Here is a 55423-nt window from a genome sequence, read left to right on the forward strand (position 1 = left end):
CGGACCGGGGACTCGGGGCGTGGTCAGCTCTGCTCACCGCCCGCCCTGCGGAAGAAGACCGCGGCCAGAACGGCGAAGAGACCGAAGATGACGGTGGAGAGCACACCGGCCGCGTTGAGGCCCGCGGTGAAGGCGCCGTGCGCCTGCCGCAACAGTTCGCCGGCCTGGTCGGCGGGCAGGCTCGCCGCGACGGAGGAGGCCCCCGCGACGGTCTCGCGGGCGGTTTCCGCCGCCGCCGCGGGCACCCCTTCGGGGACGGCCCCGGTCATCTGGTGCTGGTAGACGGCCGCCCCGATCGTGCCGAGCAGGGCCAGACCGAGCGCGCCACCGAGGAAGTTCGCGGTCTCCGACATGGCCGCCGCTGAGCCCGCGCGCTCGGGCGGGACCGAACCGACGACCAGCCCGGTGCCGATCGTGAAGAGCGGCCCGGTGCCCACCGCCAGGATCGCGATGCCGATCACGACCGGCACCGGCCCCCACGTCGAGTTCACCACGATCAGTACGGCGGCGCCGAGCGTGGAGACCGCCAGGCCACCGGCGATGGCGACGCTGGGCTTGAGGGACTTGGTGAAGGCCGGGGTGACCATCGTGCCGACCGCGACCGCAAGGCCCATCGGCGCGAACCACAGGGCCGAGACCAGCGGGGAGTAGCCGAGCACGCTCTGCAGGAACTGGGTGACCAGCAGGCCGACACCGGCCATCACGATCCCGGCTAGCGAGAGCGCGAGCACGACCAGGGCGAACGAGCGCCGGGTGAACAGGCGCAGGTCGAGCAGGGGGTTCTCCAGGCGGAGCTGGCGGCGGACGAAGACGATCGCGAACACCAGGCCGACCAGGATCGCCACGACGGACACGGTGGCCGTGCCGTTCCCGGTGGCGAGGGTCTTGATCCCGTACACGATCGGCAGGATCGCCAGCATGGACAGCAGGACGCTGGTGAGGTCGAGCCGTCCGGCCTGCGGCGGGCGGAACTCCGGCAGCACCAGCGGCCCGGCGATGAGCACGACCACCATGATCGGCAGGGCCATCAGGAACACCGACCCCCACCAGAAGTGGTCGAGCAGGATGCCGCCGACCACCGGGCCGAGCGCGGCGCCGGTGAAGTTGCAGGTGGCCCACACGGCGATGGCCTTGCCACGCTCCTGGCCGTCGCGGAACATGTTGGTGATCAGGGCCAGGGTGGACGGCATCACCGTCGCGCCCGCGATGCCCAGCACCGTCCTGGCCGCGATCAGCACCGTCGGGTTGGGCGCGTAGGCGCTGGCCAGCGAGGCGATCGCGAAGAACACCGCCCCGGTCAGCAGCAACTTGCGCCGCCCGATCCGGTCGCCGAGCGTGCCCATCGTGATCACCAGTCCGGCGACCATGAACCCGTAGGCGTCGGTGATCCACAGCTGTTCGACGCTGTCGGCGCCCAGCTCGGCGGTCAGCCTCGGCAACGCCAGGAACAGCACGTTCATGTCCAGCGCGACCAGCAGCGTGGGCAGCGCCAGCACCGCCAGCCCCATCCAGGTGCGCCTTGTCGCCTTTGGCTCGGTCTCCTCCGTATTACTGACGGACATATTGGGCTCCTCTTCGTGGATGCGTCCCGTTGGTGAGGAGGTGACAGATAGGGTTACCTCTCACTGAGAGGTCGGAACGGGTTCTCAGATCTTGCGCCGGGGAGTCAAGAATTCGACGCCGTCTCCGACCTCACCGTGGAAAGCCGGTACGGGCCGAGAGGAGAACCCCGTGAAGTTCCTGCTGATCATGCACATGAACCCCGAGATCTGGGACTCGCTGACCGAGGAGGAACGCAAGGAGATCATGAACGGCCACCAGCCGTTCATCAAAGCGGTCGAGGAGTCCGGCGAGCTGGTCGGTCACCAGGTGCTCGAAGGTCCCTCGACCAGCGCCGTCGTCCGGGTGAACGGCGGTGTCCCGGTGGTCTCCGACGGCCCCTACCTGGAGACCAAGGAGTATCTCGCGGGCTTCTACATGATCGACTGCGAGAGCAGGGAGCGCGCGTTCGAACTGGCCGCGATGATCCCGGACGCCTCCGTACCCGGCATCGGCATCGAGGTCCGGCCCATCATGTTCTCTGCGGGAAGCCCGGTGTGACACTGGAGGCCGGACAGCCCTGAGGTGAGCGGAGGGGCATGACAGCCGCGAACGGATTCGAGGACTTGCTGCGCTCGCTCGCGCCGCAGGTTCTCGGCACGCTCGCCCGCAGGTACGACGACTTCGGGCTCTGCGAGGACGCCGTCCAGGAGGCGCTGCTGGCCGCGGCGCAGCAGTGGCCGGTCGAAGGGGTCCCCGACAACCCGCGCGGGTGGATGACGACCGTCGCCTCCCGCCGCCTGGTCGACCTGCTCCGCGCCGAGCAGGCCAGGCGCCGCCGCGAGGCCACCGTCGCGGCGCAGCTCCCCGAGGTCGTACCGGGGCCCGACGAGCACTCGTGGGGTGACCGGGACGACACCCTGACCCTGCTGTTCCTGTGCTGCCACCCCGCGCTGACCCCGGGCTCCCAGGTGGCGCTGACCCTGCGCGCGGTCGGCGGGCTCACCGCCGCGGAGATCGCCCGTGCCTTTCTCGTCCCCGAGGCGACCATGGCGCCCCGCATCAGCCGGGCCAAGCAGCGCATCAGGGCCGCGGGCGCGCGTTTCGAGGAGCCGCCGGAGCACGAGCGGGCCGAACGGCTGCGCGTGGTCCTCCAGGTGCTCTATCTGATCTTCAACGAGGGTTACACCGCCACCTGCGGCCCCGACCTGCACCGGACCGACCTGACCCGCGAGGCCGTACGGCTGACGCGCGCGGTGCTGCGGCGGCTTCCCGAAGACGGGGAGGTGGCCGGGCTGCTGGCGCTCATGCTGCTGACCGAGGCGCGGCGACCCGCGAGGACCGGTGCCGACGGCGCGTTGATTCCCCTGGCCGAGCAGGACAGGTCTCGCTGGGACGCCGCCGCGATCGCGGAGGGCACGGCGCTGGTCACCGGGGCCATGTCGCGCTCCGGTCTGGGCCCGTACCAGCTCCAGGCCGCCATCGCGGCCGTGCACGCCGAGGCGGCCGACCCCGAGGACACCGACTGGACGCAGATCGCGATCCTCTACAAGATCCTCGAACGGCTCACGCCCAACCCGATGGTCACGCTCAACCGGGCCGTCGCCGTCGCCATGACCGAGGGACCGAGGGCCGGTCTGCTGCTCCTTGAGGAGTTGGAGGGCGACGACCGGATGGCCAGGCACCATCGTTTCCGCGCGGTGCGCGCCCACCTGCTGGAGATGGCCGACGACCCGCGCGCGGCCCACGAGGAGTACCTCCTGGCCGCCCGGCACACGGCCAGCATCCCCGAGCAGCGCTACCTGCGCTCGAAGGCCGAACGCCTCGGGGGGCTGACCCCGGGACCCTAGGCCAGGGAGCCGAGGAACCCGCGGACGGCCGCGGTGAAGCCCTCGGGGTCGCCGGCGTAGACGAAGTGGTCGGTGGCCAGTTCGGCGAGGCGGGTGTTCGGACGGCGGTCGATCATGGCCTGGACCTGGTCGGCGGGGATGACGCTGCCCTTCGTGCCCCGGATAACGAGGGCGGGGCAGGTGGTGGCGAGCCAGGCGGCCCAGTGGTCACCCCGGTTGAGCTCCTCGGAGGCGAGCATGTCCTGGGGGTGGAAGGGCAGGCGCCAGGTGCCGTCGGGGTTCTCCCGCAGGGTCTTGGTGAAGTAGGGGGCGGCCTCGCCGAGCGCCTCGACCAGCCCCTCACGGGTGGGCGCCTGGTAAGGCAGGCTTTCCAGGAACGCCAGCGGGTTGGGCTCCCCGTCGATGCCGAGGACGACCGGCGCGTCCGCGTTGACGAGGGCGGTGACCCGCTCGGGGTGACGGGCGGCGAGGTGGTAGGCGTTGATGCCGCCCAGTGAGTGGCCCATCACCACCACCCGGTCGAGGCCGAGGTGGTCGAGCAGGGCGAGGATGTCGGCCAGGTAGCCCTCGCGGGAGTAGTCGACGGCCCGGCCGGACTCGCCGTGTCCCCGCTGGTCGGGTGCGATGACCCGCCACTCGGGAGCCAGCCCGGCGGCGACGGCGGCGAAGCTCGTTCCCTCCGACAGGTGCCCGTGCAGGGCGAGCAGCGGACGCCCCGGCCCGCCGAAGTCGACGTAGGACAGGCGGCGGCCCGCGATGTCCAGCCCCGCCCGCACCGGGGCCACCGTCGGCGCGATGACATGGTTCATGGTTCTCTCCTCAACTCGGCTTCCGTACGGCTTCGCGAGCGGGTGCCGGTACGGCCCGCTCTCTCGCCTGTCATGAAGATACCGGCGATTTGGGCATTTGCGCAATGCGTATGCCTAAGGCATTTGCGCAAGAGAGCGTGGCGCCGTGAACAGGGCGAGTAGCATCCCGCTATGGGAAATCGCGAGGACCTGCTCGCCGGGGCGAGGCGCTGCCTGGAGGAGAAGGGGTGGGCGCGAACGACCGTGCGCGACATCGCGGCGGCGGCCGGGGTGAGCATGGCGGCCATCGGCTACCACTTCGGCTCGCGGGAGGCGCTGCTGAACGCGGCGCTCATCCAGGCGATCGACGAGTGGGGCCTGGAGACCGGGCAGACGGCCTCCGCCGTCTACGACGACCTCACCGCGACCCCCGAGGAGCGGTACGAGGCCCTGTGGACACGGCTGTCGAAGTCGTTCGGCACCCACAGGAAGCTGTGGGCGGCCAGCGTCGAGGCGCTGGTGCAGGCCGAGCACTCACCGGAGTTGCGGAGGTATCTCGCCGACGGCCAGCGGGAGGGCCGCCGGGGGCTGGCCTCGATCTTGCTGGGAGTGGAGGAGGACGCGCTCCAGGAGGGCACGACGCGCACCCTCGGCTCGGTGCAGCTGGCCCTGCTGTCCGGCGTGATGATGCAGTGGCTGGCCGACCCGGAGCAGGCGCCGACCGGAGCCGAGATCCTGGAGGGGCTGCGGACCCTCGTGGGGCTCTTCGAGGCCACCGAGGCCGGGGCCCGGCAGGGGGCGGCTCCGAAGGGCCCGGAGGGCGGCGTGCCGTGCGGTGAAGGTGTGTCCTCAGACTGAGCCGGGCGGCCCACCGGGCAGGTGGACCGCCGCCGAAAGCGCCCGGGCACGGGACCCGCGGGGGGTCAGCCCATGCTCTTGGCGCCGTCGAGGGACTCGCGGATGATGTCGGCGTGACCCGCGTGCTGGGAGGTCTCGGCGATGAGGTGGAGCAGGACCCGGCGCACCGACCTGCGCGCGTTCGGCGGGAACCACGGGGCCTGCGGCAGGGGATACGAGACGTCCAGGTCGAGTGTCGCGACCAGCTCGTCGGTCGTGCGGGCGACCTCCTCGTAGGCGGCGAGCAGGCTTTCGAGCGTCTCGCCGTCGAGCATGCGGAACTGGCCGGTCCAGTCGGTCTCGTTCATCGTCATCGCCTCGGGGTCACCGGTCGCGAAGCGCATCCAGCGGGCCTCGACGTTCGCCACGTGCTTGATGAGCCCGCCCAGGCACAGCTCGCTCACGGTGGTGCGCGTCGCGGCCTGCTCGTCGGTGAGGCCGTCGACCGTGCCTCGCAGGAAGGCCCGGTGCGCGCTCAGCGTCTCCAGCAGGTCGGCGCGCTCACCGGTGAGGGTGTCGTTGTGGGTCGTCACGGCGTGGGCCCTTCGGGTCGTCCAGCGGGGCCCGGCGGGAACCCTGCTCCGACAGATTAGGGGCCGCCACCGACAGTTTCGCGAGGCCGGGACACCCCCACACGCAACCTTGGCAAGCCCCTCAAATGCGGCAGACCACCTGACCACTACGCTCAGAGGCATGTTCGACCGGCTCATCTGCCAATGTCCGCTCTGCGCCGCGCACGACGAGGAACTCGACGAGTTCGACCGCGGCACCGTACGGAGGGTCGAGCGTGACGGGTGGGCCGTGGTCATGGTCCCCGAGGACGAGGACGGCCCCGGGTGGGCGTTCACCGTCGGGCTGTGGCACACCTTCAGGTCGCCGGAGGCGGCCATGTTCGGGCTGGACGTCGAGGTGATGCGCCGCTGCCTGAACACCCTCGCCGACCGGGTCGCGGCCGGTCACCTGATGGCGGACGGCCAGGAGCGGGACGACGTCATCAGGAACTACCCGGTCGTCACGCGTACGGTCGACCACAGCTGGTACCGCTCGCTGTTCGGTGTGGCGCTGCGTTTCTACCGCAGGCCCCCGCTGTCCTTCATGGAGGTCGTCTGGCCGGACAGGGTGGGCCTGTTCCCCTGGGACGCCCAGGCGACGCCCCGGCTGCGTGACCTGCAGCCCTCGCTGTGGCTGCCCAGGGACGACCATCCCCCGGGGCCGTGGACGAAGCTCACGACCGGTTGAGGGACGCGCCCCGCGTGGTCAGGGCGAGTTCACCCGCCGGCTCCGAGCCCGGCACGGTCGTGCGCACCGGCAGGCCGGAGCCGGTCCTCGACGGCCGGCTCGGCCGGACGTTCGAGGCCGTCGGCGCGCTCTCGGCCGAGGACGGCGCCGGCCTGATCGCCTGTGCGACGAGCCGTCCCCGGCACGTCGACCTGCGGCGGATCGTCGTGCTGCCGGCCCGGCGGCCGTAAAGCTCCGGCTCCGCCCCGGCACGGCACGAGAAACACGGAAAACGCGCTATATTTCATGAATTTGCGAACACCAGAGCGACATGCAACTTTTGTGCGATTGTTGGTCCGGTGTTCACCTACGGGGAGGGGTCCGTGTCAAGGCCGACGGTCCGGGAGCGGTTACGGTACTGGTTCGACAACACCATGTCGCGGGGCACGGTGGCGTTGATCGGCTGGCTGGCCCTCATCTCGCTGGGGCTGATCGTGCTGGTCAGCCTGCTCAGCCTGTGGCTGACTCCCAAGGACGCCGCGCGCAACAGCGGTCTGCCCGGCATGCTGTGGGTCTCGCTGATGCGCACGCTGAGTCCCGGCAAGGTCGCCAGCGACACCGGAAGCATCCTGTTCGTCGCCCTGATGTTCATCGCCTCCATGGGTGGCCTGTTCATCGTCAGCGCCCTGGTCGGCGTGCTCTCCAACGGGCTCAAGACCAAGTTCGAGCAGCTGCGTGAGGGCAGGTCCCGGATCATCGAGAACGGCCACATCGTGGTCCTCGGCTGGTCCGAGCAGGTCTTCACGATCGTCACCGAGCTGATCCAGGCGCACGCGAGCGGCAGGGGGTCGGTCATCACGGTCCTCGCCGACCGGGACAAGTCCCGGATGGAGGACGAGATCCGCCGTCACGTGGGGGACCTCGGCAGGACCAAGCTGGTCTGCAGGACCGGGCGGCCGACCGAGCCCACCGACCTCGACCTGATGAACCTCGACGCCGCCCGCTCGGTGGTCGTCCTGTCCCCTCAGGGCGACGACCCGGACGCGCACGTCATCAAGACGCTGCTCGCGCTGGCCAAGCGGGCGGGCGACCACCCTCCCGTGGTCGCCGCGATCGCCCGCACCGCGAACATGGCCGCCGCCCGGCTCGCGGGCGGCCCCGACGTCCACCTGGTTGACTCCGACGACACCGCCTCCCGGCTCATCGTGCAGTCGTCGAGGCAGTCGGGCATGTCGGTCGTCTGCATGGACCTGCTCAACTTCGACGCCGGAGAGATCTACCTGCGTTCCGACCCCGACCTCACCGGCCTGACGTACGGCCAGGCGCTCCCGGCCTACCGGACGGCCACGGTCATCGGGCTGCGGGGCCCCGGCGGCGTCATGCTGAACCCGCCGGCGGACACGGTGATCACGGCGCGGGACGAGGTCATCGTGATCGCCCAGGACGACTCGCTGATCCACCTCGCCGAGGGCGGCGCCGAGGCCGACGAGGAGGCGATCGTCGAGGCCCCGCACGTCAGGCCCGGCCCCGAGCGGACGCTCGTGCTCAACTGGAACGGCAGGGGCCGCCAGGTCGTCCACTACCTCGACGGCTACGTGGCACCCGGTTCCGCGCTGGACATCGCATCCGACCATCCGGACGCCGCGGTCCCCTTCGAGGGGCTGGCCAACCTGACGGTCAACGCCAAGGAGTGCGAGACCACCGACCGCTACGCGCTCGAATCGCTGGGCCTGGGCGTCTACCAGCACGTGATCGTGCTCTCCGACGACCGCTACCCCGCCGAGCACGCCGACACCCGCACCCTGATGACGCTGTTGCAGCTGAGGGACATGCAGACCGCGCTCGGCGAGCGGTACTCGATCGTCAGCGAGATGCACGACGAGAACAACCGGAGCCTGGCCGAGGTCACCGAGGCCGACGACATCGTGATCAGCGACACGGTCATCGGCCTGCTGCTCGCCCAGCTCGCCGAGAACCGGCACCTGGCGGAGGTGTTCGGCTACCTTTTCGACTCCAGGGGGTCGGAGATCTACCCGCGCCCGGCGACCCGGTACGTCCGTAGGGACACGCCGGTCGGCTTCGCCACGGTGATCGAGTCGGCCAGACGCCGGGGTGAGACGGCGATCGGCTACCGGCTGGCGGAGCGGGCGAACGAGGCGCCGCACTTCGGCGTCGTCCTCAACCCCGACAAGTCCCGCCCGGTCACCCTCGGGGAGGGTGACTCGGTGATCGTCCTGGCCGAACGCTGAGGCGTCCCCGCCTGGCCGTGGCGTGGTTGAGCGTCCTGGCCGGGAGCCGAGGTCGTCCTCGGCTCCCCGTGGGCGCCCGGCGCCCGGCCAGGACCGCCGCCGTCATGGCCGGCGGCATGACGAGCGGGGAGAGGTGCGGAGGGGTCGCGGCGACCCCGCCGGTGATCCGATTCAGGCGAATCCAGTGGTCGTTCAGCGGCTTTCCCGAACTTACGGTCATAAAAGCTGATATGCGGAACGGGCACCGGGCCGCCGGGGAGATCGACGGTCAGGCAGTGATCATGAAGGCCAGGCCCAGCAGGACGACGACGGGGATCAGCCACACCACGGCTTCGACGGCGAACTCCTTGTACACGGTCAATTTCTCCCTTTAAGTCCCACTAAATCCATAAATCTGGCCATGCGAAGCATATGCGGTCCCACGGGTGGCCCCGCACCCGGCCCACGACGGCCACCTCCCGCAGCGGTCAGCTCCCCTTGGCCGAGGCGTCCTCAAGGGGCTCGTCGGGCGCCGACACACGCAGCCAGCGCGTGCCGTACGGCTCAAGCGTGAAGCTCACCCTCCCGTCGGGGGGCAGGTCGAGCGTGCCGTCGACCAGCAGGTCGGTCAGCACCTGCCCCTCGTCCAGGCCGTCCAGGACGAACTCGGCCCTCGCCTCGCGGTCGGCGAAGTTGTGAACGGCGACCACGGTGCCGCCCTCGGCGTCGGCCCGGTGGACCAGCACCGCCTCGTCCGCCGTCTCCAGGACCCGGTAGGCGCCCCAGGCCAGCTCCGGAGACTCCCGGTAACGCTCGATCAGCAGGGTGATCCAGCGCAGCAGCGAGTCGGGGTCGCGGCGCTGGGTCTCGACGTTGACCTCACGCGGGCCGTACGGCCCGGCCGGGGTGGAGACGGGGGTCCGCTCGGCGACGGGTGAGAACCCTCCCGAGGCCGTCCACTGCATGGGGACCCTGACCGCCATCCGGCCCTCCCCCTCCGGGTTCTCACCGAGGCCGATCTCCTCACCGTAGAAGAGCACCGGCGTGCCGGGCAGGGAGAACAGCACGCTGTAGGCCAGCGCGAGCCGCCGCCGGTCGCCGTCGAGCATCGGTGGCAGGCGCCGCCGTACCCCCCGGCCGAAGACCTGCATGTCCTTCTCGGGGGCGAAGGCGTCGAAGACCTCCTGGCGCTCGGCGTCGGTGAGCTTGTCCAGGGTCAGTTCGTCGTGGTTGCGGATGAAGGTGGCCCACTGGCAGTCCTTCGGCGGGGCGGGCCGTTCGCGCAGGGCCTCGGCCAGGGCGGCGGGACGACCCCGGGCCATCGACAGGTGCAGCCGCTGCATCCCGATGAAGTCGAAGCACATGGTGACCTCGTTGCCGTTGCCGTCACCGAAGTAGGCCATCAGGTCCGGGTAGGGCAGGTTGACCTCGCCCAGCAGGATCGCGCCGCCGTCGCGGCGGTTCATGAAGGCGCGCAGGTCCGCCAGGAAGGAGTGCGGGTCGCCGCCGGCCCCCTCGATCAGGAACGGCACCGCGTCGACCCGGAAGCCGGAGAGGCCCAGCTCCATCCAGAAGCCGAGGATGCGGGCGATCTCGTCGCGGACCTCGGGGTTGCCCACGTTCAGGTCGGGCTGGAAGCGGTAGAAGCTGTGCAGGTAGTACTGGCCACTCCCCTCGTCGAGTTCCCAGATGCTGTCCTCCTTGTCGGGGAAGACGATCGCCTTCGGGTCGAAAGGTCCTGGCTCGTCCCGCCAGACGTACCAGTCGCGCTTCGGCGAGTCCCGGCCCGACCTGGACTCCCGGAACCACGGGTGCTCGTCGGAGGTGTGGTTGACCACCAGGTCGGCGATCACCCGGATGCCCCGGTCCCTGGCGGTCCGCATGAACTCCACGAAGTCGCCGAGGGTGCCCAGGCGGGGGTCGACCGAGTAGAAGTCGGTGATGTCGTAGCCGTCGTCGCGGCCGGGGGTGGGGAAGAAGGGCATCAGCCAGATGCACGTCACCCCGAGACGGTCGAGATGGTCGATCTGCTGGGTGAGTCCCCTGAAGTCTCCGACGCCGTCGCCGTTGCCGTCCTTGTACGTCTCGACGTCGAGGCAGTAGACGACGGCGTTCTTCCACCACAGATCAGCAGTGTGGGTCAGTCGCATGCGCCCGCACTACCCGGGCTTTACCCGTTTATGGGGGTATTAAGTAGTGATCGTTCCCCTTATGGCGCCGGTACGGCTACGGTGGAGGCCGGACTGTGGAGGGGACCATGCGGCAGCTCAGGCACGGCGCGCCCTTCGGGTGGCTGCTCAGCCTGCTGTTCCCGCTGCTCGTCGCGGCCGGCCCCGGCGCCTTCCCCTCCCCGGCTTCGCTCACCGGTACGGCCGCCGCCCCCCGGCACTTCGCGATCATCGCGGAGCGGCGCCCGCTCTCCCAGGAGTCGTCGGCGGGAGAGCGCCCGCACCTCCCGGGGACCCTCACCTCCGCCCTGCTCTCGATCCTGGCCGGACCGGCGGGAAGCGGCGGTCACCCGGCCGTCGTCCCGCAGGCGGACCTCACGCCCGCCCTGCTGCCGACCGGGCCACGGCCCCGCGCCACGGGCGAGGCTCCCTTCCCATCCCCGGCACCGGGGACCGGCCCCGCCAGAGCCCCTCCGGCCACCTCCACAGGCGCCTGAGCGCCACCTGACCGCCCGGCCACACGCCGGGCGGACGACACCGTCCGGGACGTTCGGGACGGCGGAGCACCCCGGCACGTCCGGAGTGACGGCGCCGTCCGGCCCGTTCCCTGACGGTCGAACCGCCTGGGACGTCCCGGAACACCTTTCCGGGCTTCGCCGTACCCGCGAACGTCCCGGCGCGCCCGCGGATGCCCTGACGGCGCCCTGACCAGTGCCTTTGCTCATGCCCTGGTCATGCCTCAACGGCGCTCCGGCGCACCCGCGGGCCGTAACCCAAGGACTTCTTCCAAGCCTGTGGAGGCTTCCATGTCGCGTGCCCCCGTGGTGCGCGCGGTGACGGCGCTCGCCGTCATCGCCATCTCACTCTTCGTGGCGTTCACCATGACGCCACGCCTCGGTCTCGACCTGCGCGGCGGTACCCAGATCGTGCTGGAGACCAGGGACTCCCCGACCGCCAAGGCCGACGCCGAGGCCACCGACCGCACCCTTGAGGTGCTGCGGCGCAGGGCCGACGCGCTCGGTGTCGCGGACGCCCCGCTGTCGCGTTCCGGCGAGCGGCGCATCATCGTCGAACTGCCCGGTGTGCAGGACCCGGCCAGGGCCGCCGAGGTCATCGGCAAGACCGCGCAGCTGACCTTCCACGCCGTCGAGGGCATGGCGGACGAGAAGACGACTCCCGGCAAGGGCCGGCTCGTCATCCCCGACGAGGACGGCGCCAAGCTGCTCGTCGGCCCCGCCAGGCTCACCGGGGACGGCGTCAGCGGCGCCGAGGCGGGGACGGACCCGCAGAGCGGCGGCGGCTGGTTCGTCACGCTGGACTTCCGCGACAAGGGCGGCGAGGAGTGGGCGAAGCTGACCGGCGAGGCCGCCTGCAACGCCCCCGGCGACCCCAAGCGCAGGGTCGCCATCGTGCTCGACGACAAGGTCCTCATCTCTCCGCAGGTCAACGAGGGCGTCGGCTGCCGGGTCGGACTGACGGGCGGTTCGACGCAGATCACCGGCTCCTTCAGCGTCGAGGAGGCGCAGGACCTGGCCGCGCTGATCAAGGGCGGTTCGCTGCCCGTGCCCGTCGAGATCGTCGAACAGCGGACCGTCGGCCCGACGCTCGGCGCCGCGGCCATCCTGGCCAGCGCCCAGGCCGCCGTCATCGGCGTGCTGCTCACCGCGCTGTTCATCGTGGTGACCTACCGTCTGGCGGGGGCGATCGCCACCATCGCCCTGCTCTGCTACGCGTTGATCTCCTACGCCGCGCTGGTCGCGCTCGGCGCCACGCTCACCCTGCCCGGTCTGGCGGGTTTCGTGCTCGCGATCGGCATGGCCGTCGACGCGAACGTGCTGGTCTTCGAGCGCGCCAGGGAGGAGTACGCCGTCAAGCCCCGGCTGCGGCCCGCGCTCGACAAGGGCTTCCGCAACGCGTGGAGCGCGGTCGCCGACTCCAACATCACGACGCTGCTGGCCGCCGGCCTGCTGTTCTTCCTGGCCTCGGGGCCGGTGCGGGGCTTCGGCGTCACGCTGGTCATCGGCGTCGTGGCCTCGCTGTTCACCGCGATGGTCGTCACCCGGGTGCTGGCCCAGTGGGCGGTGAACCTGCCCCCGGTCGCCAGGCGGCCCAAGCTGACCGGTCTGGCGGACGTCGGCCGGGTCCGCAGATGGCTGACCGAGCGTCAGCCCGCCCTGATGCGCAGGCGGATGCCGTACTTCCTGGTCACCGCGGCGCTGATGGTCGCGGCGATCGGCGGGATCACGGTCAGGGGGCTGGACTTCGGCGTCGAGTTCACCGGCGGCAGGCTGATGGAGTACTCCACGACCAAGCCGCTGAGCGCCGACGCCGCCCGCGAACTGGTCTCCGAGGCCGGGTTCCCGAACGCGGTCGTGCAGTCCTCGGACGAGGGCGTCTCGGTGCGGACCGGCCGGATCGGCGAGGCCGAGCAGGCGCGTATCGAGACGGCGCTGGAGGGCGGGGGCGGTACGGTCACCAAGCAGCGTGACGAGCTCATCGGCCCCAGCCTGGGCGAGGAGCTGCGCAGGAACGCCATGATCGCGCTCGGTGTCGCGCTCGCCGCGCAGCTGGCCTATCTGGCCTTCCGGTTCCGCTGGACGTTCGGTCTGGCGACGGTGCTCGCCCTGGTCGTGGACGCCGCGGCCGTGATCGGCGCGTTCGCCTGGCTGGGCAAGCCGATCGACGGGGTCTTCCTGGCCTCGATGCTCACCGTGATCGGTTACTCGGTCAACGACAAGGTCGTGGTCTTCGACCGGGTCCGCGAGCTGTGGGGGGCGCGGCGCAAGGCGCCGTTCGCCGAGGTGGTCAACACCGCCATCCTGCAGACCGTGCCCCGTACGGTGAACACGGGTCTCGGCGCGCTGTTCATCCTCGGCGCGCTGGCCGTGCTCGGGGGTGACTCGCTGACCGACTTCGCGGTCGCGCTGCTGATCGGCATCGTCGTCGGCACGCTGTCCTCGGCGCTGGTCGCGGCGCCGCTGGCGATCGAGTTCGAGCGGCGTGGCAAGGCGGCGCCGCCGCGTCCCAAGGCCACGCGGAGCCGTACGAGGGAGGGGTCGGGAGCGGTCCTCTGAGCCTTCTCAGGACGCCCGGGGCGGGGCCCGCGCCGAGGTTCGGCGGGCCCCTCCTCGGGGAGGGGACGGGCCGCTAATGTGCTGGGAATCCGGTTCCCCCCGACCTCTGGAAGGCAGACACACCGTGGCGGAAGACTACGCGACGACGTTCAGGATCATCGATGTGGACGGCGACGGCCTCATCTCGGCGCCCGAGCTCGCACGGCTGATGGAGGTGCTCGGTCAGCCGCTCACCCCTCAGGGGGCGGCCGAGGCCGTGGCCAGGATCGACCAGGACGGCGACGGCCTCATCTCCCTGGAGGAATTCGCCGGATATCTCGGCTGATTTCCCCCGTTTCTCCTCATCGAGGGCCGTGGGGGCCGTGACGGCCCCCCGCCCGACCTTCCGCCATAGTCGCCGGACATTTACCACTTCAAGTGGATTTATCCGCTAATACGCCGCCTGAATAGATGAAATTCGGTGGTGCATCGGCGATATGGCAAAGCATTCGCTCCTGCCCTTGCGGGCTATTGACTCTCCATTCACGACCTAATAACTTAAAGTAGCCAATGAGCTTCATAATGTAGCGATGAGGTGAGGTTCAATGCGTCACACGGTCACGTCGTCCGCCCGCTCACGGCACGGCCCATGAGCACCGTGCCCCCGGAAACGCCCCCCTGAACGCCTTTTCCGAGCACCGTACGCACCACGAAAGACTCCCACACGCACACCCGGTTCAGCTTTCCAGCGTGAGCTGACCCCAATCCTGCGCAGCGGATCGGTCGTCCCCTCGCCGACCTCCCGCCGACTCACCGCGACAGCGCGGAGCCAGCCGGAGATTCCCAGGCATACGACCGATCGGTCTCCAGGGTCCTCCATCCGGCTTTCTCCGCAGGAGGTGAGACATGGCCGGAGGTCTCGCACGTGAAGTGATCCGGTCGATGCGACCGACGTTCCCCACGGCGCCCCGCCGGGAACGCCACGACCTGGTCAATCTGAGAGACAACGAGAATCCCTTCGGCGGACCGCACCGCCACTATCCCGACAACGGGAACGACGACCTGGTCGCCGCCTACACCCGCGCGCTCGACGTCGTCGAGCCCGTGCCCGACGGCCTCACCCGCCCCAGGTGGCGGTGGGGGCCGGAAAGCGTCCTGATCACACGAGGCGCGGCCGACGGCCTCGACCTGGTCTTCAGGACGTTCTTCGAACCCGCCTCGGACGCGGTCGCCGTGACCCCGCCCAGTTTCGCGCTCTTCGACGAACTGGCCACGGTCTACCGGATCGCCCGCCTGCCCGTCCCGTTACGGGGAGAGCGGCTCGACCGGCTCGACGTCGAGCGGCTCGCCGCACTCCCGGTCAAGGGCGTCATCCTGTGCGACCCGGGCAACCCGACCGGCACCTGCCTGGACCGACGGGACGTCCTGGCGCTCCTTGGGTCCTTCCACGGCCTGGTCGTGATCGACGAGGCCTACGTCGAGTGCTCTGGGCGTGTGTCGTACCGGCACCTGATCCCCGAGCACCCCAACCTCGTGGTCGTGCGGTCGATGTCCAAGGCGCTCGGCCTCGCGGCTCTGCGTCTCGGCGCCGTGTTCGCCCATCCCGACCTGCTCACGGCGCTGCGCAAGACGCGGCTTCCGTACGCCCTGCCGGGACCGGTGGCGGCGCGGGCCGTCGCCGAGCTGTCACGGCCGACGCGGCTGCGCGAACGGATCGCGGCGTTCACCGGGGAGCGCGACCGGCTGGCGGCCGGGCTCGCCGGATGCCCGGGAGTCGGGCGCGTCTTCGCCGAGGCGGGCTTCGTCACGGTCGAGGGGGAACACGCCCTCGCCGACGAACTCTGGCGGGCCGGCTTCGACACGCTGCCCGAGCCGATGGGCTGGCCTGGGCACGTGCGCGTCTCCGTGGGACGGCCCATGGACAACACCCGGCTGCTCGCCGTACTCAAGGGGACCGCCGGTACGGCGCAGGAGCCCTCGGTCGGTGTGAGGAAAACGACGTTCCGCATGGCACGCGGCGGGATCGCCGCGATCCGGGGGAGAGGACTCCAGGCATGAGCACCGAGACGACCACGGCGCTGTCCGTGACGACCGTCGCCCGCCACGACATCCGCGCCATCACCTCGGTCAGGATCGACGGCGACATCCACCAGCTCGGCCAGCAACGCGACTTCCGCCGCAACGACGCCCTGGCCGCTTTCCTGCCCGAGGCGGGCAGACCGTCCTTCGCCTGGGTACGGCTGCGCGACGGGGAGAGCCTGGCCGTGCACCGGCATCCGACCAAGTCCATGATCCTGGTCTGCAGCGGCTCGGTGCTGCTGCTCGGCTCCGACGAACGCGAACTGTCCGAGGGGGACGTCGTGTGTGTGCCTCCGGAGAGCGACCACGGTTTCCGCACCCGTCCCGGTGAGGAGTTCCACGGTCTGTCCGTGCAGTTCGAGGGGGCCGGTCTCTACGAGGACGGGCACACGCCGAGAGCGAGCTTCGGCGGCTCCGGGGAGGCGCTGGCCGAGCTCGAACGCCTGAACGAGACGCTGCTCCTGCGCCACCGGGGCAACGCGCTGTTCACCCTGTTCGACAGCGGCAGGCTGACCAGGGAACCCGTGCTCCGGGCGCGTTTCCTGGCCGCTCTCTACGTGTGGGCGACCTACTTCCAGCGGATGCTCCACGCCCGCCAGGCCACCTGCTCCGAGGAGCGCCTGCGCGCGGAGTACGGCGAGCACCTGCGCGAGGAGCTCGGTCACGACCGCCTGCTGCTCGAACAGTACGACGCGGGCACCGACGTCTACGACCCGATCCTCGAAGCGGCGGGAAGCTGGTTCGTCGCCCAGATGTACCAGATGGACGAGGCCCAGCGGATCGTGCTCGTGCACATGGTCGTCGAGTCGAGCGGCCACCTGTTCGGTCTCACCACCTCGGAGATCTTCCAGGAGGAGGGCGGCTACTTCGCCCTGCACGCCCAGGCGGACGACGACCACAGGAACGTCGGCAGGGCCCACCTGACGGCCCTGCCCCCCTCGGCCTTTCCCGCGCTCGCCGAGACCTGCAGGCGGGCGTGGGACCAGATGGACCTGGTCCACGAGCGCATCGCCGCCTGGACCCTGAAGGACGGATGATGATAGCCGCGACCGGGGGGCGTGTTCCCGCCCCCCACACCGGTACGGCCTCGCCGTACGTCTCCTGCGCCCCGCCCGGCGCCCGACATCCGGTGACCGTGATGTCCGAACGGATCGTGGACGTCTTCGCCGACCTGGGCTACCGGGTCGCCGACGGGCCCGAGGTGGAGGCCGAGTGGTTCGCCTTCGACGCCCTCAACATGGACAAGGGCCACTTCGCCCGCGACCGGGACCACACCTTCTACGTCGCCGACCCGTCGGACAACGGACGCGGCTGTGGCCTGGTGCTGCGGGGACACACCTCCCCGGTGCAGATCAGGCGCATGCTCTCCTCCCCTCCGCCGATCCGGATGATCTGCACCGGGCGTGTCTTCCGCCCCGACCCGCCCGACGCCACCCACAGCCCGGTCTTCACCCAGGCCGAGGGACTGGTCGTGGACCGCGGCCTGACCATGGCCGACCTGGCGGGCACGCTCGACCACTTCGCGTCGGCGGTGTTCGGCCACGGCGTGGTGACCAGGCTGCGGCCCCACTGGTTCGCCTACACCGAGCCGTCCGCCGAGATCGACGTGGTGTGCGCCGTCTGCCGCGGCGTTCCCGAACGGGCGTGCCGTACCTGCTCGGGAGCGGGATGGGTCGAGTGGGGCGGCTGCGGGATGGTCCACCCCAGGGTGCTGGCGACCTGCGGTGTCGACCCGGCCGAGTACGGCGGATTCGCCTTCGGCGTGGGTGTGGAGCGGACGTTGATGCTCAAACACGGCCTCGACGACATCCGCGCCCTCGGTGAGACGCCGCTGCCCGAGGAGCCGCCCGGTCCGTCCCGCCCCAGGACCGTCAGGCGGGCGGCCGGGAGGGCGCTGGCCTCGGCCGGATACGTCGAGACCGTGACCTCCCCCTTCGTCGGAACCGCCGCCTGGGACGCCCTCGGCCTGGCCGCCGACGACCCGCGCAGACGCACCCTCACGCTCGTCAACCCGCTCGACGCCGGCGAACCCGAGCTGCGCACCACGCTGCTGCCCGGCCTGCTGGGCGCGTTGCGCCGGGACGTCGCACGCGGCCGGACGAACCTCGGCCTGTTCGAGCAGGGCACGGTCTTCACCTCCCCGGTCCTCATGGCTCGGGCGCCCCGCGTGCCCACCGGGGCGCGGCCCGGCGAGGCCGACCTGCGGGCGCTGCGGGACCTCGTCCCCGCGCAGCCGTACCACCTGGCGGCCGCGCTGGCGGGAGAACCCCGCTGGGCTGAGCTGGTCGACGCGGCCCGCACGGTCGCGGGCGCCTCAGGAGACGGCCTGCGGCTGACCACCCGGGAGGGAGGTCCTCCGCCGTGGCTGCCCGGACGCTGTGTCGCACTGCTCGCGGGTCCGACCGTGCTCGGCCACGCCGGGCAGCTGAGTCCCGACACGGTCGGCGCCATGGACCTGCCGCCGGGAACCAGCGCCATGGAGCTCGACCTCGACATCCTCGAACGCCTCACGACCCCGAACAGCGACGATCTCAGAGAAGGTGAAAGACCGTGACCCCGGAAGAACTCGCTCACGCCTACCTTGACGGGCTCGAACGCGGCGACCTCGACGCCGTGCTCGGCCTGTACCAGGAGGGAGGGATCGTCCACTCCCCCCTGTACGGCCCCATGCCCGCGGCGGAGTTCTACCCCGCGCTGTTCGCCGACACGGGCCGCGCCAAACTGCTGCTGCTCGGCACGACACAGGGCAGGACCGTCACCGGAGCCCCGCTGGTGACCATCTGGTTCCGCTTCGACTGGACCCTGCCCTCGGGGCAGCCGGCGAACTTCGAGTGCGTCGACGTCCTCGAACTGGCCGACGACGGGCGCGTCACGGCGCTGCACATCATCTACGACACGGTGACGGCCAGACCCGCCTTCGAGGCGGAGAAGGGCGTGGGCAGCTCCTGGCGCCCGGTCTTCTGACCGGCCCCAGGGCGCTCCTCCGTTCGGTGGAAACACGAAACCCCAGTCCCACGGTTCGGGTCGTGGGCTGGGGTTTCCGCGTTCGGCCTGGGAAGGTCAGGCGATCGTCAGGTAGACCTGGCTGAAGGTTTCGGCGATCTTCTTGAGGTCGGTCGCCGTGTCCACCTCGGGGGTCGCCGGGGTGTAGACGGCGGCCATGCGACGCTGGATCGGGGCGAGCTTCTTCAACTCGTCCCAGGCGGTCAGCCGGGTGACGGTGCCCTTGGCGTCCTGGACCCGGGTCCAGACGTTCACCTGCTGGGCGGAGCCGTCCAGGACGGGCTTGGAGACCCTGGCCGCGATCTGCTCCGCGGTGACCTGGCCGACCAGGCCGGTCTCCTCGGCGGCGACCTGGCCCAGGGCGTCCCAGGCGCGGGCGCGGACCTGGATCCACTGGTTGGCCTGGGCCTGCTCCGGGGTGATCTTCCAGGCGGTGTAGCCGCCGTAGGTCAGGCCGTTGTCGAGGGAGAACTGGTCGACCCGGCCGGAGATCAGGTGCGACTCGACCCGCTCGGGGGCCAGCAGCGGGTAGCGCTTGCGCATCTCGGTCTTGCAGGCCTCGTCACCGCCGCAGGCCAGCTCGGGGACGACCGTGTGGACGCCGAGACGCTTGCCCGGCGCGGCCTGGCGCAGCGCGGCGGAGGCGGCCGTGACGAAGGCCAGCACCTCGTCGTCGGTCTTGAAGGTCGAGTTGTAGCCGAGCTGGGAGCTGAACCGGATTCCGGCGACCTCGGGGCGGGCGGCCAGGGCGGCGACCCGCTTGACAGCGGCGGAGAAGTTCTGCGCCCCCGCCTTCCAGTCGTCGGCCAGCTCGGTGTCGATCCAGACGCGCAGGCCGGTGCCCTTGGCGGTGGTGATCACCTGGCCGACGGGACCCTGCGCGGCGGCGGTGACCTCCTGCGGGGTCGGGACCGTGGCGGCCGCCTGCTGGGCGGTCTGGGCCGTGGCGTTCTGGGCGGTGTTCGCCTGGCCGGTGGGCTTGAGGCCGCTGCTCTGCTCGGGCGCGCTCTGCGTGCCGTCGCCGCCCTCCTGGTAGCCGCCGACCGCGCACTCCTGGCCCGCCTCGCACTCGGGCGCGCCGTCGGCGTCCGCGCCCTCGGGGAGCGGGGTGTTCTCGTCGCCCACGGTGCCGTCGCCCTCAAGCTGGGGGCAGGAGCTTCCCGGGGCCGAGCAGTCGATGAACTGGCCGTCGGTGGCGGTGGCGGACTTGAGGTTGGCGTTGTCGTTCGCGCTCCAGAACTTCACGATGTCGTATGCCTCGTCCGGCTTGGCCAGCCAGCGGCACACGATGAAGGCGGGGGCGTCGTCACCCATCAGATCGTTGCAGCTGCGATCGTCGTCCTGTGAGAAGGCCGCCGCAGCCGGCGCCAGCGCTCCGATGACCGCGACGGCCGCGCCGACGGCAAGAGTCCGTCGCAGGTTGATTCGCATGTCCCGAACTCCCGGTGATCCAGTCAAAACGATCGTTTCGCACCCTATACAGATCTCTGATCCCTCAACAGGCTTAGTCAGGAAATAGCCAGAAACCCGCCATATCCCAGTCAGCTCAGCTTGGCCATACCGAAATGCCATACCGACGGTCCCGTACGGCGGAGGCCGCGCGGACATCACATTGGGACACCACGGATAATCGGGGCATGTTCCCAGCCCTGTGGACGCCCTGATGGCCGCGGAGTCCTCGCAGACCCTTGAACGCGGTCTGCGCCTGCTGCGCCTGCTCTCCGACGGCAGGCCCGGCCGGACCCCGACCGAGCTGGCCGCGGAGCTGAGGCTGAGCCGCCCGGCGGTCTACCGCCTGCTCACCACCCTGCAGAACGAGGGGTTCGTCAGGCGGGACGGTGAGGGCCGTCTCCACCTGGGCTTCGGCGTCCTCGTCCTGGCCAGGGCCGTACAGCCGTTGCTGCGTGAGGGCGCCCTGCCCGCCCTGCGGCGGCTCGCCGAGGAGGTCGGGGCGACCGCGCACCTCACGGTCGCCGAGGGGGAGGACGGACTGGCCGTCGCGGTCGTCGAACCGTCGTGGACGGACATGCACGTCGCCTACCGCGAGGGGTCGCGTCACCCGCTGACCAAGGGGGCCGCAGGACTGGCCGTGCTCGCCCTGCGCGAAGGCCGTACGGGCCATGTGGTCACCGAGGGGCACCTCCAGGAGGGGGCCAGGGGCATCGCGGCGCCCGTGCCCGGGCTGCCGTGGCTTGAGGCGTCGGTCGGCGTGGTCTCCTTCACCCCGCTGGACCCCGAGGTCGTCGGCCCCCGGGTGGCCGCCTCGGCCGTCGAACTGTCCCGGGCCCTGGCCTGACCCCGACCTACATGGTGTTGACGATCAGGCCGATGTGGGTGAAGTAGTTCAGCGCCCCGAACAGGGTGAAGGCGATTCCGGCCACCCCCCAGCACACCCCGACGACGGTCGTGAGCCCTCCCCCCTTGGCCCGCAGCGCCAGCGGGAAGAGCACCGCGCCCAGGCCGACCAGGACGTAGAGGCCGGAGATGAACGTCGCCTCAAGCAACGGCATGTCGGCGAAGGCCCCGGAGATGGGCTCCTGGGGCGGGGCGGCGAACAGGGTGTAGGTCCATCCGGCCGCCGCGATGCCGAAGCACCCGAGCCCCATGCCCGCGACGAACAGGGAGACGGGGCCCGCCGTGCGGGCGAGCAGGGCGGGGCGGTCCAGCGCGGCGGCCAGCAGCACGCCCTTGCGCCACAGGTAGAAGGCCGCGAACAACAGCAGCGCCCCGAAGGCCAGTGCGGGCTCCCCGAAGACGATGTTGTCGAAGGGGAAGCCCTGCCCGGCGAGCGGCCAGGTGAGCGTCATGTGCAGGCCGGTCGTCGTGAGGATCAGGCCGAGCACCCCGAAGGCCAGCGCCCAGCCCTCGAAGTGGTCGTTGATCCTGCCGCGCAGCACCTTGTGCCCGAGTGCGACCACCAGGACCAGCCCCACACCCGCCGCGACCGCCATGATCGTGTTGTAGGTGGGCATCCTGGCCCAGTCGATCTTCAGTCCAGGGGCCGCCCCCGCTATCCACATAAGGAACCATTTCCCTATGTAGTCACACCAAAACGGTCAGTAATCTCACGAGGTGCTGTGGACCGTGTAGAGCCGGGCGACCATCTCGTTGAGCAGCTCGCGTTCGGCCGGGTCGAGGGGCGAGAGGAAGTCGGCCTCCACCTCGGTCATCCGTGTCACGGCCTCCTCGACGGCCTGTCTGCCCTCCTCGGTCAGCAGGACGAGCTGTTTGCGCCGGTCGGCCGCGCTGCGGGCCCGCCGGGCGTAGCCGAGCCGCTCCAGCTTGTCGATCACCGCGACCATCGTCGTGCGGTCGAGGCCGGACAGTCCGCACAGGTCACGCTGTGACGCCTCCCGGTCGCCGGCGAGGCTCATCACCCGCAGTTCCTTGCCCGTTATCCCCCACCGCCGCAGTTCGTCCTCGACCCGGTCGCGGACGAGACCGCCCAGGCGCAGGAGCAGGTAACCGGTCGCCGAGGAGATCCGCCGCTCCGCGCTCCACGTGCTCACCCGCCCAACCTACGGCCTGGGTCCGCCACGGCGTACAGGACCTCGCGCAGGCCGGGGACGTCCTCCCGGTCGGCGCGCCAGACGAGCCGCAGCGCCAGCGGGGTGGTTTCGACGGCGAGCCGTACGAGGGTGCCCTCGTCGAGCTGGGCGGAGACCGCGAAGTCGGGCAGCAGGGTGACGCCGAGACCGCGTTCGGCCCAGGCGCGCATGACGGAGACCCCGCCCGCCCTGACCCGGCGCATGTCCTGCCCGAACAGGCGCTCCCCGGCCAGCCAGAACGAGCAGGCAGGCACGTTGACCAGCAGGTCCTGGCCGCGCAGGTCCCGTCTGGTCACCTCTCGCCTCCCGGACAGCGGGTGCCCCGGGGCGGCGACGAGCACGAGCCGTACGGTCTCCAGGTCGAGGAAGTCGAGCGGCGCCGACGGCAGGCCGAAGCCGAGCCCGCCGAGCCCCTCCCCCGCGTCCAGCAGCAGCGCCGCGTCCAGGTCGCCCTCGGCGACGCCGGCCAGCAGCCGGTCCCTGGCGGCGTCGGAGCTCACCTCGACCCGCAGTTCGGGGCGCCGCACGGCCAGCCGGGTGAGGATCGCGGGCACGTGGGTCGCGGCGATGGTCTCCAGCGCACCCAGACGCAGCTCCCGCCCGCCTCCGGCGACGTCGAGTCTGGCCTGTTCGGCCTGGTCGAGGAGTCGCCGCGCCCACGACCGCATGCGCTCGCCGGCCGGGGTCAGGCCCATCCCCCTGGGCCCGCGTTCGAACAGCGCCACTCCCAGGGACCTCTCCAGCACGCGGATCTGCGCCGAGACTGAGGAGGGCGCGTTGCCGAGCGCGTTGGCGGCGTCGGTGACGGTCCCGTGCCTGGCGACCGCCTCGAAGACCTGTAACTGGCGAAGCTCCATGTCGGGCGAACCCCCGGCGAGCGTTCGGATATTCCGAACGGAGCCTGCGTTCTCTCCGGTGGAGCCGTACGGCCCGGCCCACGACAGTGACCCGCATGACCATCGGTTCCACCAGGCGTTCCCTGGCGTTGTTCGGCATCTCCCTCGGCTACTTCACGGTCCTGCTCGACATGACCGTGCTCTCGGTGGCCGAACCTGATCTGGCACGCTCGCTCGGCGGCTCGGTCGCGGGCCTGCAGTGGGCCGTGTCGGGCTACACCGTCGTGTTCGGCGCCCTGTTGCTGTCCGCGGGGGCGATCAGCGACAGGTTCGGCGCGCACCGGGTCTTCCGGGCGGGCGTCGCCTTCTTCGGGGTCGGCTCGCTGCTGAGCGCGCTGTCACCCGACCTGTGGACGCTGGTGGCGGCGCGGGCGCTGCTCGGCGCCGCGGCGGCGGCCTGCGTGCCCGCCTCCATGGCGATGATCAACACGCTCTACCCGGTTCCCGCCGAACGCGCCAAGGCACTGTCGGTGTGGGCGGCCGTCAGCGGGGCCGCGCTTGCCGCCGGGCCGATCGCCGGAGGGCTGCTGGTCGGCCTGTCCGGCTGGCGGGCCGTGTTCCTGATCAACGTCCCGCTGGCGGCGGCCGTACTGGCGCTGACGGCGGGGCGCGCGGTGCGCTGCCCGCGCGGCGACCGCGGGATCGGCTGGCCCGCCCAGCTCGCGGTCTGCGTCGCCCTCGGGCTGGGCACCGACGCGCTCATCGCGCTCGGCTCGGGCGAGCCGGTCCACGCGCTGGGGTCCGGTGCCGCCGCCGTCGCCGCCGGGTTGGCCTTCGCGGCGCTTGAGAGGCGCGGCACCGAGCCGGTCCTGGCGCCCGCCGTACTGCGGGCCCCCGGTATGACGCCCGCGCTGCTGGCCGGTGCTGCGGTCAACTTCACGATGGCCGGGGTGTTGTTCGTGCTGCCGTTGCTCTTCCAGCGGACCCTGGAGCTGTCCCCGCTCGAAACCGGGGTGGCCTTCCTGCCGATGACGCTGCCGTTCGCCGTCAACCCGCTGGTCACCGGCAGGATCGTCGCCAGGTCGGGGCCGCGCGGGCCGGTGACCGCAGGCCTGGCCCTGCTGACCGCGGGAGGTGTGATCTTCGCGGTCGCGGTCACGACCGGGTCGGCCTACCCGCTCCTGGTCGCCGGTCTGCTCTGCACCGGTTTCGGGGTCTCCTTCGCGCTGCCCGCGCTGGTCACCACGGTCGTCGCGGCGGCCCCCACCGGTACGGCCGGCGCCGCGGGCGGCCTGCTCAACGCGGCCAGGCAGGTCGGCGCCACCCTCGGTGTCGCCGTGATGGGCGCCCTGCTCACCCCGGCCCCCGCCGGCACGGCCCGCGCCCTCCTGGTACCCGCCCTGCTCTGCGCGGTCGCCGCGCTCACCCTCGGGCGTTCACGGACGCCCTCCCTCAGGTGAGAGGAACTCCAGGCGGTTGCCGTGCGGGTCGGCGCTGTGGAAGCGGCGCATCCCCGGGAAGTCGTCGGCGAAGTCGACCGGGTAACCGGCCTCGCCCAGACGCCGGGCCCAGTGGTCGAGATCCTCGACCATGAGGCCGGGGTGCGCCTTGCGGGCCGGGCGGAAGTCGGCCTCGACACCCAGGTGGAGTTCGATGCCGTGTCCCCTGAACCAGCATCCGCCACGGGCCGCGAGGAGAGGAGGCTTGGGGATCTCGGTCAGGCCGAGCACCCCCTCGTAGAAGTCGCGGGACAGTTGCTCGCTCCCGGGAGGACAGGCGAGCTGCACGTGGTGAATCATCACAACCCCCTAAGTATCTCGACATCAAGGTACTTCGCCTCGACACGGGAGTCCATGTTTGACATCGGCTCACTCGTTGACGGAAGGTTGTACGTATAAAGGACAACAATGTCCGATAAACGGACGAGCTTGGAGAAGCGGATGCCGTACTACCGCGTCGTGGGTGAGATTCCCCGCAAGCGACACGTGCAGTTCCGGCGGCCCGACGGTGGGCTGTACGCCGAGGAGCTGATGGGTGAGGAGGGCTTCTCCAGCGACTCCTCACTCCTCTACCACCGGTACCTGCCCACGGCGATCATCAAGGCGGAGGCGGTCGAGGACTCCCCCTCCACCACGCTCACCCCCAACCTTCCGCTCTCCCCCAGGCACTTCCGCACCCAGGACCTCCCGACCGGCGGTGACCTGGTCTCCGGGCGCGGCCTGCTGGCGGGCAACGCCGACGTCCGCATGTCGTACGCCGCGACCGAGGCCCCCAGCGAGCTGTACCGCAACTCCATGGGCGACGAGTGCGTCTACATCGCCTCGGGACGGGTCACGTTCGAGTCCACCTACGGCGCGCTCGAAGCCGGGGAGGGCGACTACGTCGTCGTGCCGACCGGGACGATCCACCGCTGGGTCCCCCAGGGTCGCGTCACGGCCTTCGTCATCGAGGCCGCCGGGCACATCAGGCCGCCCAAGCGCTACCTGTCGAAGTACGGCCAGTTCCTCGAACACGCCCCCTACTCCGAGCGCGACCTGCGCACCCCGCAGGAGCCGATGCTCGCCGAGGGCGAGGAGGTCCCGGTGCTGGTCCGCACGCGCGGCGGGCTGACCCGGCTCGTCTACCGCAACCACCCCTTCGACGTGGTCGGCTGGGACGGCTGCCTGTACCCCTACGCCTTCAACATCAGCGACTTCGAACCCGTCGTGAAGCGCACCCACGCCCCGCCGCCGGTGCACCAGACCTTCGAGGGACCGAACTTCGTGGTCTGCTCGTTCTGCCCCCGGCCCCTCGACTTCCACCCCGAGGCCATCCCGATCCCCTACAACCACCACAACGTGGACTCCGACGAGCTGATGTTCTACGCGGGCGGCGACTACACCGCACGCAAGGGCTCGGGCATCGACGTCGGCTCGATCTCGCTGCACCCCGCCGGGTTCACCCACGGCCCCCAGCCCGGCGCCGTCGAGGCCTCCGTCGAGGCCGTACGGCAGGGCCACACGCAGACGAGCGAGCTGGCCGTGATGGTGGACACCTTCCGGCCCCTCGACCTCGGCTCGACCGGCCTGTCCGTCGAGGACCCCGCCTACGCCTGGACGTGGGCCCGGTGACGCTCTTCGACGCCCTGGTCGACGACGCCGGGCTCTTCCCGCCGACCGCGCTGCCCATGGCCAGGGCCCTGGCCAGGCACCGGGCGGACCTCGCGGCGGGCAGCCCGGTGCTGACCCACCGTTTCCTGTGCGCGGCCAGCCGGATCGGCGAGCTGCGCGAGCACCTGGACCACCCGATCAGGCTCGGTCTCGTCCTGGACACCCCCGACCTGCCGCCGCTCGACGGTCTCGACGTCGAGCTGGTCGAGGTCCCCGGGAGGGTCGTGGACCTCGGTGACCTCAAGGCCCGGCTGTTCGTCGAGGTCACCCCGGCCCAGCTGCCCTTCGACCCGCCACAGGGGGTGGGGCTCAAGGTCAGGTGCGGCGGGACGGTCGCCACCGCCTTCCCCTCCGCCCAGGATCTGGGCGCGTTCATCTCCCACTGCGTCGAACGCGGCATCCCGTTCAAGGCCACGGCCGGACTGCACAACGCGGTGCGCCACTTCGACCCGGCGCTCGGCGTCGACCGGCACGGCTTCCTCAACCTGGTCCTGGCGGTCTGCGCCGCCGTCGACGGCCGTGACCCGGCCGCCGTGCTGGGCTCGACGGACGTGGGCGAGCTGGTACGGCTGGCCCGCGAGGTCTCCGAGGACGTCGCGACCCGCGCCAGGCAGCTGCTGGTCTCCTACGGTTCGTGCAGCACGAGCACGCCGATCGAGGACCTGCGAGCCTTGGGGCTCATCGAGAACGCAGTAGAGGAGAACGTGTGATGTCCTGGGGTGTCGAACACCTGCCCTACGGGGTCTTCTCCCGGCACGAGGGGGAGGCCCCGCGCGTCGGGGTGCGCTACGGCGAGCACGTCGTGGATCTCGCCGGAGTCCTGCACGACGAGGTGTTCGCCACCGGCTCGCTCAACGCCTTCATGGCCAGGGGCTCGGCCGCGTGGCGGGACACCAGGACGGTGCTCCAGAACAAGCTGCGCACCGACCCCGGCGCCGTCGAGGCGCACCTGGTCCCGCTCGACCAGGTCAGGCTGCACCTGCCGTTCGAGGTGGCCGACTACGTCGACTTCTACTGCTCCCTCGAACACGCCTCCAACCTGGGCCGGATGTTCCGGCCGAACGAGGAGCCGCTGAAGCCGAACTGGCGCCACCTGCCCGTCGGCTACCACGGCAGGGCGGGAACCGTCGTCGTCTCCGGCACCCCGGTCGTCAGGCCGTCGGGACAGCGTGGCGCGGGGGTGTTCGGGCCGTCGGCGAAGCTGGACATCGAGGCGGAGCTGGGGTTCGTCGTCGGCACGCCGACCGCCCTCGGCGAGCGGTCGGGCCGGTTCGCCGACCACGTCTTCGGGGTGACGCTGGTCAACGACTGGAGTGCCAGGGACATCCAGGCCTGGGAGTACGTCCCGCTCGGCCCCTTCCTCGGCAAGTCCTTCGCCACCTCGGTCTCCCCGTGGATCACGCCGCTGGACGCGCTGTCGGAGGCGCGGACCCCCGGTGTCGCGCAGGATCCCGAGCCGCTTGACTACCTGCGCAGGGACGAGCCGTGGGGGCTGGACCTGACGCTGGAGGTCGCGCTGAACGGGGAGGTCGTCTCGCGACCGCCGTACCGGGGGATGTACTGGACGCCCGACCAGATGCTCGCCCACATGACGGTCAACGGCGCGAGCCTGCGCACCGGCGACCTGTACGCCAGCGGCACGGTCTCCGGCGCCGACCCCGACCAGCGGGGATCGCTGATCGAGCTGACCTGGAACGGCACGGAACCGCTCAAGCTGCCCGACGGCTCGTCGAAGACCTTCCTTGAGGACGGCGACACGGTCACGATCACCGCGACGGCCCCCGGCCCCGGCGGCACCGTGATCACCCTCGGCGAGGTCTCCGGCACCGTCCTGCCCGCCCGCTGAGTCGCTCCTGGTTCGAGGGACGGGTCAGCGGATCCGTCCCTCGAACCACACCGGCTCCGACGAGCACGGCACGGGCATCAGCCGGGTCAGTGTACGAACTTCACGCTCTCGAACCGGGTGTCCGTCGAGCTTCCCGGGGAGAGTTCCTTGATGACCCTGCCGTGGCAGCTGTTTCCCTCGTACAGCAGCGCGTCACGGTTGGTCTTGTTGGTGGCCCCGGCGGAGTAACCGACGCCGTAGCAGAGGTTGTCCTTCGGCGTGAGCAAGGAGTTCGGGAGTCCGGCGGAGGTGTACTCGAAGGTTCCGGACGCGGCAGAGGCCAGGCCCGGGGTGGCCAGGACGAGTGCGGCACAGGCGGCAAGAGCGCCCAGAGTAGTGGACATTGCACGTCGCAAGCTGATCACTCCTTGTTGTTGACTGGCCACAAAGAGTAATTGAAGGGGGGTCGAGAAACCAGGAGCCTCCACTTTCGGAGGCCCGGCCGAGCCGTCCGAGGGGCCGGGTTCAGCGGACCCGTCCCTCGTCCCACACCGGCTCCGCCGACTCGCGGACCCGCCCGTCCGCGCCGAAGACCAGGTAGCGGTCGAAGTCGTCGGCGAACCAGCGGTCGTGGGTGACGGCCAGCACGGTCCCGTCGAAGGCGTCGAGCCCCTCCTGGAGCGCCTCGGCACTGGCCAGGTCGAGGTTGTCGGTCGGCTCGTCGAGCAGCAGCAGGGTCGCCCCCGACAGTTCGAGCAGCAGGATCTGCAGCCTGGCCTGCTGCCCGCCGGAGAGCGTCTCGAACGGCCTGGCACCCGCCGGGGCCAGTTCGTAGCGGGCGAGGGCGGCCATGGCCTCGTTCAGGGTCAGCGCGTGCCCGGTGGTGATCAGTTCCGCGGGCGTACGGCCGTAGAGGTCGGGACGGACGTCGGTCTGGGTGAAATGCCCGGGAACGACCCGCGCCCCCAGCCGCACCGTCCCCGTGTGGCGCACGGAGGGGGTCGCCCCGTCCGCCGCCTGGGCCAGGAGCCTGAGGAAGTGGGACTTGCCCGAGCCGTTCGAACCCAGGACGGCCACGCGCTCGCCGTACCAGATCTCGGTGTCGAAGGACCGCATCAGGCCGGTCAGTTCGAGGTTCTCGCACAGGACCGCCCGTTTGCCGGTGCGTCCGCCCCGCAGCCTCATCCGGATGTTCTGCGCCCTGGGCGCCGCCTCCGGTGGCCCCGCCTCCTCGAACCTGACGAGCCGCGTGCGGGCGGCCCGGTAGGCGGAGGCGAGCGCGTCGTTGGCGGTCGCGCCCTGCCGCAGGGTGTACACGGTGTGCCTGAGCCTGGCGTGCTCCTCGTCCCAGCGGCGGCGCAGTTCGTCGAGCCGCTCGACCCGGGCGGAACGCCCCTGGGCGTAGGTGGCGAACCCGCCGCCGTGCACCCAGACCCGGCGCGACTCGACGGTGACGACCCGGTCGGTGACGGTGGCCAGCAGCCGCCGGTCGTGCGAGACGAGCAGGACGGTCTTGGCGGTCTCCAGCAGGCGCCGTTCCAGCCACTGCTTGGCCGGGACGTCCAGGTAGTTGTCCGGCTCGTCGAGCAGCAGGACCTGGTCGGGACCGCGCAGCAGCGCCTCAAGGACGAGCCTTTTCTGCTCGCCGCCCGACAGGGTGTTCACCGGCCGGTCGCGAAGCTCCTCGTACGGCACGCCGACGGCCTCCGTCGCGCAGGTGTCCCAGACGACCTCCATGTCGTAGCCGCCCGCGTCGCCGTAGTCGGCGAGCGCCTGCGCGTAGCCGAGCTGGGCGGGCTCGTCGTCCCGCGCGGCCAGTACGGCCTCGGCGTCCCGCAGGGTGGCGACGGCCGTACGGATCGGGTCGGGGGCGACGGACAGCAGGAGGTCGCCCGCCGTCCTGTCGTCCCCGACCCCACCGATGAACTGTCGCATCACCCCCAGGCCACCCGAGTGGACCACCCGCCCGGAGTCGGGCCGCAGGTCACCGGCGACCAGCTTCAACAGCGTGGTCTTCCCCGCCCCGTTGGGGCCGACGAGCCCGGCCTTGACGCCCTCACCGACCCGGAAGGACACCTCGTCGAGCAACACCCGCCCATCCGGCAACCGATACCCGACCCGCTCAACCTCGACATGCCCCACGACCCCTCCTCCCCCCTAGACCAACGATCGAGTTACTGGACCGTTGATCCAGTGGTCGATCACCATACTAGACTTGGTCGTGTGGACGACGAAGAGGTGAGGGCATCCCGTACGGCTCGGCAAGGGGCCGGGGAGGTGTGGTTCCGGCCGGCGCGGGCCAGGAGGGAGGCTCCTCCGCTCAGCAGGGAGCGCATCGTGACCGAGGCGGTCGCGCTGCTGGACGAGGAGGGGGCGGAGCGGCTGACCATGCGGCGGCTCGCCGAGCGCCTCGGCACCGGCTCGACCACGCTGTACTGGCACGTCAGGACCAAGGACGACGTGCTCGACCTCGCCCTCGACGCGATCTTCGGCGACGTCGGGCTGCCCTCGGGCGGCGGGGCGGACCGGTGGCGCGCGGACGTCACGGCCCTGATCGGCGGGTGGCGTGCCGCGCTGCTACGCCATCCCTGGTCGGCGGCCCTGCTCGGCCGCCCCCTCATGGGGCCGAACGTCCTGGACCGCGCCGAGTTCCTGCACGCCACACTGGTCGCCGCGGGCTTCACCGAACCACACCTGTCCGCCGCGGCGTACGGCCTGTCCAACTACGTCATCGGCTCGGCGCTGATGCAGGCCACCTGGCTCGCGCGGGACGAGAGGGCGGCGCGGGAGGCGGCCGAGGAGCACCTGCGGACGCGTCGTGAGCGTTACCCCACCCTCGCCGAGTACGGCCCGCCGATCGGCAAGGACTGGGACACGGCCTTCACCATCGGACTTGACTGTCTGCTCGACGGCATCGAGACGCGGCGAAACACCCCCGCAGAATGACTACCGGGTTTCAAATATCGGCATACCGTAGGGAAGGGAACCTCCTGGACATCCGAGCCGTTCATTATTAAGGAGGGCCGGAGATGGATTACTGGGTCATCTGGTTGATTCTCGCGGTGGCGCTCGGCGTCGCTGAGATCTTCACGCTGACCACCGCCCTCGGGCTGCTCGGCGGCGCCGCGCTGATCACCTCCGTCACCGCCGCCCTCGGCCTGCCGCTTCCCCTTCAGTTCCTGGTGTTCGCGGTCACCACGGTGGCGGGAATGGTCGTGGTACGGCCCATCGCCAGACGCCACCTCAAACCGCCGCCCGCCGACAGACGGTTCGGCGTCCAGGCCCTGGTCGGCAAGTCCGCCTACGCCCTGAGCGAGGTGACCGGCAGGGACGGCCGGGTCAGGATCGGCGGCGAGGAATGGTCCGCGAGAGCGTACGACGAGACGCTGGTGATCCCGGCGGGAGCCGTCGTCGACGTCATCGAGATCGAGGGCGCCACAGCGCTCGTCTATCCCCGGGATTGACATCCTCCCGCCGCAAAGCGGGGACTCCACGAAAAGGAGGTCACATTGAGGTTCACGGTTCTCAGGCCCGCCCGGCGGCGAGCCTCCCCGCGCGACAACGGCATGCCCTGCCGTTCCAGCCTCCCTTCCCGCCCCGAAGGACGAGACCTCCAACTCGTAGACGACAGGTGACCACATGGACCCGCTGCTGATCGCCGGACTGCTCGTCGTGCTGTTCGCCGTGTTCACGGTGTTGCGCGCGGTGCGCATCGTCCCCCAGTCCCGGGCACGCAACGTGGAGCGGCTCGGCCGCTACCAGACCACGCTCAAGCCCGGCCTGAACTTCGTGATCCCCTACATCGACCGCGTCTACCCGATGATCGACCTGCGTGAGCAGGTGGTCTCCTTCCGTCCGCAGCCGGTGATCACCGAGGACAACCTCGTCGTCGAGATCGACACGGTGCTGTACTTCCAGGTGACCGACCCGAGGGCGGCCGCCTACGAGATCGCCGACTACATCCAGGCCGTCGAGCAGCTCACGGTCACCACCCTGCGCAACGTCGTCGGCTCACTCGACCTGGAGATGACTCTCACCTCCCGCGACACGATCAACAGCCAGTTGCGCGGCGTGCTGGACGAGGCGACCGGCAAGTGGGGCATCAGGGTGAACCGGGTCGAGATCAAGGCGATCGACCCGCCCAAGACCATCAAGGAGGCGATGGAGAAGCAGATGCGCGCCGAACGGGACAAGCGCGCCGCGATCCTCACCGCCGAGGGACAGCGCCAGTCCCAGATCCTCACCGCCGAGGGTGACAAGCAGAGCGCGATCCTGCGCGCCGAGGGTGAGCGCAGCGCCGCGATCCTCAAGGCCCAGGGCCAGTCCCAGGCGATCGACGAGGTCTTCCAGGCCGTCCACCGCAACGACCCCGACCCCAAGCTGCTGGCCTACCAGTACCTCCAGGTGCTGCCCGAGCTGGCCAAGGGCCAGGGCAACACGTTCTGGGTGATTCCCAGCGAGGTCACCTCCGCGCTCCAGGGTGTGTCGAAGGCCTTCACCGAGTCGCTGCCCCGGTCGAGCGCGACCAGGGAGACCCCCGCGATCGACGAGGCCGCCAAGGAGGCGACCGAGAGGGAGACCGCCCAGGCCGAGCAGGCCGCCGCGGAGGCGGTCGCCGAGGCCGCGGAGAGCGACATCGGCCCCCGCCAGATCGGCCCCGGCGCGCCTGCGATGCCCGACCCCCTGGAGACGAGGAACCGGGACAGAGCCGAACGCTAGATCCCTGGAAGATCCCCTCGGTCGCGGAGGAAAAGCCCAGCTCGGCACAAGCATGAAGCAATGCTGTGGGACGGGTTAAGAAAACCGCGATGGACACCTCAAGAACCGGCCCGGCACAGTGCGTAGGGTCGGAAGCTGAGGGGGGATCTTCTATGAAAGCGCTGGTCAAGGAGAGGGCGGAGCCCGGACTTCGGCTGGCCGATGTGCCCGAGCCGGTCATGGGCGCGGGTGAGGTGCTGATCAGGGTGCTGCGTACCGGCATCTGCGGCACCGACCTGCACATCCGTGATTTCGACGCCTGGGCAAGGCACACCCTGCGGCCCCCGCTGATCGTCGGGCACGAGTTCTGCGGCGAGGTCGTCGAGGTGGCGCCCGGCGTCGAGGACGTCGCGGTCGGCGACCTGGTCAGCGGGGAGGGGCACCTGGTCTGCGGCAAGTGCCGTAACTGCATGGCCGGGCGGCGGCACCTGTGCCGCAACACGGTCGGCCTCGGGGTCAACCGTGACGGCGCCTTCGCCGAGTACCTGACGCTTCCCGCGTCCAACGTCTGGGTGCACAGGACCCCGGTCGACCCGGACGTGGCGGCGATCTTCGATCCGTTCGGCAACGCCGTACACACCGCGTTGACCTTCCCGATGGTCGGCGAGGACGTGCTGATCACCGGGGCCGGGCCGATCGGGCTGATGGCCGCCGCGGTCGCCACGCACATCGGGGCCCGCAACGTGGTCGTCACCGACGTCAGCCCCGAACGGCTGGAGCTGGCGGGCAAGCTGGGGGTGAACCTCGCGCTGAACGTGGCGGAACGTTCCATCGCGGACGGCATGCACGAACTGGGCCTGCGCGAGGGCTTCGACGTCGGCCTGGAGATGTCCGGGAACCCGAGGGCGCTCCGTGACATGATCGCCAACATGACGCACGGCGGCAGGATCGCCATGCTCGGCCTGCCCGCCGAGGAGTTCGCGGTCGACTTCTCGACCGTCGTCACCTCGATGCTCACCATCAAGGGCATCTACGGCAGAGAGATGTACGAGACGTGGTACTCCATGTCGGTTCTCCTGGAGAAGGGGCTTGACCTGTCCCCCGTCATCACCGACCGCTTCTCCCACCGCGACTTCGACGCGGCCTTCGACACCGCGGCGAGTGGCAAGACCGGAAAAGTCATCATGGATTGGACCGCCTGATGTTCGACAACGTCCGCGCCGACCTGCGTGACACCCTCGACGAGATCGCCGCCGCCGGGCTGCTCAAGCCCGAGCGGGTCATCACCACCCCCCAGCGGGCGGACATCGCCGTCGCCGGAGGCGGCGAGGTTCTGAACTTCTGCGCCAACAACTACCTCGGCCTGGCCGACCACCCCGAAGTGGTCAACGCGGCCAGGGAGGCACTCGACCGCTGGGGCTTCGGCATGGCCTCGGTGCGTTTCATCTGCGGCACCCAGGAGGTGCACAAGCAGCTTGAGGCACGGCTGGCCGGCTTCCTCGGCCAGGAGGACACGGTCCTGTACAGCTCCTGTTTCGACGCCAACGGCGGGGTCTTCGAGACGCTGCTCGACGAACGGGACGCGGTGATCTCCGACGCGCTCAACCACGCGAGCATCATCGACGGCATCCGGCTGAGCAAGGCCCGCCGCCTGCGCTACGCCAACCGTGACATGGCCGACCTCGAAGCCAGGCTCAAGGAGGCCTCGGACGCCCGGCGCAGGCTGGTCGTCACCGACGGTGTGTTCTCCATGGACGGCTACGTCGCGCCGCTGCGTGAGATCTGCGAGCTGGCCGAGCGGTACGAGGCCATGGTGATGGTCGACGACTCGCACGCGGTCGGCTTCGTCGGCGCCGGCGGCCGGGGCACCCCCGAGCTGCACGGCGTCATGGACCGCGTGGACATCATCACCGGCACCCTCGGCAAGGCGCTCGGCGGCGCCAGCGGCGGCTACGTCTCGGCGCGCAGGGAGATCTGCGAGCTGCTGCGCCAGCGGTCCCGCCCCTACCTGTTCTCCAACTCGCTCGCCCCGGCCATCGCCGCCGCCTCGTTGCGCGTCCTCGACCTGATCAGCACCTCCGACGACGCCCGGGTACGGCTGCGCGCCAACACCGAGCGGTTCCGTACCCGGATGACCGAGGCCGGGTTCGACCTGCTGCCCGGCGACCACCCCATCGTCCCGGTCATGATCGGCGACGCGGCCGAGGCGGGCGCCATGGCCGAGCGGCTGCTCGAACAGGGCGTCTACGTGATCGGCTTCTCCTACCCCGTCGTACCGCACGGCAAGGCCCGCATCCGGGTCCAGTTGTCCGCGGCCCACTCGCTCGACGACGTGGACCGTGCCGTGGAGGCGTTCGTCGCGGCCAGGAGGTGACCTCTCCCGGCCCTGACGGTTGACCGACGGTCGCCGCAGGTTCCTGACGGTTGACGAAAGTCAACGCACACCGGCGACGATCGGCGGCTGTGTGCCATATCCCCTGATTCCTACCTTCGTAAGGTCGTTGACCAGGGGGTATGCGGAGGGGCCATGGATGACGGACTGTATCGGGACGTCGTGGAACTCGCGGCGAGAACGCCGGAGTGGTTTCGGGGGCTGGCGGAGACGGGCACCGACGGGATGCTCGTGGTGTTCGCCGTGCTGTACCTGTGGGCGTGGTGGCGGGCCAGGAGAGGCTCCGCCGGGATGATGGCGCTGGCGCTGCTCGGCCCGGTGGGTACGGTGGCCGCCTACGTGGTCAGCGAGGTCGTCAAGGTGGTGCTGCGGGAGGATCGGCCGTGCCGGGCGCTGCGTGGGGTGCCCACGATCGTGCCGTGCCCGCCGTACGGGGACTGGTCCCTGCCGAGCAACCACGCGACGCTCGCGGCCGGAGCGGCGGCCGGGCTGGTGCTCGCCTGGCGGGCGCTGGCGCCGTACGTGGTGGTGCTGGCGCTGCTGGGCGGGGCGTCACGGGTTTTCGTCGGCGCGCACTATCCGCATGACGTGGTGGTGGGGCTGCTGCTCGGCGGGGTGCTGGCGCCGGTCGTGGTGCTCGCGCTCAGCGGTCCCGCGACCGCGCTGGTCGAACGGCTGCGCGGACTGGCGGCGCTGCGCCCGCTGCTGCTCGCCCCCGGCGGTCTCACACCTGAGGCTCACTCCGGCCCGGGTCGCTCCCGCTCGCGGGCCGCCCGCCGTACCGGATGACCACACCCGAGGCCCGCTTCCCGCTGGGGTCGCCATCACCCAGCCGGTGGTCACGCTTCCGGCCCGGGTCGCCCACACCCGGCCGGATGATCACGCTTCTGACCTGGGTCGCTCTCACTCGCGGCGCACCAGCCGGGCGTCGTGGGCGACGACCGCGGCCTGGACTCGGTTGCGCACGCCCAGGCGGCCCAGGATCATGCTGGTGTAGGTCTTGACGCTGCCCTCGGCCAGGTGGAGACGGCGGGCGATCTCCGCGTTGGACAGCCCGGCGCCGATCAGCGCGAGCACCTCCCGTTCACGGTTGGTCAGCACAGCGACCCGGTCACGGGCCTGCGCCGTCCTGGACAGGTCGTCACCGGTCAGTTCCCTGATGACCCGGGCCGCCACGCTGGGTGAGAGGTAGGCGCCGCCCCCGGCCACCGCCCGGACCCCGAGCAGGAACTCCCTCGGGTCTCCGGTCTTGAGCAGGAAGCCGGTGGCGCCGTCGGCGAGGGCGCGGGAGACGTAGGAGTCCTTGCTGAACGTGGTCATGATCAGCACTGCCGTCGCGGGTGCCACGGCACGCAGTTCGGCGGTGGCGGCCAGGCCGTCCAGGCGCGGCATGCGGATGTCGACCAGCGCCACGTCCGGCCGGTGGGCACGCACCGCCTCGACCAGCTCCCGCCCGTCGGCGGCCTCGGCGACCACCTCGATCTCCGGATCGGCCGACAGGATCATCCGCACCCCGGCGCGGACCACCGCCTCGTCGTCGGCCAGCACCACTCGCACCACCGTCGTCCCCCTCTCACCCGGCCCTGTCGAACTTCCGTACGAGAACCCGTGGGCCTCTTCACCTCACATGGCCCCGCGGAACCCTCATGCGAGCCCACGGATCTCACACGGCCCCGCGGAAGCCCACGGACATCACACGTGTCCCCGCAGGACCCTCACGCGGCCCTGCGGAACCCCTCGTGTGGCTTCTACGGGCTCCGGTTCGCGGGCAGGAAATCCTTGCTCACCAGGCGCCCGCCCGCGAAACACAGCCGGAACAGCTCACGGTGCGAGGCGTCGAAGGGGTTGGCGTGGGTGCCGTAGTAACGGCAGTCCGCCCCCCGTGGCCTGGCCGATTCGCCGGGCACCGGCCCGTCGATGCGGGAACGGCCGGGCAGCACCCGCGCCACGGCCGTCTGGTCCTGGCCGGGACGCAGTCGCTGGAAATCTTCGGGGGTCAGCACCGAGGACGCGGCGTCGTAGATCATGAAGGCCACCACCACCAGGGTGACCACCGTGACGGCGGTGACGGCGGTGGCGACCGCGGTGACGCGCGTGCGGCGTGCCCTGAGCCGTGCCCTGGCCAGATGGGTCGCCGAGACCGAGACCGGCCCCGGCTCGGCGATCTGTCCCGGTGCGTGGGGCAGGCGCGCGCTCAGCTCGAACCCCTCGCCGGGTTCCCCGGCCGGTTCGATGCCCGCTCCCTCTCCGGGCTCCCGGCCGGCCCCTCTCCCGAGCCCCACGCCCCTTGCCGGCTCCCCGAACCTCCCGAACCCCTCGTTCTTCGGCCCCGCCCGCAGGGAGCCGCCGCACAGCCGGACCCGCTCCCTGAGCCCTTCGAGCCCGTGTCCACCGGACGCGCGGTCCTGGGGGCGGCGTGCCGGACCCGTGGTCACCGTGACCACGGTCTCCGTGGCCAGGTGCTCGACCGTCACGATGACCGGGGCACCGGGGGCGTGCTTGGCGGAGTTGGTCAGGCCCTCCTGCACCACCCGCCGCAACGCCCGCTCGGCCATGGCCGACGGGAGAGAGCCGCCGGAGAGAGGGCCGTCTGGGGGAGGGCCGTCCGGGCGGGAGCCGTTGGGGAGGGGGCCGTCACCCATGGTCCTCAGCTCGACCCGCATGCCCGCGGCCCGAGCCCGCTCGACCAGCTCGGGGACGCCCTCCTCCTGGACGGTCCCGGTGTCGTGGTGCAGCATGTCCACGATCTCCTGCAGCCGCTCCGAGGCGGCCGTGACCGCCCTGCGCGCCTCGCCCGCCGCCAGCCGGTAGCGCTCGTCGAGGCCGGGAGCCACCTCAAGCCCACCGATCCGCAGCGCGACCAGCCCGAGTTCGTGCCCGAGCAGGTCGTGCATGTCACCGGCGATGCGGGTGCGCTCGCGGGCCCTGGCCTGCTCGGCGATGAGCCGCTGGGCGCGTTCGAGCTCCTCGGCCCGTTCCCAGCCCTCCCTCGCCAACAGTAGGTACTGCCTGCGGGCGCGTCCCGCCAGCCACGGCACGACCGCGCCCAGCACGGCGCCCGAGACCGCGACGAACCCGGCTCCCGCGTCGCTGACCAGCGGTGTCACCGTCCCCGCCAGGACCAGCAGCCCGCCGAGCGCGGCCACCGCCTGACCGGCCCTGTCCATCCGGACCCCGGCGAGGTAGGCGAACACCGCCATCGCCGCCAGCACCGTGAACGGGTTGCCGCGTGTCGCCTCGACCAGCCACAGCCCCGACCCCAGCAGCATCGCCGCCAGCGGCCGGGCACGGCCGAGCGCCACCCCGGCGCCGATCACCGCCAGGCAGGTGAACGCCCCCCACCACGCGAGGGGATGGGCCGTCCTTGAGGTGAACCCGGCCAGCAGCACCGGCACGGCCAACGACGCCCACAGCAGCACCGCCGTGAGCGTCTTTCCCCCTGTCCCCGTAGCCATCCCGGCAACGTTATCCACCCCCGGAGGGTGCTCCCATCGCCGAAAGTCAACCTGTGGATAACCGCCGGCGGGCCGGAAACAACCCCTGTTTGTACCCGTCTGTAAATAATTCCGGCGAAAATGGGCAGGTGATAGACACGCGACGGCTCAGGACCCTGCGTGCGGTGGCCGACCACCGGACGGTCACCGCCGCTGCCGCCGCGCTGCACCTCACCCCCTCGGCCGTCTCCCAGCAGCTCATCGCCCTCGAACACGAGGTCGGCCACCGGCTGCTGGAACGCGACGGCCGGGGCGTACGACTGACCGCCGTCGGCCGCATCCTGCTGGGTCACGCCAACGAGGTGCTCGCCCAGCTGGAGCGGGCGGACGCCGACATCGCCGCCTACACCGCGGGCACGGCCGGGGAGGTGACGGTGGCCTCCTTCGCCACCGCCATCGGCCTGCTCGTCGCCCCGGCCGTCGGCAGGCTCAAGGACAAGGAGCCCGGCATCCGGGTGCGCGTCCTGGACGCGGAGGGGGACCAGAGCCTCACCATGGTCCTGGACGGCGCGGTCGATCTCGCGGTCGCGGTCGAGTACCGGGGTGCCCCGGCGGAGACCGACCGCAGGCTCTCACGCATCCCGCTCTACTCGGAGCCGTTCGACGTGGTCCTGCCCCGCGAGCACCCGCTGGCGGGGCAGGAGGTGACGGTGGCCGACCTGCACGGCGAGACCTGGATCGGCCCCTACCCCGGCAATCCCTGCCACGACGTGATCGCACTGGCCTGTGAGCACGCGGGTTTCACCCCCGAGTTCGCGCACTCCTCGGACGATTTCAGCGCCGTCGTGGCGCTGGCCGCCGCCGGGGCGGGGGTGGCGATGGTGCCGCGCCTGGCGCTGCGCGGCCCCGACCTGTCGGGGGTGGCGGTCCGCCCGGTCTCGGGCCCCGAACGCCGTGTCTTCGCCGCCGTACGGCGAGGCGCGGAGCACCATCCCCTGCTCGTCCCCCTTCTGGACGCCCTACGGGACGTCGCGACTGAGCCGGGTCACCCCGCTAGCAGTTCCTGACGCTGTGCACAGGGGTCCAGTCGCCGCTGCTGTCCCTGCTGTGGGCCGGCGGGGTGGTGTAGATGAGCTTGCCGCTCTTGTTGTACATCCGCGCTCTCGTGCCCTTCGTCTGGTTGTTGTCCCAGGACCCGTTGCCGACGAGGGAGATGGGGTATCTGCCGCAGCTGTACATGTCGATCGTGGTGCCCCTGAAACCGGGCTCCCGCCACGCGCAGAAGTGCCCGTAGGCCGCCTTGCCGCCGGCGCAACCACTGGCGGAGACGAGCCCGGCCTCGGGGGACAGGTCACGGGGAGCGTCCTCGTCGGGGAGGGCGATGAACACGTCCGCCTTCCCGTCGACGACGACCTTGTTGAGAGCCACCTGTCTGCCTCCCAGCGTGGACAGGTAGAGGTTCGCGCTGTTCTGCAGTGTGGTGATCTGTTCCTCGGTCAGCCCCGCGGCCCTGCCCTGCTCGGCGAAGGCCGCCTGCGCCTCGGGCGGGGTCGCGTTCGCGAAGTTCTCTGGCGGGGTCACGCTCTTGGAGTCTCCGGAAGGAGTCACGTTCGTGGGATCGTCGGGCGAGGTCGTGGCCCCTGCCCCCTGGGCGGTGAGGAACAGAGCCAGCGCGGCGCCCGACAGCACGGCCAGGGGCCGCGCCGTACGCCTTGCCGATGTGATGGCACGCATGGACAGTCGTCCTTTCGTTGGTGGAGAGGTTGCGACGCCTTCCGCGGAAGGTCCCCGGCCGTCTTCCTAGGGCGCTCTTCACGGCCGCGTTCGGGGATCTCACCGATGCGGGTGTGGCGTGACACGGGAGGCAGGAGACCGTTGGGCCGGTCGTCCGTGGTGCCCGCCGCAGGACAAGAGTGAACCGCGTGCGCTTCTGACGGCATTGCGTCTACGCGCCAGGTCGTTATCCGTGAGTGTCAGGCCCGTGCGCGACCGGAGATGTGCAGGCGCCGGTACGCCTGGGGGGTGATGCCGTAGGCGGTGCGGAAGGCGCGGGTGAAATGAGCGGCGTCGGTGAGTCCCCACCGGGCCGCGACCGCGTGGGCCGGTCTGCCTTCGAGCTGGGGATTGGCCAGGTCACGGCGGCAGTGGTCCAGCCGTAGAGCGCGGATCCAGGCGGCGACCGTGCGTTCCTCGGTCAGGAAGAGCCGGTGCAGGGCCCGGACGGAGATGTTGTGCGCCGCGGCGATGGTCTCCGGCGAGAGCGCGGGATCGGCCAGCCGCCGATGGATGAAGGCGTGTATCCGCGCCAGCAGCACGCGTTGCCTGGTGTCGGGAGGGGGCGTCGTGCCCTTCTCCCCGGCGAGCAGCATCGTCAGCAGATCGAGCACGGTCACGCCGAGACGGGTGACCTCCCCGTGCTGGAACCGGTCGGCGTCGGTGACGAGCCGGCCGAGGAATCCCAGGAGTAACGCGCCAACCCCCTCCCTGCTGGAGAAGACCCAGGGGGTGCACCGTTCGGACATGGTTTCGGGCAGGTGAAGCATCGTGCGGGGGACCATGGCGAAGATGCCCTGGATCGTGCTCTCGTCGTCGCCCGTCGTCAGTACGGAGTACGGGTTCCAGCTGTTGTAGACCACGATGTTCGACGGGCCCATGGCGACGTGCTCGCGGCCCTGCACCACCGCGCCGTGGCCACGGAGGGGAATCGCTACCTGGAGCAGTTCCGGTTCGGACTGCCGGATGTGTTTCATAGTGCGATGCGTCCATATATCCGAGCAACTGACCTTGGAGATGTGGACGGCACCGAAATCCATGCTGCGCATCTCCCCGTGGAAGTCGGCGGGAGACTCGCTGACGACCTCCAGCGGCAGCAGCGTCTGGGAGACCAGATGCCGCCAGTATTCGAACCGCTCGGCGGGCGCGACACCATCAGTGTGAATCACAGTGCGCACTGTCGTCCTCCTTATGAGGTCACTGATTTCCTACCGTTCGTGTCCGTGCTGACCGGAACCGGAGGCCGCTCACCGCGGCCCTACAACCCCCTTTTTTCAGGATATTTCGTCATTCGTGAATTAACGCGAGGCTTGCACAAAACGTCATTATCATTCCGACCGAAACACCCTCTCGGCCGACCGGGACCGTACGGGCGATCGAACCCATTCTCCATTCACACCCATTCACCGCGTCCCGGCTCTCCGGCCCTCGGCACACGCCCGTTTCCTTTCCACCGGCGGTTCGCCGTCCGGTTTCGGAAGGCGAACACCGGACGACGGGTACGGCGAAGGCGGCGCGCGTGGAGGCGATCGGAGAACGGGGGAACCGCCAAGCCGGAATTCCGTTCCGGCCGGGAATGCCGTCGCACTCCAGGAGATACGGCGACCGCCGCACTCGGGCCAGGAGGGAAAGGCGGGCCCGCCCACCTCGGGAAGGCCGAGGGATTTCGGCGGGTCGAAAAAGTCCTCAAGCCCGGGGAAAGGGTCCCGTGGGATCGCGGGGATCTCGCACCAGACCGTACGGCCCCGCTCAAGGGAGCGGCAGCCCCAGGTCCCGCCGGAGAGCAGTCCGACGAGGACCAGGCCGCGTCCCCTCTCCGACAGGAGGGAGCTCTCCGGCGACGCCATGGGACAGCCCTGGTCCACGACCTCGATCCGCAGCAGGTCACCCAGCGCGAGCAGTCGCAGCGTCAGCGAGCCGTCCCCCGGCTCGCCGCCCGCGTACAGCACGGCGTCGGTGACCAGTTCCGACACGGCGAGCCGGACGTTCTCGTAGGCGGGATGGTCCGTCCCCAGCCATTCACGGACTTCGTCGCGCGCCCGTGAAGCGGACTCTGGGTGATCGGGAAAGCTGGTTTCGCTGTTTTTCTCCGGTCTCATGGGACGCCTTCCCCAGCCGAATTGGGCTGGATTTCCGTTTCACTCGGTTCGTTGACCAAGGCGCCGTCCTGCTCCAGGGCGGCACTCATACGGTCGCAAAGCCATGAGCCGAGGGGGTCATAAAGCCGTGCGCATTGCCTTCACAGTTCCGCGAACGCCTGCCGAACCTCCTAAATCCACCTACACAATGGCCTGGTACCGATCCGCGAAGCCGAGAGGAGCTGCAGATGGTCGTCCCCCCGGAACAGGAGCAGGAACAGGAGTCGGCAGCAGAACCGACAGACCCCATCGATCCCCACATTTCCCCGCGAATTAGATTCGGGACAGAACTTCGCAAATTCCGCCTCGCCGCGGGGTTCAGCCAGCGAGAACTCGGCAACGTCATCCATCTGTCGGTCAGCCAGCTCAGCATGATCGAGAACGGCCACCGCGCACCGACCCTGGCCCTGGCCAGGAGGGTGGACAAGGCCCTCAACATCGGCACGACCCTCGCCGGCCTGCTCGACCGGCTGAACCGGGCCGAGGCCCAGCTCCCCCGCTGGTTCCGGCCCTGGCTGGAGTTCGAGCGCGAGGCCGAGACCCTGCGCATATGGGAGGCCCTGATCGTGCCCGGCCTGCTGCAGACCGAGGACTACGCGCGGGCCATCCTGAGCCGCAAGCCCGGCGCCACCACCGAGCAGGTCGAGGACAAGGTGACGGCCAGGATGGAGCGGCAGGAGATCCTGAAGCGACGGATGCCGCCGATGCTGTGGATCGTGTTGGACGAGGGCGTGCTGTACCGCCCCATCGCCGACCCCGAGGTGATGCGGGGGCAGTGCGAGCGACTGCTTGAGGCCGGGGAGCAACTGCGCGTATCCCTACAGATCCTTCCCTACACCGCGCGGAACGTGCTTGGCTTGCTGGGAAGCTTCACCCTGGCGGACCTGCCGAGGGAGACCTGTCCAGTGGCCTACATCGACTCGCAGAGCCTGGACGACCGTGTCACCGACCGGGCGACCGACATGAAGAACCTGGCGTTCCGCTACGAGGCGATCCGCGCCGACGCCCTCCCCCGGCGCGAGTCCCTCAACCTGATCAAGGAGACGATGCGCAGATGGACGACCTGACCAGGCACCTCTCCACCGCCCGTTGGCACAAGTCCAGCCTGTCCGGTGACGACGGGAGCAACTGCGTGGAGGTCGCCGCCCTGCCCGGTGGGCACCACGCCCTCCGCGACACCAAGAACCGCACCGGCCCCGCTCTCATCCTCACCCCGGCCGCATGGACCAACCTCGTCGGCGTCCTCAAGGCCGACGCCCTCGGCTGAACCGGCTTTCACTGGCCCCTCAGGCGGCGGGTGCCCGAGGGGCCAGGCGAATCTCAAGCTCGGCGTCCAGCGCGCGGGCCAGCCGGTCCAGGATCGGCAGCGTGGGGATGCTCACGCCCGCCTCGAAGCGGGCCACCGCCGTCCGGGTCATCCTGGCCGCGCGGGCCAGGTCGTCCTGACTCCAGCCCCGCTCCTCACGCATCGCGCGGACGACCTTGCCCAGCTCGTAGGCGAGACGCGCCGCCTCGTAGACCTCGGCTGCGTCCGGCTCGTTCGTCCGGCGCCCCCTGAGCTCCCGTCGGCTCACGTCGCCTCCCCTCTCACACACGGTTCTTTATGACGCCTCGCGTTTACCCAAACACAAAAAGTGAGACTCTTCCATCGATATCGAGGTCCCACCAGACTTCGTGGGTCAGCCCCGGGGGCGTAGGCCGTTCAGGGCGGTTTTCACGAGGTTGTCGGCGTATTCGGGGGTCAGTGGGCCCGTGCGCTGGAGCCAGCGGTTGAGCAGGGGGCCCCAGAGCACGTCCACGGCCAGGTCGAGGTCGAGGTCCCCGGCCAGCTGCCCGGCCCGCTGGGCGATCGCGAGCCTTCGCTTCTTGATCTCCCTCATCGGCTCGTCGAGTCGTTCGCGGTAGACGGCGGCCAGGCCGGGATCGTGCGCGATCTCGGTGGTGAGCGCGCGCATCGGCTCGTCGTAGCGCGGATCGCTCAGCTCCACGACCGTGGCGCGCATGACCGTCTTGAGGTCGGCCTCCAGGTCACCGGTGTCGGGCAGCGCGGCCTCGCCTTCCTCCCCCTCGCTGAGCGCGAGGAAGGCGTCGAAGAGCACCGCCCCCTTCGACGGCCACCAGCGGTAGATCGTCTGCTTGCCGACCCCGGCCCGCGCGGCGATGCCCTCGATGCTCAGCTTGGCGTATCCGACCTCGCCGACCAGGTCGAAGGCCGCGGTGAGGATGGCCCGGCGGGAGGCGTCGCTGCGCCGGGAGGAGTTGGGCGTGCTCTGACGTCGCGTGGTCACGCGCCCAACCTAGCAAAACACAAGACGAGACGGACCGTCTTGACGTACCCACACGATCCCCCTATGGTTGCCGACATCAAGCAAGACGAACCGTCTCGGTTCAATTAAAGAGGAGTTCCCGTATGCGCACCTTCCCACGTACCTGGTTCATCACCGGCGCGAGCCGGGGCCTGGGCCGCGCCTTCGCCCTGGCCGCCCTGGAACGCGGCGACCGGGTCGCCGCCGTCTCCCGCACCGTCACCCCGCACGACTTCGGCGACCGGTACGGCGACCGCCTGCTGACGTTGTCCCTGGACGTGACCGACCGGGAGGCCGTGTTCGCCGCCGTGGCCGGCGCCGTCGAGCACTTCGGCCACCTCGACATCGTCGTCAACAACGCCGGAACCCTGTCCATGGGCATGGTCGAGGAGTTCACCGAGGCCGAGGCCCGCGCCCAGTTGGAGGTCAACCTCTTCGGGGCGATGTGGGTCTGCCAGGCCGTACTGCCCCATCTCCGGGAGCGGGGGGCCGGGCACATCCTGCAGGTCTCCAGCATCGCCGCCCTCGGCGGCTTCCCGAGCACCGGGATGTACAGCGCGAGCAAGTTCGCGCTCGAAGGCATGAGTGAGGCGCTGGCCATGGAGGTCGCGGGCTTCGGCGTCAAGGTCACCATCGTCGAACCCGGCGGTTACTGGACCGACCTGTACACCAACCCGGCCATGACCACCCCCGCGGAGCCGTACGGCCCGCTCCGCGCCGAGCTGGAGAAGCAGTGGGCGGAGGGTTCGATCGACAGCGAGCCGCAGTTGGCCGCGGAGGCGGTGCTGAAGCTGGTCGACAGCGCGGAACCGCCGCTGCGGTTGCTGCTCGGGAGCATGGTCTACGACCTGGCCTTCGACGTCTGCCGGCGGCGGATGGAGACGTGGGAGAGCTGGGAGGAGGTCAGCCGGGCGGCCGAGCACGCCGTACCGGCGCCGGGACTCTCCGGGTGACCGGGGCCGGGAAATCGGAATCCGGCGGGCGGATAATCTCTCACTCAGCGTTGTGCTTTTCAGGGATTATCCGTCCGGACAGACCGCGGCGAACGGACGGCGGAAGCAAGGAGAAACGCCGGCGCGACCATTCCGGGCGGCCGGAAAGAGGGGCGTCAGAACGCCAGGTCCCAGACGCTCCATCCGGGCGCGCATTCCATTTCCCGGTACGTCGACCTGCCCACGTCCGGGGGCGTCAGGGTGTAGGCGAAGCAGTACCGCAGGTGGCCGCCATGGTCCACCTGCGTGTCGTGGTACTTGTGGATGCGGACCGAGACCTCGGTGCGGCCGGCACGAACGTCGAACGCCGTGATCTCGGCGGCGTGTTCCTTCATGACGTCCTGGAAGGCGCTTTCCTGGGCCGTCGCCGGTAAGGCGGTGAAACCCCGGAAAAACTCGGCCGCCGCTTCCCGCACCTGGCGTTGGGCCATGTGGAGATTCTCCATCGCCTGATGCGTGTTGCCGGAGACGATCCAGCCGTACCCGGCCAGGAGGACCAGGGCGACCACGCCGATGACGGCCATGCCGACGTAGTCGTCGAGTGAGTGACGTTCCTCATCAGGTTTCACGGCGGCTCGACCCCCCGCCTCCAATATGACGGACGGGCCGTGGCGGCACCATCGCGCCGCCGTGACCATGCACGGTCCTCGCGTGACGGTATATGTCGCCAGGCTGGACAATCCCCCGGATACGGGGCGAATTATCAGAAAAGGCCCATCGCCTGCATCTGGAGCACCCGACCGAGGCCCCCGGAAAACCACGCCACGACCCTGGCAAGACAGGCCATCAGAGGAGGAAAAGCGCTCACTGTTCTGCGAGGCTTGCCGGTGTTACGCTGCGAGAGTCCCGGTCATCCATAATTAGCGGGTCCGTATTCGCCTCTTCGGTCCGCTTTCGCCAGCGTGGATTTCCCTGGGGTCCGGGGCCGACCCCATCCTTCCCGTCTGGACCATTCGGATTCCCGGCAACGGGTCACCCCCACTTTGGAGCGTTACATGCCGAGCGGCTGCATCTTCATGACCCCAGGGGTTCTGCGCGACCTCAAGACCGAGGCGACCTACGACATCCCGGCCGACCTCAGGAACCACCCCGTGGGGAGTCTGGTGACCTACACCCTCGCCGGCCCCAGGACCGTCGGCTCCATCACCCAGGGCCTGGTCGGCATGACCATCGCCGGGAACGCCGTCGACGACGAGGCCGGAAGGCTCATCCCGCTGAGCCCCGCGTTACGGGACGCCTACCCCGAGCGCACCCGCGTCCGGTTCTACGGCACCCCCGACGAGGTGAACAGGGTGGCCGCCCTCGGACTCGTCATCGGCACCCCGGCCCGCCGGACCGACCTCGTGGACCTGACGGAGAGCGCCCCCGCCGACCTGTCCGACCTGGGCATCTCGATCGAGCAGGACGCCGAGGACAAGTCCGACTTCCCGGCCAGGCAGCTCTACTACTACGTCGGCCCCGAGCGGGCGTGGACCACGCGCATCCACACCTGCACCGCGCTGGCCATGTGGAGCCGTACGGCGGGCATCTCCTACCTGTCCCACGCCGATTCGAGCACGCCCCCGGAGCGGATCGCCGAGCGCGTCACGGAGTTCTTCACGGACGTGATCAAGGCCGGGGCCGTTCTCGGCACGCCCGGCGAGCTGAGCGTCGTCCTGTTCACCGCCGAGGACACGCTGACCGGCAGGGGCAGCTCGGTCCAGAGCGTCCTGGGCGCGCTCGACCACCTCGGCGCGGCGCACACCAGGGTCTTCTACGAGCACGCCAGGTGCCACATCGCCGGCCCCAGCGACACCGTCGTGGTCTCGGCGGGCGCCGCCCCCCGGGTGCTCCTCAGCTACGCCGACCACGTGGAGCACCTGCTGACCCGCTACACCATCAAGGGTGAGCGCAACGTCCGGGACATCCTCGTCGAGGTGCTGAAGACCGCCCAGGCGAACCACGAGTTCGAACCCAAGGCCTATCTCGCGGCGAAGAAGGCGAGGTCACAGGGCGACGACCAGCTTCACCGGCTCCTCGTCGCCCTGGCCGGCCTCACCGAGGAGGACGCCGCCAAGCGCTGGGGGTGACCTGCTCGCGGGTGGAGGTGCGGGCCGGAACCGCCTGGCTCCGGCCCCATGCTCCCCGGCGGAGTGCCCACAGGCCGGTCTGTCATACCTTGTTGTTCCCGTCCCCACGAGGAGGTCGATCGTGTCCTTCCCACCGCCCGGCATGGTGCTCGGTGACGTCCCGTCGCGCGCTTCCTCGCGGGAGGCCGTCACCCGCTGAGCCGAGAACCCGCCGTCACCAGGCGGGAGACCGTCCACACCGCGACGAGGCGCTCTTCATGACCATCACTGGTTCGATCATGAGGAGCCCCGAGTGCTCACGATTCACTGGACCGAGGGCGGCGAGCCCCGGTCCGCTCTCTGGCGTTCCGAGAACGGCTCGCCACCGCCCGCCCGCGTGCTGGTCGCCGACGACCGGCTCACCGCCGACGCCGCGTACCGGCTGGCCCGCCAGGGCGTAGGACTGCTGTGGCGCGGCGACTTCCACAACGCCCGACAGCTCATGCGCGCCATGGCGCGACGCGTGGAACGGGCGCCGTCCGAGGCGGCTGTCTCCCCGATATCCCCGGCGCGGGCCTTCCACCTGCACCGTCAGGCCCGTTCCCGGCGTGCCGTCGTCCTGGGCAGGCTGCTGGTGCCGCTCGACCACGAGCACGCCGTACCCCTGCGGCGTGCCCCGGACGTACGGCGGGCCTGCACTCAGGTGTACGGCCCCGCGCGAGGACCCTCGGTGGTCTCGCTGCCCGAGTTGCTCGGCGTCGTCGGCGCCTGCGAGTGGCGCGGCAGGGGGGTCGAGGTGCCCGCGCTCGGCGGGCGGATCCACCCGCACTACGGCGTCTTCTCCCCGGTCAGAGGGGAGTACGCCGACCTGGTCGCCCGCGCGCCGCTCCCGTCGCGGTCACTGGCGTTCGACGTCGGCACCGGGACCGGCGTGCTCGCCGCGATCCTCGCCCGCCGGGGTGTCGAACGGCTGGTGGCGACCGACCAGGACCCGCGTGCCGTGGCGTGCGCCCGCGACAACGTCGAACGGCTGGGACTGACCGGCCGGATCGACGTCGTGCGCGCCGACCTCTTCCCCCCGGGGCGCGCTCCGCTCGTCGTCTGCAACCCGCCGTGGCTGCCCGCCGAGCCGTGCTCCCCGCTCGACCACGCGGTCTACGATCCGGGCGGTCGTGTGCTCCGGGGTTTCCTGAACGGGCTCGCCGAGCGTCTCGAACCGGAGGGTGAGGGCTGGCTGATCCTGTCCGACCTGGCCGAACACCTGGCCCTGCGGACCCGTGCCGAGCTACTGGCCGCCTTCGGGTCGGCGGGGCTGCGGGTGGCGGACAGGCTGGAGGTACGGCCCCGGCACCCGGGGGCGACCGATCCGAAGGACCCGCTGCACGCGGCCCGCGCCGCCGAGGTCACCTCACTGTGGCGGCTCAGGCCGGTTCGCTGAGGGCCAGGGTTCCGTTGCGGCGCAGAAGTTCGACGGCGTGGACGGTGGCGTGTCCACGCCAGTCGAGCACACCGGCCGGGGAGATCCTGGCGTACTCGACGGTCCATCCGCCGTCGTCCCACTGCTCCCCGGCCAGGCGCTCCAGGTCGGCGGCGATCACCTCCGGCGTGAAGAGGGCACGTGCGGGACGGCCCGGCAGGGGCGCGAAGTCCAGCGGGCGCAGCACCTCGTTCTCTGTGCCGCCCTCGACGGCCACCACACCGTCCGCGGGGACGTGCTCCCCCAGCCGCCGCAGGAGCCCGGCCGCCTCGGGGTGGGTGTCGTGCACGGCGTCGAGGAACAGTACGGCGAAGAGCAGCACGTAGGCGGTGGGCCGTTCCTCGATCGCCCCGATCACGTCCAGGCAGTGGCGGGTGGCACGGGCCAGCCACGGGTGCCCGGCCACCCCCCGGTCGTGTACGGCGACGCGGTGCGCGGCGGCCGCCGTCACGGCGGTGATCTGCAACGACGAGCCCGGGGTCGCGGCCCCTGCCGCCCACCAGGGGGCGGTTCCCTCCCGGACGGTCAACGGCAGGGCGAAGGGCAGCCCGCCGTCGGGCAGCGTGACCGTCCCAAGCCAGTCGCACAGCTCGACGGCCCGCCCGGTGGTGACCGGGGCGACGTCCCCGAACACCTCGAAGGCGTGCAACGCGGCGCCCGGCTGGCTCTCCGGCGAGCGCAGGTCGGCCTCAAGGCCCCAGCCGTAACCGCCGTCGGCGTTGCGGTAGCCGTCGAGCGCGGCCAGCACGGCACCGGGGTCGGCCCGGCCCGTCAACAGTTCGAAACGACGGCGGTCGAGGACACGCGCGTGGGTGGCCATGAAGGACGTCGCCGTGGCGAGATCAATGCTCATGGCCCCCATCGTCGCCGGGCCGTACGGCAGGCGTCTTGCAGGAAACGGTCTTCCTGACTAGTCGTTCCCGAGGGATTCGAGCCAGGCGGGCGGCCTGAAGTCGGGGTCGCCGGGGGAACCGAGCGCGTCGAGGGCCGCGACGATCTTCCTCTCCTCGTAGGTGAAGTGCGACTCAAGGATGGCGGTCAGGCCGTCGAGGGTGTCGCGCACCCGCCGTGCCTCCTCGGGGCCGGGAGGCCGGTCGCCGAGTCCCTCGACCAGGTTCTCCAGGTCGCGCAGGATGCCGGCGACGAGCTGGTGGTCGTGTTCGAGCCGCTCGATGACGGGGCGCAGTTCGGGGAAGCGCCCGGCGAGGGCGGGGAAGGCTCCGGCGTCCTCGCCGGTGTGGTGCAGGGTCAGCGCGGAGCAGAAGGCCAGGCAGTGCGCCCGCAGCCGCCGTGGCCGCTCCATGCGGCCTTCGAGGTAGGTGTCGACGTCGTCGCCGAGCCTGGTCAGCTCCTCGCGGAGCCAGTCGTGCACCTCGATCAGCTGGTTGCCGAACGCCGCGAGGCGATCGCCCGGGTTGGTGGGGGTTTCCATGGTCGTCCCATGTTTCGGCGCCTCCATGCCCTCGGCGATCTCCTTGCCGGGTGCACTGCGACGCTGAGGCGGGATTCCATCACCTCCGGCCGCCGCCGTCAACCCGTCCTGCGTGCCCAACCCCCGTGAACGGCAATCTTTCCGAGGACCGGGTTCGGGGCTTCCGCGCTGCCGGATATGGGCCGGAAAAGGCCTTCCAAATAAATCCATAAATCCGACTTAACGGATAAATCGCTTCGTATTCTGGGCTTGTCGATCGTGTCCTCCGGCGAATGTTCCGGGGGCCTGGTCAGAGGAGGATTCCATGGACCGCAGGCATCGTCCCAGCCCGGCGCTTCTCGCCGCTCTCGCCCTCTCCGGCGTCGCGTTCCTCCCCGCCAGCACCGCATCGGCGCGGGTGACGGCCCCCGGTGACAAGCCACCGGCCTACCAGCAGGCCTACGAGAAGGGGTACGCCGACTCGGCCCGCATGTGCGACAAGGCCGCGAGCTTCTCCTACGAGGAATCGGACAGCTGGGACAGGAAAGGCTGGGTGGACGGTTACAACGCCGGCCACGCCGCCCAGTGCTGACGCGGGGGAACCTTCCGCGACGGACGCCTCCCTGGAATTTCCCGCTTCAGCGTTTCTCGTTCCTGTTCTCGGAACGGGCGCAGGCGACGGCCTCGGTGAAGTCCCGGTAGCGGGTGACCTCGTCGCCGATCGGATCCAGCACGAGGTCCCTGGCCACCTGGTCCACGTTCGCCCGCAGCGCCCGTTCCGCCCTGCGCGCCCTGCGACGGCCGCCCGCCCAGGCCGCCAGCCGTGAGAGTCCGGCGATCAGCAGCCCCAGCAGGGCGCCGCCGACCAGCAGCGCCGTCGGCCAGGGCACCTCCCCCGCCGTCGGCAGGTCCGGCCGGGGCAGCCTGAGGTAGTCCAGGGCCGCCAGGCCGAGCAACCACAGGCCACCCGCCAGCGTGACCGCGAACACCAGCCACTGCGCCGCCCCGACCACCCGCCACCACACGGGCCGCCGGGCCGAGCCGAGCGACGTGGCGGCGATCGCCCGGTCGAGGCCGTCCTCAAGCTCGTCCCCGTGCGCCCTGGCCGCCCGCCGTACGGCCGTCGCCCACGGCTCGGGCAGCCCCTCGGCGGCGGCGTCGGCGGTCCTGCGGATCGCGGTGTCCATCCTGGAGCGCTGCACGGTGGACGCGACGGGCATCGACGTACGGCCGACCAGCCCTCCGGCCTGGGCGGTCCCGGTCCGGGCGGTTTCCGCCTGGACGGCGAGACGCAGGCGGCGCAGCGGGTCGGGACGGAGGCGGCGCAGCCACCGGGTCGGCGGCCAGCCGGTCGCGACGATCGAACGGTGCCGGTGCGAGGTGGCCACCGCCCTGACGACGACCGGTACCCCGGCCGCCTCGGACAACGCGGCGGTCAACGGTCCGGCCAGGCCTTCGACGTTCTCCCGGGGGCCGGAGCCGGTTCCCGAGGCGGTGTCGAGGCGGGCGGCGGCCGTACCGACGTCGGCGGCGAGGCGGGCGGCCCACGAGCGCCGGTCGGTGACCCGGGCGGCCAGCAGGGCGCCGAGTTCGCGCATGCCCTCCCCGGTGCGCGCGGAGACCCCGAGCAGCGGCACCCCGCCGAGGCCGTCCTCACCGAGCAGCCGCCGCAGGTCGTCGAGACAGCGCCGGGCGGCGTCCCGGCTGAGCCGGTCGACCTGGTTGAGCACGACGACCGTCACGTCCCGGTGCCCGGAGAGCGGGCGCAGGTAGCGGTCGTGGACGGCCGCGTCGGCGTACTTCTGCGGGTCGAGCACCCACACCAGCAGGTCGACCATCTCGACCAGCCGATCGACCTCGACGCGGTGCGACGGCTCGATCGAGTCGTGGTCGGGCAGGTCGAGCAGGATCAGCCCGGCCGCCTCGCTTTCGACGTGCGGCACCTCGTGGCGGCGGGGCACCCGGAGCCAGTCGAGCAGCGGCGCCGCCCCCTCGCCCTCCCAGAGCGCGGCCTGCGCGGTCGAGGTGGTCGGCCTGGTCACCCCGACCGTGGCCAGGTCGGTACCGGACAGCGCGTTGAACAGCGACGACTTGCCGCTTCCCGTGGCCCCGGCCAGCGCGACCACGGTGTGCCCGACCGACAGGCCACGCCGTACGCCCGCGCGGGTGACCACGGAACGCGCCCCGGCGACCGCGTCCTCGTCCAGTCGCCCGTCGGCCAGGTCCGCCGCCCTGGCCAGCGCGTCGAGCCGGTCGTCGAGGGAGGCGGACTCCTTACGGCGCAGCAGCTTCACCACCCCTCCACCTCCCCAGGTCCGCCCCCGGGAACCTCCCTCGGCCCGCCCCCGGAAACCTCACGCGGCGGCCCGTCTCCGGGGCCACCCCCGGAACGCGATCCGTCTCCGAGTCCGTCCCCGGTCGCGGGAAGCTCCCCTCGGCGGTCCTGTACGGCCCGCGCCACCTCCCGTAGCGCGGGGCCGGCCTCCCCCGGTGGTTCGACCGCGTCCAGGAGGCCGGTGAACCGGTCGGCCTCCTCGTTGAGCAGGATGGCCACCCTGGCACGCAGGTCGGTGCGGGCCTTGACGGTGAGGGTGCGCACGGCCTGGTCCCCGAAGACCGCCTCAAGGAGCTTCTGGCTGAGCACGCTGGTGCCTCCGGCGATGCCGACCTCGATCCCGGTCAGGCCGCCCGTCGAGGCGAACACCGCGAGCATCAGCAGCAGCCCGGCGCCGTTGACTCCGTAGGAGGTGAACCTCGCCACGCTCCGCCGGTCGGCGCCCTCCTCACGGACCAGGTCGAGCACGTACCCCTGCCAGCCCCTGACCGCCGTCTCGGCCCTGGCGGGCAGGTCGGCCGAGGCCCTGCCGAGGCGTCCCGCCGTCACGACCCCCGCCTCCTCAAGCAGGGCACGGCCCGTGGGACGCGCGGTCCAGGCATCGAGCGCGCGTTCCGCCGCGCCGTCGGCCGAGGCCCTGATCAGTGCCTCGACCCCGCTCTCCAACGCGATCCGCAGGTCGTTCTCCGGAGCGGGACGGCCGGTGACCAGTGCGACCAGGCGGTCCCTGAACCGGCCGACCCTGCTCTCCAGGGAGCGCATCAGGTCTCCGGTGCCGATGAAGTCCTGCCAGCGGGCCAGCACCTCGCCGCGCAGCAGCGACCCGTCGAGCATGCCCTCGTCGAAGGCGGCCAGGCCGAAGGTGTAGGCGTCGGCCGTCAGCGAGCGCAGTTCCCTGGCGGCGGCGTGCTGGTGGTCGACGGCGTCGGCCAGGGCGGGCACCCGTACGGCGAGGCTCTCCAGCGCCCCGGACAGGGTCTGGCGCACCACCTCGGCGCGGGCCCGCGAGTCGGCGGCGATGCCGGTCAGCCAGTCGGCGACCTCCCGTACGGCGGGGCGCGGCAGGCGGCCGTTCTCCTCGGGCAGGGTCAGCTCGGGCACCTCGAACAGCCGGGTCCCGCCGAGGCCGTTCTCTTCGAGGAGCCTGGCCAGGTCCTTCCTGACGACGCCCATGGCCTCGGGGGGCACCCGTGACAGCACGACCGCGAGCGCGGTGCTGCGTTCCCTGGCCGCGCGCAGGAAGCCCCACGGCACCTCGTCCGCGTAGCGGGCGGCGGTGGTCGTGAACAGCCACAGGTCGGCCGCGGCGAGCAGCTGGGCGGCGAGTTCGCGGTTGGCGGCCACGACCGAGTCGATGTCCGGCGCGTCGAGCAGGGCCAGGCCCGCGGGCAGGGAGGGCGCGGTGACCACGCGCAGTGTGCCCGGCTGCCCTCGGGCTCCGGTCACCCGTGGCAGGCCCGGCAGGACGTGCTGGGCGGTGAACCACGCCTCGTCGGCGGGGCTGGTCACCAGGGTGGGCGCGAGTGTGGTCGGCCGCAGCACGCCGGGTTCGGTGACGTCGGCGCCGACGACGGAGTTGACCAGGGTGGACTTGCCCGCCCCGGTCGAGCCGCCGACGACGGCCAGCAGCGGGGCGTCGAGCGCGGTGAGCCGGGGGATCAGGTAGTCGTCGAGCTGACCGGCCAGTTCCTTCTGGGCGGCGCGCCCGGCCCGCGCGTCTCCGGCCGCCAGGGGGAACAGGTCGCGGTCGAGATGGCGCCGCAGCTCGCGCAGCGCCGCGAGCAACCCGTCGCTCCGGCTCATAGGAGCGGTTTTCCCCGGTAAATGCCCCCTAGACATGGTTTTGCCCCACCGCTCGACCGGATCACGGGGGCGAACCCGGTAGAGCGGTGGGGCCTTAACCCCGAAGTCCGCGTGAGGGCTACGTCCGAGCTCGTCTCCCCCGCAGCTGGAGGCGAGCCCGACCCTTCCGCGCGACCGCGGGGTGATCGGGGGTCACTCGCTGTTCATTGGAACACCCGAAGCTCAGCGTCACTTGAGCCGAAGCTGAATGTCCGCTGAATATTCAACCACTCTGAGGCGGCCGAAGGACATACCCAACCCCCCGCAAGGTGTGTATGAGCCTCGGTTCGGCCATATCCACCTTTCGACGGAGATAGGAGACATAGGACTCGACAACCCCGGCGTCTCCCCCGAAGTCGTAGTTCCAGACGTGGTCGAGGATCTGCGCCTTGGACA

General features: G+C 70.8%; 55 protein-coding genes (1 of these 55 running past the window's edge). 31 read left to right on the forward strand and 24 right to left on the reverse strand.

Annotation, left to right across the window (positions count from 1 at the left end):
- Positions 1–23: 23 nt before the first annotated feature.
- Positions 24–1562 (reverse strand): MFS transporter, encoded by a 1539-nt coding sequence (locus tag ACFOYY_RS36245; RefSeq protein WP_362779360.1) that lies wholly within the window; start codon positions 1560–1562, stop codon positions 24–26.
- A 169-nt stretch (positions 1563–1731) separates the two neighbouring features.
- Between ACFOYY_RS36245 and ACFOYY_RS36250 the strand changes: the two genes are divergently transcribed.
- Positions 1732–2100 (forward strand): YciI family protein, encoded by a 369-nt coding sequence (locus ACFOYY_RS36250; RefSeq protein ID WP_352014228.1) that lies wholly within the window; start codon positions 1732–1734, stop codon positions 2098–2100.
- A gap of 38 nt (positions 2101–2138) precedes the next feature.
- Positions 2139–3389: an RNA polymerase sigma factor gene (locus ACFOYY_RS36255; protein WP_386195754.1), complete on the forward strand. Its 1251-nt coding sequence runs from the start codon at positions 2139–2141 to the stop codon at positions 3387–3389.
- Here ACFOYY_RS36255 and ACFOYY_RS36260 read toward each other — a convergent pair.
- Positions 3386–4198: an alpha/beta fold hydrolase gene (locus ACFOYY_RS36260; protein ID WP_386195756.1), complete on the reverse strand. Its 813-nt coding sequence runs from the start codon at positions 4196–4198 to the stop codon at positions 3386–3388. The genes ACFOYY_RS36255 and ACFOYY_RS36260 overlap by 4 nt on opposite strands.
- 171 nt (positions 4199–4369) lie before the next feature.
- Here ACFOYY_RS36260 and ACFOYY_RS36265 point away from each other — a divergent pair, with 171 nt between their 5' ends.
- Positions 4370–5035 carry a TetR/AcrR family transcriptional regulator gene (locus ACFOYY_RS36265; RefSeq protein WP_386195758.1) on the forward strand — a complete coding sequence of 222 codons (666 nt, stop codon included), beginning with the start codon at positions 4370–4372 and terminating at the stop codon, positions 5033–5035.
- A gap of 65 nt (positions 5036–5100) precedes the next feature.
- Here the strand turns inward: ACFOYY_RS36265 and ACFOYY_RS36270 are convergent, their stop codons facing one another.
- The gene (locus ACFOYY_RS36270; RefSeq protein ID WP_352014232.1) at positions 5101–5607 is read right to left on the reverse strand and encodes a DinB family protein; all 507 of its coding nucleotides are present in this window, start codon (positions 5605–5607) and stop codon (positions 5101–5103) included.
- 160 nt (positions 5608–5767) lie between these two features.
- On the opposite strand from ACFOYY_RS36270, the gene ACFOYY_RS36275 reads away from it, so the two are divergent.
- From ACFOYY_RS36275 to ACFOYY_RS36285, 3 genes are all read left to right on the forward strand, one after another.
- Positions 5768–6313, forward strand: a complete 546-nt coding sequence (locus tag ACFOYY_RS36275; protein ID WP_386195760.1) for a DUF4262 domain-containing protein — start codon at positions 5768–5770, stop codon at positions 6311–6313.
- Positions 6289–6543 (forward strand): hypothetical protein, encoded by a 255-nt coding sequence (locus tag ACFOYY_RS36280; protein ID WP_386195762.1) that lies wholly within the window; start codon positions 6289–6291, stop codon positions 6541–6543. Before ACFOYY_RS36275 ends, ACFOYY_RS36280 begins: the two co-directional genes overlap by 25 nt.
- A 132-nt stretch (positions 6544–6675) precedes the next feature.
- Positions 6676–8541: a CASTOR/POLLUX-related putative ion channel gene (locus ACFOYY_RS36285; protein WP_386195764.1), complete on the forward strand. Its 1866-nt coding sequence runs from the start codon at positions 6676–6678 to the stop codon at positions 8539–8541.
- Positions 8542–9008: 467 nt separating this feature from the next.
- On the opposite strand, the gene ACFOYY_RS36290 is transcribed toward ACFOYY_RS36285, so the two are convergent.
- Positions 9009–10670, reverse strand: a complete 1662-nt coding sequence (locus tag ACFOYY_RS36290) for an alpha-amylase family protein (RefSeq protein ID WP_386195765.1) — start codon at positions 10668–10670, stop codon at positions 9009–9011.
- 107 nt (positions 10671–10777) lie between these two features.
- Here ACFOYY_RS36290 and ACFOYY_RS36295 point away from each other — a divergent pair, with 107 nt between their 5' ends.
- The 7 genes from ACFOYY_RS36295 (at position 10778) to ACFOYY_RS36325 (ending at position 18784) form a co-directional block, all read left to right on the forward strand.
- Complete coding sequence (locus ACFOYY_RS36295; protein ID WP_386195767.1) at positions 10778–11185, forward strand: hypothetical protein; 408 nt, start codon at positions 10778–10780, stop codon at positions 11183–11185.
- Positions 11186–11494: 309 nt separating this feature from the next.
- Positions 11495–13762, forward strand: coding sequence for a protein translocase subunit SecD (gene secD, locus ACFOYY_RS36300; protein WP_386195769.1), 2268 nt, complete (start codon positions 11495–11497; stop codon positions 13760–13762).
- 124 nt (positions 13763–13886) lie between these two features.
- Positions 13887–14087, forward strand: a complete 201-nt coding sequence (locus tag ACFOYY_RS36305) for an EF-hand domain-containing protein (RefSeq protein ID WP_352014239.1) — start codon at positions 13887–13889, stop codon at positions 14085–14087.
- Between the two features lie 596 nt (positions 14088–14683).
- The gene (locus ACFOYY_RS36310; RefSeq protein ID WP_352014240.1) at positions 14684–15799 is read left to right on the forward strand and encodes an aminotransferase class I/II-fold pyridoxal phosphate-dependent enzyme; all 1116 of its coding nucleotides are present in this window, start codon (positions 14684–14686) and stop codon (positions 15797–15799) included.
- Positions 15796–16857 carry a cupin domain-containing protein gene (locus ACFOYY_RS36315; RefSeq protein WP_352014241.1) on the forward strand — a complete coding sequence of 354 codons (1062 nt, stop codon included), beginning with the start codon at positions 15796–15798 and terminating at the stop codon, positions 16855–16857. Before ACFOYY_RS36310 ends, ACFOYY_RS36315 begins: the two co-directional genes overlap by 4 nt.
- Positions 16854–18374, forward strand: coding sequence for a tRNA ligase subunit PheS family protein (locus ACFOYY_RS36320; RefSeq protein ID WP_386195772.1), 1521 nt, complete (start codon positions 16854–16856; stop codon positions 18372–18374). The genes ACFOYY_RS36315 and ACFOYY_RS36320 overlap by 4 nt, the downstream gene beginning before the upstream one ends.
- A complete protein-coding gene (locus tag ACFOYY_RS36325; protein ID WP_352014243.1) occupies positions 18371–18784 on the forward strand; it encodes a nuclear transport factor 2 family protein in 414 nt (137 codons plus the stop codon). The genes ACFOYY_RS36320 and ACFOYY_RS36325 overlap by 4 nt, the downstream gene beginning before the upstream one ends.
- 96 nt (positions 18785–18880) lie before the next feature.
- Here the strand turns inward: ACFOYY_RS36325 and ACFOYY_RS36330 are convergent, their stop codons facing one another.
- Positions 18881–20254, reverse strand: a complete 1374-nt coding sequence (locus ACFOYY_RS36330; RefSeq protein WP_386195774.1) for a hypothetical protein — start codon at positions 20252–20254, stop codon at positions 18881–18883.
- A 232-nt stretch (positions 20255–20486) separates the two neighbouring features.
- Here ACFOYY_RS36330 and ACFOYY_RS36335 point away from each other — a divergent pair, with 232 nt between their 5' ends.
- Positions 20487–21119, forward strand: a complete 633-nt coding sequence (locus ACFOYY_RS36335; protein WP_386195776.1) for an IclR family transcriptional regulator — start codon at positions 20487–20489, stop codon at positions 21117–21119.
- Positions 21120–21126: 7 nt separating this feature from the next.
- Here ACFOYY_RS36335 and ACFOYY_RS36340 read toward each other — a convergent pair whose 3' ends face one another.
- Genes ACFOYY_RS36340 through ACFOYY_RS36350 form a run of 3 tightly spaced genes read right to left on the reverse strand, consistent with a single transcriptional unit; the run spans position 21127 to position 23228 of the window.
- Positions 21127–21843 carry a DUF981 family protein gene (locus tag ACFOYY_RS36340; protein WP_352014246.1) on the reverse strand — a complete coding sequence of 239 codons (717 nt, stop codon included), beginning with the start codon at positions 21841–21843 and terminating at the stop codon, positions 21127–21129.
- A 45-nt stretch (positions 21844–21888) separates the two neighbouring features.
- On the reverse strand, positions 21889–22332 hold the full coding sequence (locus ACFOYY_RS36345; RefSeq protein WP_362917648.1) for a MarR family winged helix-turn-helix transcriptional regulator: 444 nt from the start codon (positions 22330–22332) through the stop codon (positions 21889–21891).
- On the reverse strand, positions 22329–23228 hold the full coding sequence (locus ACFOYY_RS36350) for a LysR family transcriptional regulator (RefSeq protein WP_386195778.1): 900 nt from the start codon (positions 23226–23228) through the stop codon (positions 22329–22331). The genes ACFOYY_RS36345 and ACFOYY_RS36350 overlap by 4 nt, the downstream gene beginning before the upstream one ends.
- Before the next feature lie 95 nt (positions 23229–23323).
- On the opposite strand from ACFOYY_RS36350, the gene ACFOYY_RS36355 reads away from it, so the two are divergent.
- Complete coding sequence (locus ACFOYY_RS36355; RefSeq protein ID WP_386195780.1) at positions 23324–24667, forward strand: MFS transporter; 1344 nt, start codon at positions 23324–23326, stop codon at positions 24665–24667.
- On the opposite strand, the gene ACFOYY_RS36360 is transcribed toward ACFOYY_RS36355, so the two are convergent.
- Entirely contained in the window at positions 24644–25006 is a 363-nt protein-coding gene (locus ACFOYY_RS36360; RefSeq protein WP_352014250.1) for a VOC family protein, read from the reverse strand. The genes ACFOYY_RS36355 and ACFOYY_RS36360 overlap by 24 nt on opposite strands.
- Positions 25007–25147: 141 nt before the next feature.
- Here ACFOYY_RS36360 and ACFOYY_RS36365 point away from each other — a divergent pair, with 141 nt between their 5' ends.
- Genes ACFOYY_RS36365 through fahA form a run of 3 tightly spaced genes read left to right on the forward strand, consistent with a single transcriptional unit; the run spans position 25148 to position 28202 of the window.
- The gene (locus ACFOYY_RS36365; RefSeq protein ID WP_386195880.1) at positions 25148–26317 is read left to right on the forward strand and encodes a homogentisate 1,2-dioxygenase; all 1170 of its coding nucleotides are present in this window, start codon (positions 25148–25150) and stop codon (positions 26315–26317) included.
- Positions 26314–27066 (forward strand): hypothetical protein, encoded by a 753-nt coding sequence (locus tag ACFOYY_RS36370; RefSeq protein WP_352014252.1) that lies wholly within the window; start codon positions 26314–26316, stop codon positions 27064–27066. Before ACFOYY_RS36365 ends, ACFOYY_RS36370 begins: the two co-directional genes overlap by 4 nt.
- Positions 27066–28202 carry a fumarylacetoacetase gene (gene fahA, locus ACFOYY_RS36375; protein WP_386195782.1) on the forward strand — a complete coding sequence of 379 codons (1137 nt, stop codon included), beginning with the start codon at positions 27066–27068 and terminating at the stop codon, positions 28200–28202. The genes ACFOYY_RS36370 and fahA overlap by 1 nt, the downstream gene beginning before the upstream one ends.
- 86 nt (positions 28203–28288) lie before the next feature.
- Here fahA and ACFOYY_RS36380 read toward each other — a convergent pair whose 3' ends face one another.
- A complete protein-coding gene (locus ACFOYY_RS36380; RefSeq protein WP_386195784.1) occupies positions 28289–28585 on the reverse strand; it encodes a hypothetical protein in 297 nt (98 codons plus the stop codon).
- 121 nt (positions 28586–28706) lie between these two features.
- Complete coding sequence (locus tag ACFOYY_RS36385; protein ID WP_386195786.1) at positions 28707–30323, reverse strand: ABC-F family ATP-binding cassette domain-containing protein; 1617 nt, start codon at positions 30321–30323, stop codon at positions 28707–28709.
- An 81-nt stretch (positions 30324–30404) separates the two neighbouring features.
- Here ACFOYY_RS36385 and ACFOYY_RS36390 point away from each other — a divergent pair, with 81 nt between their 5' ends.
- From ACFOYY_RS36390 to ACFOYY_RS36415, 6 genes are all read left to right on the forward strand, one after another.
- Positions 30405–31127 carry a TetR/AcrR family transcriptional regulator C-terminal domain-containing protein gene (locus ACFOYY_RS36390; protein WP_386195787.1) on the forward strand — a complete coding sequence of 241 codons (723 nt, stop codon included), beginning with the start codon at positions 30405–30407 and terminating at the stop codon, positions 31125–31127.
- An 83-nt stretch (positions 31128–31210) separates the two neighbouring features.
- Positions 31211–31645 carry an NfeD family protein gene (locus tag ACFOYY_RS36395; RefSeq protein ID WP_352014258.1) on the forward strand — a complete coding sequence of 145 codons (435 nt, stop codon included), beginning with the start codon at positions 31211–31213 and terminating at the stop codon, positions 31643–31645.
- A gap of 175 nt (positions 31646–31820) precedes the next feature.
- Entirely contained in the window at positions 31821–32900 is a 1080-nt protein-coding gene (locus ACFOYY_RS36400) for an SPFH domain-containing protein (protein WP_352014259.1), read from the forward strand.
- 152 nt (positions 32901–33052) lie between these two features.
- Positions 33053–34081: an L-threonine 3-dehydrogenase gene (tdh, locus tag ACFOYY_RS36405; RefSeq protein ID WP_352014260.1), complete on the forward strand. Its 1029-nt coding sequence runs from the start codon at positions 33053–33055 to the stop codon at positions 34079–34081.
- Positions 34081–35253 (forward strand): glycine C-acetyltransferase, encoded by a 1173-nt coding sequence (locus ACFOYY_RS36410; protein WP_386195790.1) that lies wholly within the window; start codon positions 34081–34083, stop codon positions 35251–35253. The genes tdh and ACFOYY_RS36410 overlap by 1 nt, the downstream gene beginning before the upstream one ends.
- 153 nt (positions 35254–35406) lie before the next feature.
- Positions 35407–36060 carry a phosphatase PAP2 family protein gene (locus ACFOYY_RS36415; RefSeq protein WP_386195792.1) on the forward strand — a complete coding sequence of 218 codons (654 nt, stop codon included), beginning with the start codon at positions 35407–35409 and terminating at the stop codon, positions 36058–36060.
- A gap of 114 nt (positions 36061–36174) precedes the next feature.
- On the opposite strand, the gene ACFOYY_RS36420 is transcribed toward ACFOYY_RS36415, so the two are convergent.
- Entirely contained in the window at positions 36175–36831 is a 657-nt protein-coding gene (locus tag ACFOYY_RS36420) for a response regulator (RefSeq protein ID WP_386195794.1), read from the reverse strand.
- Between the two features lie 188 nt (positions 36832–37019).
- On the reverse strand, positions 37020–38726 hold the full coding sequence (locus ACFOYY_RS36425; protein ID WP_386195796.1) for a sensor histidine kinase: 1707 nt from the start codon (positions 38724–38726) through the stop codon (positions 37020–37022).
- A gap of 128 nt (positions 38727–38854) precedes the next feature.
- Between ACFOYY_RS36425 and ACFOYY_RS36430 the strand changes: the two genes are divergently transcribed.
- Positions 38855–39772 (forward strand): LysR family transcriptional regulator, encoded by a 918-nt coding sequence (locus ACFOYY_RS36430; RefSeq protein ID WP_352014265.1) that lies wholly within the window; start codon positions 38855–38857, stop codon positions 39770–39772.
- Here the strand turns inward: ACFOYY_RS36430 and ACFOYY_RS36435 are convergent.
- From ACFOYY_RS36435 to ACFOYY_RS36445, 3 genes are all read right to left on the reverse strand, one after another.
- Positions 39759–40439, reverse strand: coding sequence for a hypothetical protein (locus tag ACFOYY_RS36435; protein WP_386195798.1), 681 nt, complete (start codon positions 40437–40439; stop codon positions 39759–39761). The genes ACFOYY_RS36430 and ACFOYY_RS36435 overlap by 14 nt on opposite strands.
- Before the next feature lie 239 nt (positions 40440–40678).
- On the reverse strand, positions 40679–41656 hold the full coding sequence (locus tag ACFOYY_RS36440) for an AraC-like ligand-binding domain-containing protein (protein ID WP_386195800.1): 978 nt from the start codon (positions 41654–41656) through the stop codon (positions 40679–40681).
- Positions 41657–41881: 225 nt separating this feature from the next.
- On the reverse strand, positions 41882–42577 hold the full coding sequence (locus ACFOYY_RS36445; RefSeq protein WP_386195802.1) for an ATP-binding protein: 696 nt from the start codon (positions 42575–42577) through the stop codon (positions 41882–41884).
- 227 nt (positions 42578–42804) lie between these two features.
- Here ACFOYY_RS36445 and ACFOYY_RS36450 point away from each other — a divergent pair, with 227 nt between their 5' ends.
- Both ACFOYY_RS36450 and ACFOYY_RS36455 read left to right on the forward strand, forming a co-directional pair.
- A complete protein-coding gene (locus ACFOYY_RS36450) occupies positions 42805–43683 on the forward strand; it encodes a helix-turn-helix domain-containing protein (RefSeq protein ID WP_352014269.1) in 879 nt (292 codons plus the stop codon).
- On the forward strand, positions 43671–43883 hold the full coding sequence (locus ACFOYY_RS36455) for a DUF397 domain-containing protein (protein WP_352014270.1): 213 nt from the start codon (positions 43671–43673) through the stop codon (positions 43881–43883). The genes ACFOYY_RS36450 and ACFOYY_RS36455 overlap by 13 nt, the downstream gene beginning before the upstream one ends.
- Positions 43884–43902: 19 nt before the next feature.
- Here ACFOYY_RS36455 and ACFOYY_RS36460 read toward each other — a convergent pair whose 3' ends face one another.
- Positions 43903–44190: a helix-turn-helix transcriptional regulator gene (locus tag ACFOYY_RS36460; RefSeq protein WP_386195805.1), complete on the reverse strand. Its 288-nt coding sequence runs from the start codon at positions 44188–44190 to the stop codon at positions 43903–43905.
- Between the two features lie 105 nt (positions 44191–44295).
- Positions 44296–44904, reverse strand: a complete 609-nt coding sequence (locus tag ACFOYY_RS36465) for a TetR/AcrR family transcriptional regulator (protein ID WP_386195806.1) — start codon at positions 44902–44904, stop codon at positions 44296–44298.
- 122 nt (positions 44905–45026) lie between these two features.
- On the opposite strand from ACFOYY_RS36465, the gene ACFOYY_RS36470 reads away from it, so the two are divergent.
- A complete protein-coding gene (locus ACFOYY_RS36470; RefSeq protein WP_386195808.1) occupies positions 45027–45875 on the forward strand; it encodes an SDR family oxidoreductase in 849 nt (282 codons plus the stop codon).
- Positions 45876–46030: 155 nt separating this feature from the next.
- Here the strand turns inward: ACFOYY_RS36470 and ACFOYY_RS36475 are convergent, their stop codons facing one another.
- The gene (locus ACFOYY_RS36475; RefSeq protein ID WP_386195810.1) at positions 46031–46552 is read right to left on the reverse strand and encodes a hypothetical protein; all 522 of its coding nucleotides are present in this window, start codon (positions 46550–46552) and stop codon (positions 46031–46033) included.
- A gap of 357 nt (positions 46553–46909) precedes the next feature.
- Here ACFOYY_RS36475 and ACFOYY_RS36480 point away from each other — a divergent pair, with 357 nt between their 5' ends.
- Together ACFOYY_RS36480 and ACFOYY_RS36485 are read left to right on the forward strand one after the other, a co-directional pair.
- Positions 46910–47983, forward strand: coding sequence for a hypothetical protein (locus ACFOYY_RS36480; RefSeq protein ID WP_352014275.1), 1074 nt, complete (start codon positions 46910–46912; stop codon positions 47981–47983).
- A gap of 292 nt (positions 47984–48275) precedes the next feature.
- Positions 48276–49400: a methyltransferase gene (locus ACFOYY_RS36485; protein ID WP_386195812.1), complete on the forward strand. Its 1125-nt coding sequence runs from the start codon at positions 48276–48278 to the stop codon at positions 49398–49400.
- Here the strand turns inward: ACFOYY_RS36485 and ACFOYY_RS36490 are convergent.
- Both ACFOYY_RS36490 and ACFOYY_RS36495 read right to left on the reverse strand, forming a co-directional pair.
- Entirely contained in the window at positions 49384–50292 is a 909-nt protein-coding gene (locus ACFOYY_RS36490) for a hypothetical protein (RefSeq protein ID WP_386195814.1), read from the reverse strand. The genes ACFOYY_RS36485 and ACFOYY_RS36490 overlap by 17 nt on opposite strands.
- Positions 50293–50349: 57 nt before the next feature.
- Positions 50350–50871: a hemerythrin domain-containing protein gene (locus ACFOYY_RS36495; protein ID WP_386195816.1), complete on the reverse strand. Its 522-nt coding sequence runs from the start codon at positions 50869–50871 to the stop codon at positions 50350–50352.
- A gap of 304 nt (positions 50872–51175) precedes the next feature.
- On the opposite strand from ACFOYY_RS36495, the gene ACFOYY_RS36500 reads away from it, so the two are divergent.
- Complete coding sequence (locus ACFOYY_RS36500; RefSeq protein WP_352014279.1) at positions 51176–51442, forward strand: hypothetical protein; 267 nt, start codon at positions 51176–51178, stop codon at positions 51440–51442.
- Between the two features lie 46 nt (positions 51443–51488).
- Here ACFOYY_RS36500 and ACFOYY_RS36505 read toward each other — a convergent pair whose 3' ends face one another.
- From ACFOYY_RS36505 to ACFOYY_RS36515, 3 genes are all read right to left on the reverse strand, one after another.
- A complete protein-coding gene (locus ACFOYY_RS36505; protein ID WP_386195820.1) occupies positions 51489–53147 on the reverse strand; it encodes a GTPase in 1659 nt (552 codons plus the stop codon).
- A complete protein-coding gene (locus tag ACFOYY_RS36510; protein WP_386195822.1) occupies positions 53141–54988 on the reverse strand; it encodes an ABC transporter in 1848 nt (615 codons plus the stop codon). Before ACFOYY_RS36510 ends, ACFOYY_RS36505 begins: the two co-directional genes overlap by 7 nt.
- A gap of 262 nt (positions 54989–55250) precedes the next feature.
- Positions 55251–55423: the 3' portion of a response regulator transcription factor gene (locus ACFOYY_RS36515; protein ID WP_352014282.1), read on the reverse strand. 544 nt of this gene lie beyond the right edge of the window; 173 of the gene's 717 nt are visible here — the last part of the coding sequence; its start codon lies off the right edge, out of view; its stop codon occupies positions 55251–55253.

The organism is Streptosporangium jomthongense (assembly GCF_042650425.1).
Lineage (GTDB): Bacteria > Actinomycetota > Actinomycetes > Streptosporangiales > Streptosporangiaceae > Streptosporangium.

Coding starts and splice junctions, on each gene's coding strand:
- ACFOYY_RS36245 (WP_362779360.1), bottom strand. CDS start 1,562: ATGTCCGTCAGTAATACGGAGGAGACCGAGCCAAAGGCGACAAGGCGC.
- ACFOYY_RS36255 (WP_386195754.1), top strand. CDS start 2,139: ATGACAGCCGCGAACGGATTCGAGGACTTGCTGCGCTCGCTCGCGCCG.
- ACFOYY_RS36260 (WP_386195756.1), bottom strand. CDS start 4,198: ATGAACCATGTCATCGCGCCGACGGTGGCCCCGGTGCGGGCGGGGCTG.
- ACFOYY_RS36265 (WP_386195758.1), top strand. CDS start 4,370: ATGGGAAATCGCGAGGACCTGCTCGCCGGGGCGAGGCGCTGCCTGGAG.
- ACFOYY_RS36275 (WP_386195760.1), top strand. CDS start 5,768: ATGTTCGACCGGCTCATCTGCCAATGTCCGCTCTGCGCCGCGCACGAC.
- ACFOYY_RS36290 (WP_386195765.1), bottom strand. CDS start 10,670: ATGCGACTGACCCACACTGCTGATCTGTGGTGGAAGAACGCCGTCGTC.
- ACFOYY_RS36295 (WP_386195767.1), top strand. CDS start 10,778: ATGCGGCAGCTCAGGCACGGCGCGCCCTTCGGGTGGCTGCTCAGCCTG.
- secD (WP_386195769.1), top strand. CDS start 11,495: ATGTCGCGTGCCCCCGTGGTGCGCGCGGTGACGGCGCTCGCCGTCATC.
- ACFOYY_RS36310 (WP_352014240.1), top strand. CDS start 14,684: ATGCGACCGACGTTCCCCACGGCGCCCCGCCGGGAACGCCACGACCTG.
- ACFOYY_RS36315 (WP_352014241.1), top strand. CDS start 15,796: ATGAGCACCGAGACGACCACGGCGCTGTCCGTGACGACCGTCGCCCGC.
- ACFOYY_RS36320 (WP_386195772.1), top strand. CDS start 16,854: ATGATGATAGCCGCGACCGGGGGGCGTGTTCCCGCCCCCCACACCGGT.
- ACFOYY_RS36330 (WP_386195774.1), bottom strand. CDS start 20,254: ATGCGAATCAACCTGCGACGGACTCTTGCCGTCGGCGCGGCCGTCGCG.
- ACFOYY_RS36335 (WP_386195776.1), top strand. CDS start 20,487: ATGGCCGCGGAGTCCTCGCAGACCCTTGAACGCGGTCTGCGCCTGCTG.
- ACFOYY_RS36340 (WP_352014246.1), bottom strand. CDS start 21,843: ATGTGGATAGCGGGGGCGGCCCCTGGACTGAAGATCGACTGGGCCAGG.
- ACFOYY_RS36350 (WP_386195778.1), bottom strand. CDS start 23,228: ATGGAGCTTCGCCAGTTACAGGTCTTCGAGGCGGTCGCCAGGCACGGG.
- ACFOYY_RS36355 (WP_386195780.1), top strand. CDS start 23,324: ATGACCATCGGTTCCACCAGGCGTTCCCTGGCGTTGTTCGGCATCTCC.
- ACFOYY_RS36360 (WP_352014250.1), bottom strand. CDS start 25,006: ATGATTCACCACGTGCAGCTCGCCTGTCCTCCCGGGAGCGAGCAACTG.
- ACFOYY_RS36365 (WP_386195880.1), top strand. CDS start 25,148: ATGCCGTACTACCGCGTCGTGGGTGAGATTCCCCGCAAGCGACACGTG.
- fahA (WP_386195782.1), top strand. CDS start 27,066: ATGTCCTGGGGTGTCGAACACCTGCCCTACGGGGTCTTCTCCCGGCAC.
- ACFOYY_RS36380 (WP_386195784.1), bottom strand. CDS start 28,585: ATGTCCACTACTCTGGGCGCTCTTGCCGCCTGTGCCGCACTCGTCCTG.
- ACFOYY_RS36395 (WP_352014258.1), top strand. CDS start 31,211: ATGGATTACTGGGTCATCTGGTTGATTCTCGCGGTGGCGCTCGGCGTC.
- ACFOYY_RS36400 (WP_352014259.1), top strand. CDS start 31,821: ATGGACCCGCTGCTGATCGCCGGACTGCTCGTCGTGCTGTTCGCCGTG.
- tdh (WP_352014260.1), top strand. CDS start 33,053: ATGAAAGCGCTGGTCAAGGAGAGGGCGGAGCCCGGACTTCGGCTGGCC.
- ACFOYY_RS36410 (WP_386195790.1), top strand. CDS start 34,081: ATGTTCGACAACGTCCGCGCCGACCTGCGTGACACCCTCGACGAGATC.
- ACFOYY_RS36415 (WP_386195792.1), top strand. CDS start 35,407: ATGGATGACGGACTGTATCGGGACGTCGTGGAACTCGCGGCGAGAACG.
- ACFOYY_RS36425 (WP_386195796.1), bottom strand. CDS start 38,726: ATGGCTACGGGGACAGGGGGAAAGACGCTCACGGCGGTGCTGCTGTGG.
- ACFOYY_RS36435 (WP_386195798.1), bottom strand. CDS start 40,439: ATGCGTGCCATCACATCGGCAAGGCGTACGGCGCGGCCCCTGGCCGTG.
- ACFOYY_RS36445 (WP_386195802.1), bottom strand. CDS start 42,577: ATGAGACCGGAGAAAAACAGCGAAACCAGCTTTCCCGATCACCCAGAG.
- ACFOYY_RS36450 (WP_352014269.1), top strand. CDS start 42,805: ATGGTCGTCCCCCCGGAACAGGAGCAGGAACAGGAGTCGGCAGCAGAA.
- ACFOYY_RS36455 (WP_352014270.1), top strand. CDS start 43,671: ATGGACGACCTGACCAGGCACCTCTCCACCGCCCGTTGGCACAAGTCC.
- ACFOYY_RS36470 (WP_386195808.1), top strand. CDS start 45,027: ATGCGCACCTTCCCACGTACCTGGTTCATCACCGGCGCGAGCCGGGGC.
- ACFOYY_RS36475 (WP_386195810.1), bottom strand. CDS start 46,552: ATGGTCACGGCGGCGCGATGGTGCCGCCACGGCCCGTCCGTCATATTG.
- ACFOYY_RS36480 (WP_352014275.1), top strand. CDS start 46,910: ATGCCGAGCGGCTGCATCTTCATGACCCCAGGGGTTCTGCGCGACCTC.
- ACFOYY_RS36490 (WP_386195814.1), bottom strand. CDS start 50,292: ATGAGCATTGATCTCGCCACGGCGACGTCCTTCATGGCCACCCACGCG.
- ACFOYY_RS36495 (WP_386195816.1), bottom strand. CDS start 50,871: ATGGAAACCCCCACCAACCCGGGCGATCGCCTCGCGGCGTTCGGCAAC.
- ACFOYY_RS36500 (WP_352014279.1), top strand. CDS start 51,176: ATGGACCGCAGGCATCGTCCCAGCCCGGCGCTTCTCGCCGCTCTCGCC.
- ACFOYY_RS36510 (WP_386195822.1), bottom strand. CDS start 54,988: ATGAGCCGGAGCGACGGGTTGCTCGCGGCGCTGCGCGAGCTGCGGCGC.